Origin of the sequence: Bacillus yunxiaonensis (assembly GCF_037104695.1) — a bacterium.
Taxonomy (GTDB): Bacteria; Bacillota; Bacilli; order Bacillales; family Bacillaceae_G; genus Bacillus_A; species Bacillus_A yunxiaonensis.
The window spans coordinates 173,015-230,685 of record NZ_JBAWSV010000006.1 but is presented as its reverse complement, the minus strand read 5'-3'; the positions used below and the strand labels follow the sequence as shown (position 1 = coordinate 230,685).

The window sequence follows — 57,671 nt, the reverse complement described above, 5'->3', positions numbered from 1 at the left end:
CCACTTCCATGTGCAGCGAATAATTCATCTCAATCTCATCTTGATCTACCGCGAACATTTCATCATACAACTCCTCTTGCAAACCCTTTTTCCGCAAATAGACAGGAAGGTGATGCACTTGAATAATTGTTCCTTCAACAACATTCATCGATCGTTCGAGTACATTCTCCAGCTCCCTAATATTCCCCGGCCAATCATGCTCCATGAATATATCTCTCACTCTCTCATCCAATGAAAGAACGCTGCTTCCAAGCTCCTCATTCAATTTCTGAATTAAAAATTTCGTTATATGTATAATGTCCTCCTTTCTTTCTCTTAACGGAGGAATATCAATCGCAAAAACATACAACCGATAATATAAATCCTCTCTGAATTCCCCTTTTTGAACCATTTCAAAAAGATTTCGATGTGTCGCCGCAATGAAACGAACATCAATCTTGCGAATGTTCGTGCCGCCGATTCTTTCAATCTCTTTCTCTTGAAGAACACGAAGCAACTTAACCTGCATGTCCAGCGGCATATCGCCGATTTCATCCAAAAACAACGTTCCATTATGAGCCAGCTCAATCTTTCCAGGCTTTCCACCTTTTTTCGCTCCTGTAAAGGCGCCCTCTTCGTACCCGAACAGTTCAGCTTCCAAAAGATCCCTCGGAATCGCAGCACAATTCAAACGAATAAATGAACCTGCAGCACGCGGACTAGCATTATGAACCGCATGGGCAAAGAGCTCTTTCCCTGTTCCGCTCTCACCTCTTATCAAAGTAGTAGATCGACTTTTGGAAACCTTCAAAGCCATAGCCTTCACTTCGTTCATTTTCTCGCTCTCTCCTATAATGCTTTGAAATGAAAGCTTCCCCCGCTGCAGCCGTTTTAATTCAGACTGATAGTATGACAGCTTCGATTCCATCGTACTAATCTGATCCGCCAAAGCCTTAAACTGCTGTATATCATGGAACATAATTTTGCCTATGGCACCAATGATTTTCCCTTCCTTAGCAATAGGTATACGAATTGCAATAATATTCCGATTATTTATTCGCTGAATATGCCCGATTTCTGCATTCCCCGTTTTCACGATAATATGCATCCTCGTATTCTCAACAACTTCCGTACAATGCTTTCCAATCGCTTCTTTTGGGTCATCGATTCCTAAAAATTGCGCATAAGAACCGCTTAGGAAATTGATGATTCCTTGCTCATCCACCCCTAGAATACATTCAGAAAGCAAATTCAAAGCATTTTCATACTGACTGATGATAGTTTCCAATGACTGTATACTTTTTTCCTTACTTTGCTTGGTTTCTAGGATTACAATCGATCCGTGTTTTTTCCCATCCTGATATACAAAAGATTCGTTTACGATGAACACTTGATTGCCGATCTTACATTCGTACTTGTACAGATTATCATTTTGATTGACTAATAGCTTTTTACTGTCGGGAATGATTGTTGATATTTGCTTGCCGATTATTTCATTTTCTGTTTTGTTTAACATGCTGCAGAATGATTGATTGCTGAATGTGATAATTCCGTCATAATTTGTGACGGCGATTCCGTTATTCATTAACTGAAGAGCATGGCTGGTTAATTGCAGATTTACCCCTTCATCAATATGCACTTAAAAACCTCCCTATCAAATAGCGCTCTTTCTCGTATGTAATATATATCCATTTTACAACACCTTGTGAAGGAACTCCTAAAATTATTTAACGGTTCAATATTAACGAGGTGCAAAAAATGGTATAAATTCCCTATTAACACTTAATAGACTCTCTTTTGATTAAATTTTCATCAAGTGGTAAATAAATGAAGTTACCTCTTCTGAAAGAATGTAAGTTCGTATATAATAAGAACAAATGTTCCTTTTGTTAGGAGTGATTACTTTGTATGACTATTCTCTTTTACCAAAACGAAACACCTTATGTGTAGGTTTACGAAATTTTTACGCTAGCGTTTCCTGCATCAAAATGGGTCTCGATCCGCTCTGTACAAAACTAGCTGTTGTTGGCGATGTGAATCGGCAAGGGTCGATTGTGTTAGCTGCCACTCCTCCTTTAAAAGAATTAGGAGTTAAAAAGATGAGCCGATTATATAAAATCCCACAGCGTCACGACATACTCATAGTAAATCCCACTACGGAAATATATATTAGATGTTCAAATTACATAACAAAGTTAGCACTACAATACGTTGCTTTTGAAGATTTTCACCAGTATTCCATTGATGAATTCTTTATGGACATTACAGCAAGTTTACACCTGTTCGCACAAACTCCATACGAATTTGCTATGAAGTTCAAAAGAGAGGTATATCATAAGACACGTATTGATAGCACAATTGGAATTGGTTCTAATTTATTAATGAGTAAAGTTGCCCTTGATGTGGAGGCGAAAAAGAAAATTAACAAGGACTGTACAGTTTTTCATTAGCTATAGCAACAACTATCCAGGCTGGTTCAAAAAAACTTGTATATTAGAACGACCTACAAATTTAACTTTAGATATATACCGTGTATGTTTAATGTTTTTAACGCAACTCCATACAGGTGAACCGATTCGTACAGTAAGCATTGCACTAACTAATTTAATAAATGAAGGTGAAGAACAAGGTTCGGTAAAAATAGCATTTTACGAGTTGTGTCTTATACTTCTGCCGCAACAGGAAGATACAGAAATACGCTTATTGGAGGACATAAAGCATGAACAATTCAGGAGTACCTAAAATGAAGGGTCGCGGGATGGTGAAATGGCAGCCGTTTGCGTCAATACCGAAGCAATTCGCTGGTATAAAACAAATCGTTGAAGAACAGAAAAAAATACCACGCCCTATTATTACACAAGATGCGAAAGAAGAAATCGAAAGAGCACTACTTGAATCAATAAAATTACAAAAAACAATTATGATTTCTTATTACCAAAACGGACAGATTCTACATGAGACAGTCGTTGCAAAAGTGATTACACGCCAAATAAGAATGGTGTTTTTTCAAGACTTGTTTGGGTTTACATTGCGGTTAAAATTTGATGATATTGTAGGTGTTGATTAGAATCTATTAACAGCTATTTTAGGTGTATATATGCATCGTTTGAGACATTACCTAGAATTGGTTCTACTATTATATATAAAAATGTCAAAGGCTTCCTCAATGAAATCGAGGAAGCCTTTGCTTCTTTAAACTATATGAACTTTTTCAATGGACCCTATTACAGACTGTATTTTGTTACATTTAATTCTATTTACGAGAACTTTTTTTAATCATTTCTCATACTAATTAAATTCAGCTCAAAACATTCCCATCCCTAATATAAGAATAAAGCTTATTATCAATAGCATGCTCCATAACCATATTCATTGTAACAACAGGTAATTCTTTTCCATTCTTGTCTTGCATTTCAGTTTGTTGCACACTATTTTTATTAGGAATTGCCTTACCTAAATAATAAAAGTCACTTCCCTCATCATCATCTTTTTTCACAAAGATATGAATGTCAATGTTGTTTTCTTCTGCTTCAATAATTGTTTGAACTTCTCCCGATTTCAATGTTCTATTACTTCTGGTATACCATTTAAGAACTTCTTGATTGAGAAACTCATCACCATAATTCACACTAGACTCTACCTCATCATTTTTGTGATACGTGATAAATATTGGACAAGTATGATGTTTGGTTTTATAACCATACATCGTTGAGTTTTCATCATTATCCCAATTTAATAACCTACAAGCATCTTTTCTGGAATATTTTCTGTATAAGGTAAGCGGTTTGTTAGACTCATATAATTTATTCTTAACTTTTGCACTTCGAACAATGTCAATAACCATATCTTTAAAATAATTATTTTGCTTCAAACTTTCACGAATTGAATCGTTAAACATATAATCCTTACGTTCGGAACAAGTAACAATTGGCTTTTCTCCATATTTTTTCTTGCCATTTTGCATAAAGAATGACAAATCAAAAATACGTTGAACAGACGCTATTGTAGCATCATCAGTTTGACAATTAGATTCCATTAAATAATTAAGATACTGATCATGATTAACCTTTTCTTGGCGTAATAACAAATCTAACAATATAATTTCATGTTTACGTTTTCCGTTCAATACTTCTAATGAGAGCATTGTTAAAACCTTATTCTCATAATCTGTTAGCACTGGAACTTCTTCTTTCATTTTTAATAAAAATTGATAGTAATTCGAATGCCTTTCAGCAAGCACAACAGGATCAATAGAATGGTTTAATATAAAATCGTATAGATACGGAATTCTTCCTATTCTATTTTTCAATTCAACAAAAGCTTCTTTTAAGATTTTCATTTCTGTTAAATTACTATTATTAATTGCTTTAAAAATTTGTTTTTTCGCTATTTCTTCAAAGTTCACCGTTGAGATACCTTTAATATAGCTTGTATCATTTGTACGTCTACGTATATTGTCTTTGTTTTGTGATTTGTCTCCTGAAAGAGCGATTGGAATTAAGTAATTATTTTTATAATTACCAATAAAATCAATGATCGTAACGAAATCTTTGGAATTATGCTTACGGAGTCCCCGTCCAAGCTGCTGAATAAATATAATACTAGATTGGGTTTGTCTTAACATGACCACTTGATTAATACTTGGGATATCAATTCCTTCATTAAAAATATCTACAGTTAAAATATAATCAAGCATACCATCTTCTAATTGGTTTACTCGAAGCGCTCTTTCTTCTTGAGAATGATCACCTGTTAATGCCACTGTGCGGAAACCTTTTTCGTTTAGTGCACGGGATAGTTGTTCTGCTTCCTCTTTTCGACTACAAAACATCAATCCTCTTACTTTTTCACCAGAAAAACCATAATATTGAATCTTTTCAACTATATGATTTACACGTTCTTCAGTAACAAGATTTGATAAAATTGTGGCATCATCTATCGTTTCTCCATTATATTCAAAATCTGTTACTCCAAAGTAATGAAAAGGACAAAGCATATCTTCTTCAAGTGCTTCTTGCAAACGAATTTCATATGCAACATTGTAATCAAATAGCTCATAAATATTGAAATTATCTGTCCGCTCAGGTGTAGCAGTCATTCCCATTAAGAATTTAGGTTCAAAATAATCGATTACTTTCTGATAAGATTTCGCTCCTGCTTTATGAACTTCATCTATTAAAATATAATCAAATACCTCAGGATCAAATTGAGATAAATTTTCTTCTTTTGAAATGGTCTGAATGGTAGCAAATAAATACTTTGCATCCGTTTGCTTATTCGAACCTGATAGAACCCCAAAGTCTTCTTCAATTCCACCAAGAATTTTTTTAAAATCTGATTTTGCTTTATGTAATATTTGCTCACGATGAACAATAAATAGCATGCGCTTAGGAGCAAAACGTCTCACATCGAATGCTGAAAGATATGTTTTCCCCGTTCCTGTTGCTGAAATAATTAATCCCTTTTCTTTTCCAGCATCTCTAACAGCTTGTATTTCTTGCAATGCTGCCTGTTGCATTTTATTTGGAACAATTTTCAAAGCGTCTTCAATAGAATTATTATATTGACTAGGTAATTCTATAACTTGATCTGCTACTTTATTATCAACTTGCTTGTAAGTTTTTTCGTAATTGTTAATCCACTCTTCAGTTAATGTTTGAGCATCTTTCCACACTTCTTCAAACTGGCTTTTGAAATGATGGACAATCTCTCCATCTTCATGCGATGTTAACTTCACATTCCATTCATAGTTTATCTTTAGTGCATGTGCTGTTAGATTAGAACTTCCAACAATCAACGAATAGTGAGTTTTGTGGTTAAATATGTATCCTTTCGAATGAAAACCTGCTAAATTTGTTAGTCTTACTTCTACATTTTCAATTTTCATTAGTTCTCTAAATACTTTTGGTTGGTTGAAATTTAAAAATGTTGATGTTAATATACGTCCTTTAACTCCTTTTCGCTTAAGATCAAGAAAATGAGATTTTAGAGTCGCAAGACCACTTTCTGTAATAAAAGCGACTGAAAAAATAAAAGATGTACTATTTTCAAGTTCTTCCAACAATGAACTTAAAACGTTTTCATTTTTTTTCGTATTATTTACTAATAGTTTAGGTTTATAATTTCCAGATTGACTATGCTTTTGATCGATAAATCCCTTATATAAAGAGGCTTCTAATTTTTGAATAAAATTCTCCATATGATCACCATTTTCGACAATTTTTCATACTAATTGTATTACTCACTGTTTTAGAGTGCAAATTTATTATGAAATTTAAAAAGCTATTCACATATAGTGAATAGCTTAATATGCTTAACAACATTAATTTACAAAAGATGTCTTTGATAACTTCTCAATAGTCGGAATATCAGCAGGTGCCCAATCTAAAGATGCAAGTTCGTTTGGGTGTAACCATATAATTGATACATGTTCAGTTAAAACAGGAGTTCCTTCAATAAGCTTGCAGTAAAAAGTCTTCAAATGAACAATACCAAAATCATACTCATAAGCTGTATAATCAATTTGCTCACCAATCTGTACTTTACAATGCATTTCTTCATTAATTTCACGTTGTAATGCTTCTTGAGGTGACTCTCCATCTTCTATTTTTCCACCTGGAAATTCCCACTTAAGAGGTAGCGCTTTAGTTGGTCCTCTTTGTGCACATAAGATTTTCTCATCTTCAACAATTACTGCTCCAACAACATAAATATTCTTTTTCATTACGTCCTCCTTAACTTAACAGAAACTCTGTAATATACGTTTTTCATATTTAGTAAAATACAAAGGATACCTTCTATATATTTTAACGACTAATATGTTTTTTAATCAGTGGGATCAAATCTTGTAGATGTTTTTGTCTCATTACTATCTCAGATCAATTAGCCCACTATTCTCACATCCTTTATACTAATAGATATAGTTACAAAATAAAAGAGTGATTGGCTATGAAGACTAGATATCCGATGAATTATCCATGCCATGTTTCCCCTCTATTTCAACGTAAACTTTTTCTTTGTTGGTGTTTCTTTAAATTTACTTTTTAGTGTAACGAGCTCCTCTTCTAAAGTATTGATGATAATCTGCACATCTTTTTCTGTATAATCACAGCTATTTTTATTTGCACAATTCCCTAATAACTGCATAAGAGTAATAATTTTATTTGTTCTTGTTTCTGCAATTCGAATGAATCGTTCACGTTTTAATTCTTTTAAATGAGAACCTCTAGTTTATATCATTCTATTTATATACAATTATACAAATAGAAATATTGAACAAATAAAGCACTATATTTTATAAATATAGTGCTTATAAGCATATCCATTATTCTGTTTGTTATATACTTTAATCCTCACCGCACTCTACCTCACTCGTCTGCTATATTTATCAACAAGCTTATAACACCTTGGCATGCTTCTTCACCAAACAACGCATTCATACTATTTAATACTTCCTTCGTATCCGACCAATCGCCAATATTACTCGTACTTGTATAAATTCTTGTATAAGAGGCATCTGGATTTTTAGCTCGTTCGCTTATCTTCATGCCTTTGTTTTCAAGTTTTGTGAGTAACGCGATTCTTTTATAAGATTCCAGTGGACCTACTTCTATGATGAATTTCAATCTATTGTCTTTTAGGCGTTCAAACCACATAATTAGGCCATTATTTAACCACCAATTCCATTGCGGTACTCCGAATTTTTCTTCAAGTAATCGGAACTCTGGCATAATGAACGATGGTAGTCTGTGATGTATGTTGTAACATTCTTCTTGTAGATTATGTTGTGTAACAAACAATTGAAATGCAGCAGCTAAAGTCCCCTTATCAACCTGATTACTTTGTATGTGATCAGCATAAAAAATTTCGTTTTCCTCAGTATCTTCTTCATATACGATACTTGTTATTGCCTCGGCTATTGATGAAATTACTTCATTAAAGCTATTGCTATTATACATTTTGTTCATTTTATGAAGAATTTCATCTTTATCTGTCCAATTGTGAATTTCTTCATTTGCAGCATAAATTCTAGTATACATAGATCCAGGTTCTTTCGATCTTCCTTTTATAGATATCCCATTCTCTTCTAATTTGTTCAATAGCTGTAATCTTTTTTCATGCTCTAATGGACCTACTTCAATAATTAATTTCATTCGGTCTTCTGCTTTTCTCTCAAACCATATAACAAGAGCATTATTTAACCACCAGTCTCCTTTTGGTATTCCTAGAACATCATCAAGCTGTCTCCATTCAGGGAAAATAAAAGAAGGGACGCGAATATGTTCACGATAACAATTACTTGAAATCTCATTTTGATGAACAAATTGTAAGAATGCTTCTCTCATTACACTATTCCCTATTTCATATACAAAATTAATTGTTTCTGCATGAGCCGTATATATTTTACGGAAAGACTCACGCTCCTCTGGATTTAACTGATCAATGATATTTAATGTTGCACTATGAGCAGACTTTCCTAATGTCTTTCCTGCATTACCCACAAATAGAAAGTCAACTGCTTCTTTATGCTTTTTGTACACATTCATTGCCAGTTCAACATCTTCTTCATCTCGAACAAGTTCACCTTCTAATACATCCAAGTAGTAATAAAGAAAGTCTTGAATTGAATTAGAAATATAGGTACTGTTAATCTCCAAATATGCTTTTAATATGTTTAATATATCTCCGTAATCTAAAATAAAATAATCTGAATGACTCGGAGCAATGCCATCCAAACTTAAAAATATTGGAACAATCGTATAACCTTCGTATGTATCATGAACAAACTTTAAATAGTTCTGTAATTGCCCATCTGATTCTGACGACTTATATTTATTTTCAATCAAGATTACAATCTTCTGCAACTCTGATACAGCTAAAATATCAATGCGTTTATTATCCGTTGTTTGCACTTCACGAAAAACTTCCAAATCATGCAAAGCTTGTTTATGTAACTTAATGAAGTCATATTTACCAATTAAATTTTCATTCTCTGCTTTTACAAATACTTTAGAGATTAACTTGTTTATAAAAAAAGCCCCCAAATTATGATTGCCATTTGGATCAAGCAGCCAAGAAATTATATTCGAGTGACGAATTTCAAATTTATCTATCCTTAATATTTTAAAAGGATTAAAGCGATTCAACTTACTATGCAGCTTCTCAAACTCAAATGAATGATCTAAAAGTGATAAAACTTCAAAATTATAGTCCATGTTGTGCACCACCAGTATGTATTGTTAACAAAAAAGAGAATGTATCTATCCTTATTTTACAATAAATATAAATACTAAACTCCTACATTGCTAAAACTCCATACAAAATACACAAATTGTATACGCACATACATATCCATTTTATAACCTACCAATAACAATCAATTCACTTTTCTATTACCGGTAGACAACTCCGCCGTATACCGACAAGAAGGAAAATTACTACATCCCCAAAAAGCCCCTTTTGAACCTTTTCGTTGCACTAAATTCCCATTGCACCTAGAACAAATGTGATTCTGAACCTTTTGTTTTGCTTCTTGTTTGTTCGTCCGAATGTTTTCTACGTGCTGTTTTTTTATATTCTTGTCAGTGATATTCGCTTGCTGTAGTGTACGATAGATTTGGTTCATTTGACTTGGTGAAAGAATTTGTTCTGTATGATTACGAATTTGGGGCACTACTTCAGAAAAATAGACCGCATATACATGCGATGAAGTAATGTTAATCTTTTTCAAATCACTTGAATTACTAAATGTGATTAGGGAAATGAAAGGGATATCTTCATTATTCAATACATGTTGTATCCCTTTAATATGACCATAATTTTGCCAAACGGGATTATGGAACTTGTCTTTCCTTTTAAAATTAACTTGCGTCCATTGTGGGTCCCATTCGTTTCCAAATATCCAACCTTTATAATTCTTTGTTTCTATGACGAAAATACCTGATTGTGCTATAACAATATGATCAATTTGCGTCGTTTTTCCCTTTTCTGCCCTTAAAGTTATATCATGCAGGCGCAAATATTTATCTGAATCTAGTTTAGATAAGTATTTTTGAACTTGTTTCTCACCAGCACGTCCTTTTATGTTAGCGTGGTTTGCTGCAAGATACATTATTGCCCTTATGATTAAAAACATAAACAGAAACATTATGAACATAAATATTATCATGGCTCTTTGAATTCTCTCCTTTTTGTTTAATATTCCTTACATGCTGAACATGCTCATATAATACAAATAATCCATATATAACATTATAAACATTTATAATGAATATATAATCCTTTCTTTTACATAACTTCACTCATTTCCCACATATCAATTATAAAACTGTTCTCAATATAACTAGCAAATGAATACGAACCACATAAAAAACCCCGAATCATGAACTTTTTCAAGGTGTCCATACTGCGGGATTCAATTCATAAAATGCAGGATATTTCTTTTCTTATTACACTAACGATGGCAGCATAGTGAAATAAATAATGGGATAATTATTTACTTGTATTAAAGAATCGTATTCCTAAATAAACCTATGAAGGGAACTTAACCTATAAATTTTAAAAAGGTGGTTTAAAAGGTGGATATTTCAAAGCTTGCAAGCAATAAAAAGGTAGTAGAGAATTTCTTCAAGGTTATTAATCTTCGTCAAACTGAGAAATTACTAGAGTTTATGTCTAAGGACGTAATTGATCACAATAAAATTATCCATGGCGAGGACGATAAGCCTGGTGCAGCCTTTGATGGTATAAGGCTGCAGTTAGTGGCCTTTAATCCCTTACATTTTCATCTAAAATCGGCAAGGATACCCCTACAGGGCGTAGCTCAACGATAAGTGGGGGAGGAATTGCCGTCAGATACGGTGTGGTACGTTAAAAATCGTAAGATTTTGTACCATATTAAGTATCTGAAACTTCCACCTTTCCTCCTCCTTTCAATTTGTTATAATCAAGACATAGAGAAAACCGTTGCGTAAAAGGCACTCTATACGTTCTTTGAAAACTTAAGATAGACGGTTGGTTGCAGGAAGTCGTTGCAACTGTAAAATCTTAAACGTAAACAGTACCGTTCTGAAACGGTTACTACTTGGGTATACCCGAGTAGTAAGGACGAAGTCAACCGTCCTTATGTTCCACCACACTAAGGTAGGAGAGCGTTGCTCGTTCGCACTACTGGGTAGGAATAAGCGTAGTTGCTCTCTATGAGGGTAGAAGCACTGTCGAACTCTGACAGACGCAAGCCCCCACTTCAAATGACCCGTAAGGGTGTTAAGTGGCGGGTTGTTGACATTGAGGAACTTATCGCTGAAAACTCCCGCGTAGTTGCACGAATCACCCAAAGTGGTGTCCATACTGGGGGTCATCCTCGCATGCCAATACCGACTAATGGTAAGTTTGAGAACGAGGCAATTTACATATTTACCATAACCAATCAGAAAATTAGTGAGATTCGGGCAGTCAGCGATCGTTTAGGATTATTCCTACAACTTGGTTGGGATTGGCCTGAAACCGACTAAACTCAAAGTATAATTAAGCTAAAGGCTGCTTAAATTGAACATGAAACACCGTCCAGTTAACCTAGACGGTGTTTTTAATAGTTGTTTAATATCCCTGCCTTATTGAATAAAAGCACAAGTTCGTTTAAGTACATTTTTTCACAAACTTTTATCGTTTTGGGAGTGACATGTTTTCTTGGCTGGATGGATGTGGGGCGGAACCCCATGTCCATCCAGCTAAGATTTTGAGATATCCCCAAAACAAAAATTTTATATCGCTACTGTTGTTTATAAGAATTCATGTTATTTTTTTCGTTTTGGGGAAGGATGTATTTCTTAACTTGATAGCGATGGGGTACCGCCAGCATTTTGGAAAAAAACAACGCTAAGCAAAAAATACAATAAGCTGCCCATATGGACAGCTTATTTACATAAAATTCGTTAGCGGTAGTTTAATTTATATTGTTTACCTGTTTTTTAATTTCATTTTTACCAATTTGGTAACCTGAAATTGCCCCTAGTATCAATAAGAAAAAAACATTCCAATCAGATTTATCTGTAACAAAATTAAATACTAAACTACATACAAATACCCCAATAATAAATAAAAATAATTGATTAAATTTCATCATTAACGCTCCCTTTTAATTAACAAATCAAGAACATAAGTATATTCTTGATAAAAGTAAGGAAACCCTTTTATATAACGCGTTTTTACTAAGTTAACATAACCCCACTTATCGGTAGCAAAACAGAAAAGGAACTGATTCATGATCTTATGAGTCAGTTCCTTTTCCACTCTTCTTTATAATATATATAGAGTTTCATAATAGTAAAAAACAATATTTCTACTCTGTCCGTAGTATCGGCCCCACCTACGCCAGATACCCTGATAGCCACTCGTGCCATCCAACCCATTATTATCATACAAGAAATCGCTTTCAATGTAAAGAATTTTCTGACTTTTTTCATTTAAAATTTACAATTACTCCTATATAAAAGATGGGGGTAATTGTGATTACATAAATTCCGAATTCGGAAGTTAATAAGTCTTTAATTTAGTCTCTATATCTACATAAACAAGAAATCCACCTACTGTTACATTGTCGTTTAATTCGAAGTCAACAAGATATACTTCTTTACCGTCATAGGGTATTTTTGCCTATCCCCTGAAAAGGGGGATGGGCAAAAACACCCTACAAGGACTAATTGACTGTAAAAAAGAATAATAAAAAGAAGGTACTTGAAAAGTTTTAAATTTGATGAGAGGTGGAGATTCGTGAAAGTACACGATTGTCCTAATTGTAATACCTATAGTAGAGAATGTATTATTGTCATCAAAAATGCTCCGAATTTTTCGGAAGAGATATTAAAGTGCAGTATTTGTTCCTGGAACGGTAAGTGGTCGGACATGACAGTGCGGGAGGTTATATTGCCAGCGATTCCAGGCGGGATAGAGATCCCTGGCGTCGAACCAATTACTGATTATTATGTACTTCATTCAGATCAAATTAGAATTACTTATACAGGAGGTTGTTGCCCTCATTGTGGTGGAAGTGATCCGTTATGCTGGTGCATGACTTTATAAACGATTATCATGAGCCTCTTACTCGAAGTTGACGATTAGACAGGTGCGAGCGAGAAATCATCCGAAATAATTTAAGCACTATCTAAAAATAAGGTTAATATTGCAATTTTGCGATCCTTATTCTGTTGGAAGTTGGTAAGCATTTTTAACATTTTAACACATAGACAACAAATATCTTATTGAACTAACGCATGCTTTAGTTCAATAAGAATTCAAAAGGACTGTCTAAATTTTACAGTCCTTTTTGTATCGTTAACATAATAGATTCCCGAAAATAGACTTAGACTCCTATTGTATACTCTATTCATGTTCAGTTAACATAACATAACATAACATAACGTAACATAACGTAACATTATCAGCAGTAACCAAATCCCAGAAAGCCATTCATATCGAGAGTTTGCTAGCTTTTCGTTCCCTTCTCTGTACGCAAGATTTCATACATTCCTGTCAGAACAGCATTTGGCAGTTCAAACCGTTCTCACAGCCTGCATGAAATCCTGTATATCATTAGCGTATAAAATCCGCGTTTTGCCGTCAGTACCCCATCGCCATCAAGTTAAGAATTCAGAATTGCCCCGAAACGAAAAAAATGAACTAAATTCTCATGGACACCTATGAAAAGATGAAATTTTCGTTTTGGGGTCATTTCAAAATGTTAGCTTGATGGGCATGTGGCGATACCCCAAATAGAACTAAAGGAGGTCTCAATTAGGATGAGTAGTAGGACTAACAATTTGATTCATTATGTAACATTAGGAATGATTATATTGTTAATTATCCCATCGGGCATCAGTGGGTTTTATTTTAATATTTTCTTCCTAGTAATAGGGGTTAATTTTATTAATGGAGGAATAAGGGTTTACGAGGAATCAAAAAAGAAACACATTGTTCCTATATTATGTGGAATGATTATGATAGGGTTCGGGATATATCGACTAATTTTTTAACATTAATATGGAGGAGGGATCACGTACAGATGATTCATTTAATCCGAAATGTCTCTTTTGTATCTCAATTTTAAAAAATACTATTCGTTTTGAGATAGTTAATATTTTTTAACTAGGGGTCCAGCCGCATCACCATCAAGCTAAGAAAAGCGAATCCCCCAAAACGAAGAAAATGAGTTGAATTCTCATAAATAACTATAAAATAATAAAATTTTCGTTTTGGGACACTTCAAAATATTAGCTTGATAGCGATGGGGTAGCACCAAGATTCCGACAAAACATACGCTCATACAATTCATTTCAATTATTATATGAAGCGACGCAAAACATACCTTTGCGTCGCTTTTTACATAGGAAACTAATCAACAGTTTATCTCAACTCTCTTTTTAATACCTTTCCTAAAGCGTTTTTTGGTAATTCCTCAACGAATATTACTTCTGGTATTTTATAGCTCGCTAATTTTAGCTTACAGTACTGAATAATATTTTCTTCTGTTAATGATGTGTGGATGTCTTTCACGATATAAGCTCTTGGAATCTCTCCCCAAAAATCATCTGGAATTCCAACTACTGCAACTTCTAACACACCACTTATTTCATGAATGACTTCTTCTACTTGATCTGGATATACATTATCGCCACCATGTACAATCACATCTTTGTATCTTCCCATTATATATAAGAAGCCGTCTTCATCCAGCATCCCTGCATCACCCATGTAAAACCAATTATTCTTTACTACTTTTCTTGTTGCCTGTTCGTTATTCCAATAACCTTTAAACATATATGGACTTTTTACAATAATCTCTCCAACTTCATTCGCAGGTAATTCTTCTCCTGTCTCTGGATGAATAATCTTTACCTCTACATGTTTAATCGGTTTTCCTACAGAAGATATTTTTTCTTTCCCCATATCTGGTCTCCATGAACTTACGACCCAGCCTTCTGTACTTCCATAGCCTTGTGCCATAAATATTCCTTTCTCCGCATACTTTTGTATAAGACTTTCAGGTACTTTTGTTCCACCACTTTGTGCTACTTTGAAAGAAGGAATATTCCGTTCTTTTTTATTGAATTCATCAAGCATATAACTGTACACAGCTGGAAACGCAAGCATAGTTGCAATCTTCTCTTTTTCAATCGTATCCCAAATAAGACTAGGATTTGAATCAGATAGAAAAATCATCGTAGTACCGTAATAAATACAATTTAATATAGAAAGTACACCACTCATATGAAAAAGTGGATGTACGGAAAGAAAACGTCCGCCTACTGGAACCTTCCTTTGGCCTGCAATTTCCGTAAAATAATAATGTAAATTTCTATGACCAATAACACATGCTTTCGCATTTCCAGTTGTTCCAGAAGTAAATAAGAAAATCGCATCGTCATCTTCATGAACTTCTACCATCGGTTCCGTTTTCGGCTGGTCTTGTAATCGTAATTCAAATGAATTTGATACTTCCATTCCCTTTCCAGTTTCTATTACATGTTGAATTTCTTTTACTGCTTCAATTTTAGATACAACTTCGTTAAATTCAGCATCATGAAATAATACCTTTAGCTTCGCTTCTTTTACAATCGTTTCTAATTCATAAACAGTAAGTTGATGATTAAAAGGTATGAGTACGGCACCGATTTTTAAGCTTGCCATCATAATCGTTGGAAACGGATGATTATTTTTACATAAAACACCGATACGATCTCCCTTTTGCACACCGCTGTTTAACAAATAATGCGCAAGCTGATTTACTCGTTCATTATATTCTTTAAATGAATATCTTTCCCCTCCACCAACAAGTGCTTCAATACTTGGTGATTGTGCTGCTCGTGTTTGTAATAATTGTTGCATTGTACGCAAGAAAAACACCCCTTTTTATTTTTAGGATTTTATTTTACTATATTAATTATTAATTTGCTAAATATTAAATTTAGTGAATGTAATTCAATCAAAAAAATATCCCTTTACCTAGTATGTGTCGGGTTATTCTCGCGTTATGAAATAACTGAAGTATTTTTTATTTCGAGTACTGATAGAGGTACTGACGATAAAATGCAGATTTTATATGCTAAGGATATGCAGAATTTCATGCAAGCTACAAGAACGGTTTGAACTGCCAAATGCTATTGTGACAGGAATGTATGAAATCCTGCATACAGCGGAGGGAGCGGGAAGCTGGAAAATTCTTGATATTAATGAATTTGTGGGATTGAGTAGCTGCTGATAATGTTACGTTATGTTAACCTGACATGTATACTATATACATTCAAAATTGAATTTAGGTAGGCTACTAGGCATACATCCAATCTAAGCCTTGACCCTGAGCATAAAATTAGTTATAAGTCTAATTTCAATAAGGAGTGAATCTCAAATCATGGTATATATACGACAAATGCCACTCTATGCCCAGAGTCCTTGGGGTCTTCAAAATTGTTTGTTTCGGTTCACGTATCTATGGCTTAGAAACGGAGACAATTTCTGGTTTTTTTTGACGACTGTTGGGCACGAAAGAGTTTATGGCTATAGGTTTTTCGGTGGAAGATGGAATCATTATTCGGTTGCTATAAACGATATTGTTTCCTTCCATTGTTCTCCTCCGACTCCAACTCTATATTGAAACACTACGCCTGACCTTCGTAATCTGAACTAACTCATTAGATTTCCATCCCGAACATAAAATGTAAAACTTCCTACATCGAATTTCACGTCAACTAGCACCTCTTACGGAGGGCTAGTTGTTTTTTTACAGTAGCAAAGATGAGATTTCACTTTTAGAAATATTGGATAATAATCTATTCTTTTTAACTCTTCTTTTAACTTACTTCTGCCAAGTTGGAGTTTCACCTATCCCTCTATTTTTCAAGCTTCATCGTTCAGACGATGAAATCTGCTATCTGCACTTCACAACTCCACCCTCGTCCCTACCTTATTCTTGATAGCTTCCTCATAAAAATACTTCGCCACTACAATATCCACAACGGCTAGTCCGACAGATTTAAATACGGTAATTTCTTGATCACTTTCCCTTCCATTTCGTTCACCGCTAATAATTTGCCCAAGTTCTGCGTGAATATCGCTTTCTTTGAAAAGTCCTTCTTGTATCGGAATTTGCAGGTCACCGGTTTCTTCTAGTGCTGCTTCTTTTGATTCTACTACTACTTTATTAGCTGAGGAAATGACATGAGACGGCAGCTCTTGCATCGTCGGTCTGAATGAACCGACAGCATTTACGTGAACGCCTGGCTTTAATGTTTCTGAAAAAACTGGTGTTAAGGAGTTCGTTGTCGTGACAACAATATCTGCCTCGCGTACTGCTTCATTCGCATCTGTGTATATGTAGACAGGTTTATTAAATTTCTCTTTTATATACTCAGCAAACTCAACAGCTTTTTGTTCTGTTCGGTTATAGAGCATAATATTTTCAATGTCCCGCACAGCGAGCATCGCCTCAGCAAGCCCTTTTGCTTGTTCTCCTGTACCGATGATGCATAAGTTTTTCGCATTTTGGCGAGCTAGGTATTTTGTCGCTACACCCGATAAGGCACCTGTTCGAACCATTGTTAAATACGATCCTTCTAAAAGGGCAAGCGGTTCTCCTGTTTGAAAATCTGATAGCATGACAACTCCGTTGATTGTTTTCTTCCCTATTTTAGGATTATTCGGGGCTACCGTTACTACTTTTAATCCAAGTGTGCCAAGTTCTTCCGCTACTGAAGGCATCATTAATGCGGTATTTTGCGAATTCGCAAATGGCAAAGAGTGGCGAATCGGAGTGATTGTTCTGTCTGCAGAAAACTCTTGTAAAGCAATCGCCGCATATTCAATTACTTCATTCATATCTACTAAACTTCTTTGTTCAGCTGCATTTATGACTAACATATTTATCTCGTCCTTTCCTGAGTCTTTCGCCAATATAACAGTTACTTCACCATTTCATCTTCAATCCCCTTGTTTTCTAAACATTACGCCAATAAAAATCCTTGTTTTAACGGATCTCTTGGGTCCATTACAAATTGGTGGAATCCTGTAATAAATGCCTGACCAGTAACTTTTGGAATGATGGCCTCGTATTCACCTACTTTTGTCGATGACAACACTTCTCCAATAAATTGTCCGTCAGTAATACATTCATGGACAAAGCTTCCGCCTTCTTGTAGAACCCCATTTTCAACAAGCGTTGCAAGTCTAGCGGAAGTCCCCGTGCCGCAAGGAGAGCGATCTACTTGCCCATCAGCAAAAATAGTTACATTTCGTAACGTGGCATCTTTTCCATTTGGTTCGTCTGAAAAGATAACGCCGTATATCCCTTTTAAATCTTCTTCGAGAGGATGTTTTACTTCCATTTGACTTTCAATGTAGTGTTTTATTTTCCCGCCCCATGTTTGAATAGCAGATAAATCTTTAAAATTCACTTTCAAACCAAATTCTTTACTGTCTACAACAGCATAGAAAGCTCCTCCAAAAGCGATATCTACTTGAAATTCATAGTCATCAATTTTTACAGGAACATCTTTCTTGTAAACGAAAGATGGAACATTTTCAAATGTCACGGACTCCAATTGGTTTCCACTGTATTTTGCATACGCGATAACCTCTCCTGCCGGGCTATCAATAATGAACTTTTGTTCTTCTCCTGTCACTTCGAACATGCCCGTTTCAATTCCTACCGTAACTACAGCAACAATTCCATGGCCGCACATTGTACTCCAGCCTTCATTATGCATAAACAATACCCCAAAATCGGCATGGGAACTTGCAGGTGGCGTAATAATACAACCGTACATACCATGATGTCCTCTCGGTTCATACATCAAAACTTCACGAAGATGATCCAAGTGCTCCATACAATAAGCTCGTCTTTCTAATTGTGTATTTCCTTTTATCGTAGGTAATCCGCCTGTAATAATACGAAGCGGTTCTCCCGCTACATGTGCATCAATTGTTGTGTACATTTTGCTAATATTCATTTCTTGTCCCTCCGATATTTGTATTCTCATATGAGATGCTTGTTATTTTAAAAGTTTCCTATATTTTTATTAGCAAATATTGTGCCGGAATTTAGGAACTGAATATTATCAATGACCAGTCAATTGGATTTGTACTTTTTCTAAAAAATCACACCCTTTTCATAACAATTTTTTATACACATGTATATTTTCTTTTACACTATTTCATCCTCTCGTTTTGAATTTATACAGAAAGAATAACGTTTTTTCATTTTTGGAATATGATTTTGTCTTACCTTGATGGGCATGTGGCGATACCTCAGTTAGAACAGATGGTGACACTAGAAAGTAAAAAATAGTATAATTTTAACAGTTTTAGGAATCATATATTGCTTTGTTATTAAAGAGGAGATGATAAGTTTGCAAAAGAAACGAATCGTATTTCTATGTTTATTTTTTTCTATTCTTTTAATATTTTATTTTTCCCAAAAAGGGTACAGTGGCAAATTTGTACAATGGGGTGACTCTGTAGAAACTGTTAATACAGATCAACTTGAAAGAAATAACATTCCATTTAAAGTTAAAGATAATAAAGTATATATTCCTGAAGATGCCTTTGACAAGGCGATAATGTGTTGTTCATAACATCATAAATGCTATTTAATTACATTTACATCCAGTTTTCAAGATATGAAAGGTGGAGATATAATTTGGCTCAAGAATACAAGCTAATGGAAATGCAGGCAGATGTATTATTTAAATATGATAGTTCGGGCAGAATGACAGAAATAAATGAGCCTGGTGATCTTGTTGCTCCTTTATTTTTCCTTGGTCGTACTAGAGAAGGAAACGTCATTCGTTTCAATAAAATGTTCCCAAATTCAAAGGTGGATAAAGTATTGCAAGTTATTAATAACAATGAGCATATCGTTGACCTTAGAAACTTAATTGTTATTTTAAATGAGATAAGACCGATAAGCAGCATATGGATGGGCCCTGCTTATGTTTTTCCAGAAAATTTTAATATGACTTCAGACGCAGTTAGAGTAACAAATGAAAATAAGGAATTACTAAAAGTGGATTTCCCAAATCTATTTGAGAATTTTGAATGGAGACAGCCTTGTTTCGCTATTATTCAAGACGGTATTGCGGTTTCTGTATGTTGTAGTGCGAGAAAGAGTGCAAAAGCAGCAGAGGCTAGTGTGGAAACTTTGGAAACCTATAAAGGAAACGGACATGGAACAAAAAGTGTTATTGCTTGGGCAAACGAAGTCAAAAAAGAAGGATTACATCCTCTTTTTAGTACAGCGTGGGATAATTTCTCTTCACAAGCAATAGCTACAAAATTGGGTCTTCATAAATATGGAGTAGACTTTCATATCAGTTAAGTTTTTTGTAATCAGCATCTAATTATCTTATTGAGCTCTTAACACGCGCCCTCAAGTTAAAGACTTGAAATTACCCTAAAACAAGGATTTTGTGCAGTTAAGTATTATGACCACCATATTGAATAAACCATGCCCCCAACAAAAAACACTAAACCTAAAGCTAAAACAACAAAAGCGAGTATTGCATTTTTATTATTTTCCATAAAATTGCCCCCTTGTAATTTTTTATTTTGTTTCATTTTTTATACTAAAGAACCTTTAGTTGTAATTATGGCTAAAGGTTGCGATCATCATACTTCTCAGTTTATAAAAATTTCATATTTATAACTCTTTTATGCGGATTTCCTCTATTGCTACACTGTGTCCAGATGCTAATAGCATTACTGGATCTTGCAGCGCTCGTTCTACCCCTAATAGACAAACAGACGACCATAGAATTGGTCGTCTGTTTTGCTTATAACTCAAGCTATGCTTTTCATAAATGCGCTATTGCTGTGACAACACATACTGAGCGTCTCGCAGCAAATAAGTTGCAGCTTCACTTGAAATGTGTTTCCCGCTTTGCGCCTTCACTTCATTCACAAAGCTGTTCAAATCTTTGTTTACCAATTTAGCCTGCAGGCTATTGGCAATTCCGGCATTGTCGATCCATTTCGTATCGGCAAAGTGTGTCACCAATGCCTTTAAGGAATCGATGCTAGCCACTGTCTGAAACTGAACGGTTTTACTCCCCTTATTGCCGGCTAGGTCACTGGAGGATATAACAAGGGTATGCTGACCAAGCGGCAAGGTATACAACGGAGTCGTCGTTCCGATTTTGTAAGAATGCGCATCGAGCGTCACCGTCGTCTTGCCATTGTCGACACCCGAAAAATTGTCGGTCAATGCAAACTGAGGCGTCAATTCCTCAGAATCTTTATAAATGCTTCCATCCCCTGGTACGGATACCGCGATTGCCGGTGCCGTCTTATCGATACCAATGGCAAGATGTTTCACCGTTTCCACATTGCCGACGTTATCTATGGCACGATACTCAACGCTGTGCATACCTTCAGCAGTCAGCGTCAATTCGGCCTTGTTTGTCCAATCGCCGCCGTCTACCCTTGTCTCGATGCGATTTACACCAGTTCCGGTTGAATCATCCTCTGCAGTGAACTTCACATTCACATCCTTTGCATTCCAAGCGCCCTCACCTGTAACACCATCCGTCGTTGCTGTTGTAACAGGCGGCTGAACATCGGCGCCGCGTCCATAGACTTCAAATTCATAAATATTTGCAGTTCCCGTTTCATTAGCATTTTGCGGCGTAGTAATATAAAGCCTTACATACCTTACGTTGGTTTTTGGTATATACCTGTCCGTTACATTTGAAACGTTTCCTGTAACAGAATCCAGGTCAGTCCAAGTAGTCCCATCCAGACTTCCTTGAAGCTTATAATTTTTAGTATTTAGAGATAAAGTATCGCCGCCTTCTCCTGCATGCTTTACTACCCATCTGGATATGTCATAATTTTGTCCAAGATCAACCATTAACCATTTGTCCCCAGTAGTATTTGAAGACCACTTACTGCCACTTGAAGCTGATCCATCTACTGCCTTAGACGCTTCGAACCCTACCAAACTTCCGTTGGATGTAACCGTCTTGTTCAGAGCCAGATTTACTGGAGCAGGATCGTAGCCTAAAGTGGTAACTTTTAATGGAATGCTAGACTCTGAAACATTTCCTGCTTCATCCTTAGCCTTTACAGTAAATTGATATGTCGTATTTGGAGTCAATCCTGTTACTTTATAGTTCGTACGCCCTGTTGTTGACCCAATCAGAGTATCTCCATTATAAATATCATAACCTGTAACCCCTACATTACCCTTAAAATTATCAGTAGCTACATCCCATGACAGATTTACCATCTTGTCTGTTATTACTTTCGTTGTGACATTAGCTGGTGCGGTAGGCGCTTGTTTATCTGCTGCAAGTGCATCGGCTGTATAATTATTGATGGTCCAATTCGTTATCGTACTCTTTGCGTTGAAGTCTCTTCCATTTATCACAACCCTGTCGGCATAAACATCTACAATCAAGCCTTGACCTGAATCCTTAACAGCTCCATCTCTTACCATTGAAAAGTACTGTTTGTTATAAAAAGTACTCGGTAACGTGAGAGGATAATGAATATGTCCCGTTATAAAAACGCTTTGAGGATATTTCCCAATAATGTCCTCTAATTTTTGATCCTGTACCTCATCACTTTGATAAGGATCCCAAGGATATTCCTGATATACAGTATTATCTAGTGGCTGATGAAGAAATAAAAAGATTGGTTTATCTTTGCTTGCACCCTCCGCCAACTTATCATTTAACCACTGCAGTTGGGTATCTGAAAGATATGCACTGTCTTTATCATCAGTCTCTGTTGCCAAATAGATGAAGTGGTATCCGTTTATCCACTTATCATAATAAGTATCTGGCATACCTGTATGTGTCAAAAATCTGCTTTTAGCAGTATCATATCCTCCCGGTAACCACCTTACATCATGGTTCCCTAAAACGTAGTTGCAATTAAGTTGAGGATATTTATTCATTGTGTTCATAAATAAATTATATTGTGCATCTGTTCCGTAATCGGTAAGATCTCCAACAACGCTAACATTTTGCACATTATTACTAACTGCGTCCTGCAATGCATTGTTAAGTGAGACATTAGCGAAATCACCTGGTACATTTGCATGTGTATCAGAAATGGACATAAAACTGAATTTATAGCTAGTATCCTTCTCAGGTGTTGTTGAGGCAAGAACCGTAACATTGATGCTTGTTGACAATGCTACATTATTGGGATTTGTAACCTCTACTGGCGGATCTACTGTTCCCGTTACCGTAAAACTCTGCTCGGTCTTTACAGCCGGATCGTAACCTGAAGCAGCTATATTCCATGTCACAGGTGCGTCTACATTTCCGCCATCGGTTACCAGTACTACTGTGCTAGGCAATCCAAGGGCCACCGCTGTAGGCGCTGTTCCGTTTATCACTCCTGTAACCGCTGCAGGTGCTGTGATGCTTGTTAGCTTCTTTGGCTTTATCTCTACTGTATAAGTTGCTGTCTTACCGCGTACTTTGACGGTCAGTGTCTGGCTGGCCGCTGCAGTTGAACTGTTGAAGCCGCTTACATCAGAAGCTCTGACTTCCTCCACCCTTTTCGAACCGTCAATGTAAGTACCTGTGACTACCATACCTGTAATATCAAGGCTCTCTCCGATACGGTAAACAGTCTTTGCTGGTGATTTTGTAATGTCAATGCTGTTCAACGTTTTTGAAAACTGAAACCAGTTGAGGTTGGCTACATATGTTTTTCCCGCCGCTACCTTAAGTACAAGGTATACATCATGAACTCCGGTAACATTGGCGATATCGGTAGATTGAGTCTGGTAGACATTCCAGTTGTCTGGTGCTGTAGCAGCAACAGTAAGCGTTCCTGCTAAAGGACCCGTCGGACTGTCAAGCCTGATTTCAATATTACCGCCTGCATTTGATCCCTTTACTGAAAGTCTTGCACTAAATTTCGTGGCACCATTAGCACCGCTACCAAAATCAATATTTTTATATGCTAAATACTGGTTGTCATTCGTACCTCCCACACTTTGTCCACCATCTGGACAAGCTTCGACTTTAAGGTAGGCACCCGACTTGGAACTAAAGTTTTCTGCTTCTGTCAGACTATATGCATCGCTTGCTGCATGCACCGGCGTATAGCCAACAATACTGCTGAGAAAGAATGCAACTATTAGAGTGAATGAAAATAGTGACTTGTTAAACTTCGTTAAGGTAACCATAAACATCTCCATTATTTCGTTATTCCTATCGATAGTACTTCCATCGTACCAACGGATTGTAAAATTCAAGTCCGCGAACTGTAAACGTACTGTAAAATATGGATTGGTTCCTTTTATCTGCATTCTTTGGGACTTTTTTCATCACCTCTGTTATGTCGGCTCGTTTTCGGTAAAGCGGATGAAATGTATTCAACTATGGAACGATATACATATCATGTAAAAAAGGAGATGGCTCTCTGTTGTATACATACACTTTATACGATGCAAGAGATTCTTTTGGCATCAGTAAGTCTTATCATATTAAATGCGAAATTCCTCCCCACCGATTTAGAGCAATTATGATGGAGTTTCGCCGTAATAAAGAAGTAGGAGAAAACATTGGAGAATTTATCGACTTCATGAAACGGGAATTTGGCGAAGAATTCGAACTGTTTGAGTATGACGATATTGTGCAGTACGATGCCGATCAAGAGAATAGCATGATACTGGCAAACCTGCTGGATCAGACAGATACACATGTATGAAAAAGAAGAAGCAGGATGAACCTGCTTTCTTCTTTAAACTCGGATTGATTGTACTACACCCACCACATTTGCGAAGGTGTTTCTTCTATTAATACACTTTTCAAATTCGTAACTGCACGTTTAAATCCTTCTTCAATCGACATGATTGGATCTTCATGTTCAATGCTTATTACGTAGTCATATCCGTACGTGCGAAGTGCACTCATCATATTTGACCACTCTTTCATATCATGGCCGCATCCAACTGATCGAAATGTCCAGGCGCGTGTTTGCACTTCTCCGTATGGCTGCATATCTGTTAGGCCATACATATTAATGTTATCTTGATCTAAGTACGTATCCTTTGCATGAAAATGATGAATCGCATTTTCTTTTGCTAAAATTTTAATGGCTCCGACAGGATCAATCCCTTGCCACCATAAATGACTTGGATCTAAGTTGGCGCCGATTGCTTTGCTTGTTTTTTCACGAAGTTTTAATAACGTATACGGTGTGTGCACTAAAAATCCGCCGTGCAATTCTAAACCAATTTTCACATTGTGCTTTTCTGCATATTCCCCGAGCTCTTTCCAATAAGGGATCAGCTTATGTTCCCACTGCCAAGTTAATACATCCGCATATTCATTTGGCCACGGGGTAACAGGCCAGTTTGGATATTTCGCTCCTTCATGATCCCCTGCTGTTCCAGAAAAACAGTTTACGACCGGCACGTTTAATAGAGATGCTAATTGAATCGTTTTACGAAGTGTATCATCAGACTCTTTTGCAAAGCCTTCTTCCGGTGAGATTGGATTACCGTGACAGCTAAATGCGCTAATAATCAGCCCTCGGTCTGTTACTTTTTTTAGATATGCTTCTCTTTTCTCCTTATCTTCAAGCAGTTCATCTAGCGGGCAATGATGATTTCCAGGATAGCAGCCTGTTCCAATTTCAACAGCATGAAGACCTGCTGCTTTTACTTTATCTAACATCTCTTCAAATGAATGATCTGCAAATAAAACGGTAAATACGCCTAGTTTCATTTTATTTTCCCCCTGTTTGACTCGTTTCATATATTTCATCGATAATAGCCGATACTTGCAGCGCTTCCTCAGGTTTCACTACTAACTCAGCCTTTCCTTTGCAGGCATCAATAAAATTTTTAGCCTGCATGAAACTATAATCTTCTTCCCCCTCTATCCAAGCTGCCGTACTATTCAGCAGCATGCCGTTTTTCGTTGTGTAAAGTTCAAGTGGAAAAACATTAATCCCTCCATCTACCCCGGAAATGCTAACATGTTCTTCATCATCTTCAATATTGGCAGACCAAGACGTTTCCAGCAGCAATGAAGCACCGTTTTCGAATTTCATATAAGCGGTTACATGATCATCTACATGAAATGTCTCATGATCAAATGTTCCCCATTGATTTAACTGATTGGGTGTTTTACTTAATTCGTTGTACGCACTTCCAAGAACTGCTGTATGTTTTGGGTTTCCCATGAGCCAAAGAGATAAATCAAGTAAATGGCAGCCGTAATCTATTAAACTTCCTCCGCCTTGCAGTTCTTTATTCGTAAATACGCCCCACCCAGGAACTTTGCGGCGCCGCATCGCTTTTACACGCGCTACGAGAGGACGACCTACTTCTGTCATCATTCTTTTTGCTGCTTGTGCTTCTTTCATAAAGCGATAATGATAGGCAATTGCTAGTTTTCTATCTGCTTTTTTGGAAGCTTCCAGCATTTCTTCACACTGTTGTTTACATAGTGCCATTGGTTTCTCGCATAATACATGAACGCCTGCTTGCAAAGCTGTAATTGCAATTTCCGCATGGAATGCATTCGGCGTACAAATACATACGGCATCTACTTCTGTAAGCATATCTTTATAATCAGCAAATACTTGCGGAATATTATGCTCATTCGCTACCTCTTTCGCTCTTTCATGATTCATATCACTCACGCCCGAAATGACCCATTCATCACCTAGCTGTTTAAATGCTGGAATATGCCGACCGGTGGCAATTCCTCCTGCTCCAATTATGCCAATTCTCACGGTACTCACCTCTTATATGCGCGTAATTTGTTTTGTTTGGCTTGATTGTAAAGCTGCTAAAATGACAGAAAGAGATTTTAACCCTTCTTCACCTGGAACAGCTGGTTTTTCATCATTCAAAATTACTTGTATAAACTCTTCAATCACGTGAGAATTACTTTGTCCGCCTTCCTCATTCGACTGAATTTTCCCTAGTTCATAATTAACTACTTCCCCTGTCGCATATTGAACGATTAATGAATAGATTGGATGTTCTTCTAGACGAAGAATTGCTTTCTCACCATAAATGATTGTTGAGTTATCTTCTTTCCCTTTATAAGCCCAGCTTGCTGCAAGCGTTCCAATGACACCACTTTCCGTTTTTAATACACATACCGCGTTATCATCAACATCAGCGAAATCTTTTGCATTGCTTTCAACAAATGCGCCAACTTCTACAAATTCTTCTCCGAGTAAGTAACGAAGTAAATCTGTTTTGTGAACGCCTAAATCTCCCATTGCACCAATACATGCTTCTTCTTTTTTAAAGAACCAGCTTTCTTTGCCGTCCGCGCTCCACCCTTCTGGTCCACTATGGCCAAAAGCTGTGCGGAAGCTATGGATTTTACCGATCTCGCCCTTTTTAATTAGCTCACGAGCCTTTTGATGAGATGCGACAAAGCGCTGATTGTGTCCAATCATTAGTTTTTTGCCGTTTGATTTTGCTGCTTCAATCATTGCTTTTGCTTCTTCTATTGATGTAGCCATCGGTTTTTCACATAATACATGAACGCCGCTGTTTAAAGCTGCAATCGAAATAGGCGCATGCAGATAGTTTGGTGTACATACACTAACCGCGTCCACAATGCCGCTAGCTAACAGCTCTTCGTACTTTGTATACGCTGTCGCGCCATATTGCTTTGCCACACTATTTGCACGTTCTTCATTTACATCACAAACTGCGATTAGTTCTACATTTTCATTAAATTGATATTCTGGTAAATGACGATACTTTGCAATGCTTCCACAACCAATAACCGCTATTTTTATTTTTCCCATGATCTTTATCCCCTTTGTTTCATCATCATTAGTTTTTAACAGCAATTTGTTCAAGCGGCTTGGCATTACCGTAGACAGGACGTTTTCTTTCTACTGGCTTTGCCCATTGAATTGCATTTATGATTACGCGTTGAATCTCTTTATTATGGTACGTTGGGTATGTTTCATGTCCCGGTCTAAAATAGAATATTTTGCCATTCTCTCTTTTATATGTGCAGCCACTTCTAAAAATTTCCCCGCCTTCAAACCAGCTTGTAAATATCAATTCATCTGACGCTGGAATATCAAAATGTTCACCATACATTTCTTCACGTTCAAGTTCAATGAATTCTGAAATTCCTTCTGAATTGGATGGCTTGGCTCTACAACCCATGAAAACTCCCGCCACTTATCTCCTTCGGATCTTGAAGTGGGGGTTTCTCGCGTATCATCTTTAAGAGATGCTTAACACGAGTGGAGTTGACACAGCTACCTGATGGCACAACCCCTCTATTCCATCGGCAAACGCCTTTGGAACTGCTTTTTTTAAGATGTTATAAGAACCATTCACATCTGCGTTCAGTAGATTATTCTCTTTCGTACGATACAAGCCACGTTTAATACGTTTCCCACTGAATACAGGAATGTCTCCCTCACCATAAGTGGGAATTACATCATTGTCTAAAAAGGATGCCTTGCTTGTATACGATTCTTCCACGATTTGTACAGTAATACCCTTTCGTTTTGCCTTATAGGTGATCATTTCAATGAGTAGATTATGCGGGATATGGCAAAAGGATTGATTCTGTCGTTTTCCCATATCGCTGTTTTGTTTCCATGATGTATTTTTCCCAATCACAATCATAGAGAGTTCCTGTTGAACCGCCATCTGAACAATGTGGCAACTCATTTTGTGGAAGATATCTTTTATTTTGAGGAACCGTTTTTCATGAAGCCTCTCTAAACGCTTTGATGTGTGTGGTCCTTCTTTTGGTTCTTTTCCATGACGAAGAATACCCAGTAAATAAGCCTTTTGCTTGTTGTAGTATTGATTGGTGCTTTTGATGACATTGCCTTTTACTAACACAGGAGTAGCCCCTGTATTGGTTATGATAGTTGCAATGTTATTGATCCCTAAATCAATACTCATATAGCGATTATTGTCTACATACTCAGGTACTGGTTCGGACTGTTCTGTCACAATTTCCAACTTAAACTTTCCGTAAGCAGGAGAAACGCGTACCTCTTTTAGATTTTTGATATGTCTGAACAATTTACCGATATTTAACTTTATACTTGTTTTTGGAAACCGAATATACTTATCTTGGAGTTTACATACTTGATTCGTGAATACAACTTCTCTCATAGATGATTTGATATAGTTTGGAATGCGAGGTCTGCCAGTAAAAGTGAAAGGGTGTTTTTTGTATTTTTTCATGGAATCAAAAAATGAATCCCAGTTTTGGTAAAGCTTTCTCATAATTGCTTGATTCACTTGTGATGGTAGGTTTATATAGTCTTGTTGCTTCATGGTTTTAAACAAACAATCTAGAAAGTTATAGGATAAGAATGATTTCTCTTTTGTTGGTAACATAAACAGATTACACTTGATTTCTTTCCGTTCTTCTACCGGCTTTTCTTTCTGTTTTTGCACACGTTTTTGATACGCGCGAAATTGATTTTCATTCATGATTTCAATATATGCTTGTAATGTATGAAGAACTCCTTGTTGGAGCGGCTGTAATGGTTGATCCGTACGTAAGGCCGTATATGCTTGGCGAATATAGAAATTCGTTGTATTGTAGAGATTTTTTGCATTTTGACACATTTCCATGAAGTAGGCGTGCAATTTGTGACCTTTCTTAATCCAAATTTGATAGGTCCCATATTCTTTTTCTTTCGTCATCATTTTCACCTCCCACTCTTCTTACCTTCATGATAATACAAAACGACAAAAAAGAACATACATTCGTATCGAATCAGGGGATTTTTTACAAATCCAAAGGCAATTCGTCCCCGCCTCAAGATGCAAAGAGAAGCAAGGAAGATAGGCTGGGGATAACTGCCCGTAAAAGCCCGATTGGTGAGAGCTTTCCATCAGTGGGGGATGAAGCTCCCCACTGATAGAAGTTTCACTGTATTTGTGATTAGTATAGAAAAGATAAGGAATGAAGGATATGCTTAATTTAGCTGTCTTTTTATTCAAAAGTGGCATCATTTTTTTAGTTATTAAAAATCGAAAGAGAAAATAAGAAGAATTATGATATGTTTTATTTACAAAAGTGGCATGTTCTAAAGGGGAGAAATTGCGTATGACTTTAATAAAAAACGATTTAGAAGCTATTAATGAAAAAGTCATTTATCAAAATCCGTTGCTGTTTCTAAAAATATGGGAAATTCATATGAAAAAACATCATTTCAGTACGATAGAGAAACACCCTTGGCATTATCATAAAGAAGTAGAATTTATTGCCGTCATTGAAGGGAATTTGGGGATACAAAGTAAAAACGAGTATGTTCTAATGGGCCCTGGCGATGTCATCGTTTTAGGTGCATCCCAACCACATCGTTCTCATAAACCTCTAATGGATGATTTACGATATGTGGTGTTTCAAATTGATTTAGGGAAACACTTCGATGAAAGTATCATGCCGTACATATACTGTTTCTCTGAACAAACCAAACCTTTGAATGAAATAAACTATATTTTTGAAGAAAAACAAACTGTAAGAGATGAAATATATACTTTAATCATGGAAATCTTTCAAGAATCACAAACACAAATGAGAGGATATGAAATTGCCATTAGTTCGGCTATTAAGCGAATGATGCTATTACTCTTAAGAAATGATACACGCAACATACTAAACTATACAGAAGGAATTGGTCTGAACCGATTGCGGCCAGTTCTTGAATACGTAGACAAACATTTGGAAGATAAGATTACTGTAGAAGAAGCTTGCTCATTACTAGGACTTAGCTACCATTATTTCATAAAATATTTCAAAAAAATTATTGGTACTTCATTTATTGATTACGTTAATTATAAGCGAATAAAAAAAGCTGAATGTTTATTAATGACAACTGATCTTAGCATTACGAATGTTGGTTATGAAGTTGGTATCTCTAACATGGCTCAGTTCTATAAGCTTTTTAAAAGATATAATCAATGCTCTCCAAAGGAGTTTAAACAACGCATGCAAAATGAATTGGAAGCTAAAAAAGAATGACCTAAGTTAAATGCAACTTGGTATAATATATTAATAAGGGGAATTCTGGAATTATCCTATATGAGGAAGGCTGATATGACTATGAGAAAATACTATCATTTTCTATCGTTCATTTGCCTTTTGTCCCTGGCAGGCTGTGGGGAAACGGATTCACATGATTATAAAAACACGGAGAAACGGCAAGAAAAAAAGGGGGAAGAAGTAATGACTTCAGCTTCATACATCGATCCAAAAATTGATATGAATAGTAAAAAGACGGTTTCAATTATCATTGAATTTAAAACAAAACCGGCAAAAGTCGCTGTCGCCTTAGCAAAGGCGAACGGTGTTTCTTTAACATTGGAAGAGGCCGAACAGAACGTGGAAGATAGTCATGCACGATTTCAAAAGGATGTAAAAAGATTTTTAGATCAGAAGCAAATTCCCTATTCCATTACTCATACCTATAAATCTGCGCTTAACGGCGTTGCCATGGAGTTGCCGGCGAATGAGATTAAAGCATTGTTACAATCCACAGAAATCAATGCCATTTATACAAATCAGGAATTCCATCTAGATCCACCACCTCAACCAACTTATCTTAATTAGAGTTTTTATCCCGCTACTTTAGGGCAGTAAGACTTCCACCTCAAGGTTCTGAGAAAACAAAGAAGATAGGTGGGAGATAACTGCCCGTAAGAGCCCGATTCGTGAGAGCTTTCCATCAGTGGGGGATGAAGAAACCCCCTACTGATGGAAGTTTCACTTTATTCAATGGGGCGCGTAGTTCACCCTTCGTCGACCATTAAACCTCCCCCACCTATCGCTGATATTATCCAGTTCTGTTCCCGTAAAAAGAAACACCTCTGTATATTCGTACCCAATAAAATACGATATAAGAGGTGCTTTTTCATGCCCTATATGGTTCACTTCATTTATTTTGTATGCGTACTTTTAAAATATCTGTAAAAGGTAATGAAAAACTACTTGGAAAACCTTACATTTTATATAAAAATGAATCTTAAGTTAATGAATGTGAGGTTGGATCCCCATACTGCTTCAATTATAAGTAATATCCCAAAACGCAAAGTTTTTGCACCAAAATTCGTTAACCTGTATATAGAATGGCTTTATACTACATCCCAACATGCCTTACTTTGAATAACTAATTTGATTTAATAACTTGTCTAACTCTTGACTACATTGAATAGTTTTGAAATGAAGAAACCCATACCGCTTACAAATATCAAATAATTCATTTCTCTTTCCCTCTATCTCTTGTGTTACTTGTTGTAATAAAGTAGCCATCTCTATAACCCTCCATCCGAATAACTCTCCAGTAAGAATTCTATCTTGATGCCACTGCCGAAATGAGCTGCCCCATTGTTATCTTTTGCACCTATTACAGTATAATCAGCAATAAGGTGAACGTCCTTGATTTTGTCAACGCTCATGACAACTGGCGGGAGCAACGCTCAAATCCAAAGTAACATCTGCAACCCCTCTTCTCTGCTTGTTCCTACAAAATAGAGATATAAAGAGTAAAAAAACCGGCAACGTCATAATGAAGCGTCACCGATTCTTAGTTATCATATAGATCATCTAGGATTTATCTATAGTTTGCGCATGAGATGTTATAACGTACCAGTTGCTGTACCTGTTTATTTATTTGGTTCAAGACCAATCAAACGAAGGAAGCACTCTAAGCATTTTTTGCCGATTGTTTCTTTTGGCTTCACCGTTTCAGGAACGCCCACTTCTCTTTGTAAGAAGTTTTTCTCAATCATCTGTTTTGATCATTACATTACTCGTATAAAGCACCATCGTCTTTTTGTTTAGCTTTAACGGATAGCTTAGCAGAGTATGTTACACCTTGATATTCATTCTTTGCTGACTCATCAAGCTTTACACCAAATGAAATATCAATGTATTCATCTTTTTCTAAATTCCAGAATTTATTGTCTGTCCCTGATTCTGCACCATCACCCAAAAGAATTTCTTTTTGACCAACAGCTGCAGCGGACTTTGCTGCTATAGAAGCAACGGATTTTTCTCCTGCAGGAGCATTCAGGAAGCCAGTTACCATTTCTACGCCTTCTGGAAGAGAAGGACTTACTTCATTCGTAGTTCCTTCGAATAATTCTTCTAGTTTCAATTGTGATTCTTTTAATACGTCTTCCGTTGGTTTCACTTTGTATTTAAGTGCAACATAACCCACTTTGTACGCATCTAATGAAAGAGGTTTATCTAATGATTGCTGCAATTTTGCTTGTAAGAATGTATCGACCGTCCCTGTGTTATCAATAGTTAGCCAATCTCCAAATACTAGTTGTGATGGTGCAAAATTTCCAGCTGCAACAAGATTCCCTTTCATATCTTTACCATTATTAAGCTGCACAACTGCATTTGTGATTTTACCTTTAGCAGTTGTTTCAGAAGTAAACCAAGAATACGTTCCATAGCTTGCTGCAACTGCAATTGCACCAGCAAGTGTTGTCCCTAATAATGCTTTCTTTGCTTTAGCGATTTTCATAAAATAATTCCTCCAACTTAAAATAGTTTTTATTTGAATACAATTTCTTCATTTGAATGCTGTTTTTCTTTTCGGGAAAGACGTTCAAAAACCGTTAGACAGATGTAGCCTGTGAAAGGAATGGTGATTAACAGCAAAAACCCGATCGGACTGCTTGCAAAATCTGATACATATCCGAATTTAGGTATTGCAGCTACTTGTTTTCCAACGAAATGATGCTTCGTGACAATCATAGAATCCTCAACATTGTTGTTGTCACCTTTTGTTACCAAACCAACTTGTCCATCTTGTTTTTTAACATCTATTACTCTATGTGTAATGAATTTTGTATCTGATTCTTTAAAGGTTATAACATCATTCACCTTTATATCTTCGAATTCTACTTTTTTAATAAACACAAGATCTCCCGATTGAAAATGCGGCTTCATACTATTAGAGAGAACCGTTAATGGTGTGTATCCAAAAAAACGAGGTAAGCTGCCGGGATTTTTACTAGATTGATACACCGTAACCCCGATATAGACAGTTAATAGAAAAAAAATAAGTAAAATAATATTTAAAAGCCATTTTATTGTTTTTCTTTTCATAATTTTGCTCCTAACATCATTATTTTTGCGTTGTTTTCTCACTGTTATTGATGTCAGAAAATCAATATAATTGCGGAAAGTTACTGTCACTTGATTGCCCCCTACCACCTTCAATCAAGAAATGTTTCTCGAACACAGTAGTAGGGGAATGAATTAGTTTACAATTCGATGAATGAAATGCATTCTATTTACTGAATCCCGAGCTCTTTCAAAATACTGTCTAATGTCTTGCCATCATACGTTTCTTTTGCAGCTGGTGGATTTTCAGCATATTTGTTTTGCAATAAGTAATTCTCTTTAACAAAGGCCATGTCTTTTTCATCAACAATACCATCAAAATTAATATCCGCTGCACGGTTGTTCGTCTTCCAAGCTTTTTGGATTTCAATCGCGTCTAAAACATCAATGACGTTATCTTGGTTGACATCACCAGCTTTCATATCAACAACATATGGGTAGATATAAAGATTTTGACCAAAAAGCTCTCCCTTAGATTCAAACCCAATCGGTTGTTTAGTGTGCACCTCAAAGTGACCAGGTACTTTCATATCTAAAGTATATGGATCCTTGCTTAAAGGAAGCTTTCCTACACTGTAATTTCCATCTACGCCGATTAAAGGAGTGGCGTCAAAAGTAAATCCGCTTGAATTCTTGAGCTTTAGCGATGCCCCAGCCTTTATCCACTCTGTTGGATTAAGAACAGAACTATACTTAGAAGTGCGGAATCCGTCCGGCGTTACTCGGCCAGAAACGTCATTAAATTGCGGCAGAACCTTAAAATTGTAACCAGCGTTAAGTAGTTTGCTAGTTTGATTTTGACTATTTATTACAGTTGCCGTTGGATTGATGCTAGCCCCTAAAGTGAAGATTTCATCCTTTACCTTTAACGTAACATCAACAACTGCCGTATGATCAAATGTCAAATTGGAATCGTTAAAGACAACCTTTACCTCGTCTCCATTCACTGTTAAAGTTGCTTTGTCTGAAACTCCATTCGCAAGTTTGGCATCGACTAAAGTTGCCTTGCCAGATGGATCTTTCAAGTTCCAAACCACTTCTTTCGCATCGCTTACATTATCCAAGAATAATTGGCCTTTAATCGGTTCACCTGTTTTTACTTTTTTGATATCGCTTTTTGCATACGTAACAGGTGTCCCTTCTTTGACAAAGAAGTATTCTTTTGTTGGTACTAAATTACCAGCTTGATCAAATCCATCTAATGTATATCGCAGTGCTGGAACGGTTTCATCCAGTTTAACTACACTTGCCCATTTTCCGTCCTTATCCATAGAAATCGGATAGAGAGGTTGAATAGGGTCCCAATTAGGAAGCACCTGATTCGAAGATTGGTCGATATCTATTCCTGCTTTCTGCATTTCTGCCACGAGAGGATCGGTAATTTGAATATTGACTGGATACGTTTTTTGACCTGGTTTGTATTCAAGGAACGGAGACGGTCCATCTAATGAACTTGTAAATGTAGGAGCGTCAATATCAATGAAAACATCCTGCTTTTCTTGCTTCACTTTTCCTTCTTGAGTTACAGCCGTAATATTCAACTTATAGTGGCCGCCAGGTTTTGCATAACTCTTTTCTTTTGCAATAGGCTGCTTAGGGTCCCCTGTAAATGCATAGTACGTCCCATTAAAGAGTGATACGACCATTTCGAGACCCTTTGGAAAAATCTCTACATCTGGCATTGTTCCGACAAAACCTAACTCTTTTCCTGTTTCTGCATCTTGCAGGGTGACATCCAATGTTTTCAAGGGTCTGATTACCGTAAAGTTGCCATAAGCAAGATAATTATAGTTAGGTCTCCGTCTCTCTGGATCTTGATCTAAATGTTTCGGTAAAATGGAATGCGAAAAGAGATCTAAAGTATAGGCATCATCCACTTCAATATAGAAATTAAATGGAATGCGATACTTATCGGATGAATCCGCTTTATTCGTCAGTACGATATACCCTTCGTATAGACCCGATTTTGCTGTCTTTGGCGCTGTCAAAAATACATTTTGTTTCACTTCTTTGTTGGCTTGTACTTCAATGCTTTTGCTGGTGCTAACGATAACGCCATTTTTACTCAGGCTGTTCGTCTCATTTTTCAATACATTTTCTTCTACAGAAACAGTGAAATTTTTAGTGATGTCACTGTTGTTTGTGAAGCTTATGTTTTTACTCACACGAGTATTGCTTCCTGTCACCTCACGGTCGTAAAAGCCAAATTTTATATCACCGGATGGATTTTTGACCTTCATGAAATTCGCACCATCTGGAATGAAGGTTTCATCGGTCACTTGTATTTTCATTCCACCATGAATGGCTTGATAAGGGTCTACACGACCTGCTCCCACTTCATACAAACTATACTCGCCATTTAACGGATCTGCCGTATTCATAAGTATTGTTTTAATATCATCTGGATCAAGCTTCGGATTCGCCTGTTTTAATAATGCGGCAATTCCAGTCGTGTGTGGGGTAGCCATTGATGTTCCGTCATGACGTGCATAGGCATATTTATAGTCTTCTGGATGTTCATGGTTAGTGATGTAAGAAGGGACTGTAGAAAGCACGCCCACCCCAGGAGCAACGACCTCTGGTTTTATATCATGAGTACCCGCGACTGGCCCTCTTGAACTGAAGTAAGCTAATTTATCTCCTTCGGTTACGATATCCTCTAAATTTGAGAAAGTGAATGCTGTGTTCCCTTGAGCAATTTTCGCTTTTAATTCCTCACCTGCCGCTTTGGTAATAGAAAAAGTAGGAATGAAGTCAACGGATTCTCCTAGATTGGTGCCAATCTGTCCGTCTGCATTGTTATACATAATAACAGCGGCTGCCCCATGTTCTTTTGCAAATTTGATTTTGTCAGTGAGGGCAAAGTTCCCGCGTTGAACGAAAGCGATTTTCCCTTTAACATCTTTGTCTGCATATTCTGCTTGTGTACCTAAGCCTACATCGACAAGCTCAAGTGATTTTTCATTTAATGTAGAAAAATTATCCGCATAGCTTCTTCCCATGCTGATGAGCTTAGTGGACCAGTTTCCTGAAATACTGCCTGTAAATGAAGTTAGCTTAACAGGAACATCACTTGCTCCTACCGTTAAAGCTAGTGCAGCTGTACCCGGTGAACCCACTGTCGAAAAATCCGGACCTGAATTTCCTGCAGCAACAACAGCCGTCACACCACTCAACACAGCATAATTAATCGCGGTACTTAATGGAAAATACGGATCGTTTATATCTGCCCCTAATGAAAGGTTCATGACATCCATTCCGTCTGCCACTGCTTTTTCAATACCTCCCAGGATCGCTGTACCTGTTCCGCTTCCATAGGGTCCTAAAACGCGGTATACATAAAGATCGGCATCTGGAGCTATACCTTCTACAGAAACTTCACTATTATTTTTATTTTGGCCTGCAATGGTTCCAGAAACATGCGTACCATGCTCTGTGTAATAGGGTGAACCGGTAAAAGGATTTCTTTCAGGTTTACCCGATTTCTGCCAATCAGCATACGTTGTTTCCATTGGATCGTTATCATTATCTACGAAATCATAACCACCTTTGTATGCATCCTTTAAATCAGGGTGATTATAGTCAATCCCAGTATCAAGAACAGCTACTTTTACACCTTTTCCGGTAATGCCTTCCTTATGTAACTTATCAATCTTTAAATAAGGAATACTCTCAACAGAAGTAGTAATTTTTCGCTCAACATCTTTTGGAAGATCTTGCTTAACAGGATCAGGATCAACTGTAAAGGTATGGTTTTTGTAAACAGCTTGGACAACATCAGATTCCAATAGGTGTTTTACTTGATCGGCTGGCAATGTCATCGCTACGCCGTTATAAGCTTTTTTGAAGGTCTGGGTGATGGAGTTAGAACTGCTTTTTGTTGTAGATTTCTCTTGAGGCAAGTATTTTTTGATGTCTTCTTTAAAAGTTTTATGTTCTTTTTCGACTTGTGCCGCAGCGTCTTCCTGTTTTAATGTTTTGCCTTTTGAAGCTGCTTCTAATACAGCTACTTTATCAGGATTCGATTTGAATTCGACAATGACGGAAATATCTTCTTTCGACTGTAACTCCGCCTCACTGAATCCTTGCAGGCCTGTAGGCTTGTTCACTTCCAATTGATTCAATGCTTTACGTTGTTCCTTTGTCAAAGATGACAGAATGTCCGCTGTCTTAAGTTCTGCTGCTACTGCTTTAGTGGAAAGTACCGAATGAATAGGCGAGATTATTAATCCCGCTGAAAACGCCATAACAGCCGCTTTCTTAATGAATGAATTAAATTCCATAAGACCCCTGCTTTCCAATTTTGATAAACTTTGCAGAATACTAGTAATCAATTACATATTTCTAAAAATTCAGAATACGATACCCCCCCTTTTCCAATTTCGATAAACTTTTCAGAATATAATACCCCCTTCGATTTTGACAAAGTTTTCAAAATACTAGTAATCAACTTCTCGTTTCCGAAAATTCAGAATATTACATTTAGCATCTCGAAATCCCGTTCACAAGTATAATATCCTAAATATTCAGACTTTGTAAATCACTTTTTTTGTTTTTGATAAAAAGTTTTTTCAGAATCATAATTTCCAATTTATAACAATCAATAAAACCCCGATAAATCGCTGTTAAATCTAAAATATATTGCTTTTTAAAATCGTTATCTATATAATAAAGCTAACTTTTTATCAGTTTGTTAAAAATAACTTTTCTATCAAAGACTGGTTGATAGAAATTCAAGGATTCCTTTATTTGTGATTTCGCTTTTAGGTCTTATCGAAATAACGATATTTGTAGAAATGTAGAATATTTAATAGCTGTTGATTTTGGAAGCGTTTTTTTGCTGGTTAAGTGAATTGAAGTGGTTTGTACATTTATCGGAAGTGTCAGAGATAAACTGGAGGGGTGGGGGCTATGGTTTAAAAGTACTCACTAGAAGTACAGAAGGGGATTTTAAAAGTTTTAAAATGGTTGCTGGTATTTGAGTTTTTCTTGGTATTTAGTGATAGTGTATTTAACTTAATTACTCCGAAGTTAACAGAAGAATTCGCTGTATCTGCTTCAAAAGTGAGTTTGGTTATTTCATTAGAAGCTTTATCTTTTGGCATTTCTACGATTATCTTTACTACCTTATGTGACAATGTTAGTATGCGTAAGTTAGTATTATATCCCAGTATTGCTATACCTTTAATAGCTATCCTTGCAATATTTGCGGATCAAAGCTTTGGGACATTGCTTTCTTTCCGTGTGCTGATGGTTTCAATTTCGTTGGCAACAATCATTTTTCTTAAAGTCCTTCCAAAGGTATACAACCGTAAGGCATATAATGAGAATGAAACTGTAGAGAAAAAAGCTCAATAGTAGTATGGGGAATAAAGAAATAAACCGCGTGATTTTTTCACGCAGTTTAGTTTCATTCAACGAAATAATTAAAAATCATACTTCCTGCACCAATGGCAACTGTATCATACTTCAAAGATGGTTGGACAAATTGAACCGGATAGTCTGAAAAATTCCGGACTCGTTGTAATGCTGTTTCGGATGCAACTTCGTAAAAGAGTTGATTTGTCCCTAACGTTCCCCCGATAACAACGACATCTGGATATAGTAAGTGAGTCAGAGTAGCAAGAGCAATTCCATAATAGAAGGCTGCTTCTCTAATGACATCTTCACAAAGCGCATCATTTTTTTCCAAAGCATTTAAAATATGATTAAATTGCACATCATCTAGTTTATCTACCATCTGTTGAATAATAGACTTATTCCCTCGTTTTATTCGGTCAATGATTTCTTTGCGAACAGAAGGTATACTGCTGTATGCTACCAGGCAACCAAAAGATCCACACCAGCATTGACGACCATGTATATCTACTGGAATGTGACCGAATGAACCTTCCACATCGATTTTTCCACGAACGATTTCTCCATTTGAAATGATACCACATCGAATACCGATTCCTGGTATGGTGAAGATAAGATTATTTACTTCTTTCATATAATCGTTTTGGTATTCACCGAGTGCAGCTAGATTAGCACCATTGTCAAGCAGCACAAGGGTATTAAAATGTTGTTTTAAAGGTCTGACAATATTTACGTTTTCCCATCCATCCGATATATACGTTTTAGGAGTAAGAATGATGCCTTTTTCTCGGTCTAGGGGACCAATGGCACCAACTCCGATTCCTAGTAGTTGATTATGCTGAACATCATGTTCGGTGAGCATCTGTTCAATATTTTCGATAATGAATTGCAAGGTGTACTCAGCTGTAATTTGCCATGTCATCTCCAACGTGGCAGAGTCTACAATATTTAAGTTTAAATCAAGGAGTAATACTGTGGTATACGTACTTGAAATGTCCACACCAACTACATAAGAAATGGCCGGATTAATCGTATACATCGACGGTTTTCGTCCGCCACTCGATTTTCCAAGACCGCTTTCATAAATTAATTCTGCTTGTAAGAGCTCTTCGATTAGACGTGCACATGTTGCTGACCTATAGCTTGTTAATTTCATTAAAGTGTTTTTATCTACAGGTCCAGTTTTGTGAATCAATCCATAAAGATGTTTAAGATTCTTCATCTTAGGAGATACCAAACCAACAAACTGTTGTAACATAACTTTCCTCCAGTTGCTCGAGTTGTATTAATTATAATTATAGACTTTCCATAATCTTACAACAAGTGGAATAAATGAAAAAACCAACTCTATTTATTTTTGATAAAAACATGCCGATGAATTATAGTAACATCCAGTTATCTTAAACCTTAAGGAAGCTAATACATTATCCACACCCTCGGCCATTTTTCCGCCAAGCTAATATATATTGCGATTTTTTAATATTATAACAAATTATATTTTCAAATCAATTAAATAGTATGTACGATGAAAATAACCTTCAATATTAATTTTCCATTTGCATAAAAAAACAAACCAATCTTTTATACTCTTTTATGTGTATTCCTAGCAAATAGTGATATTTAAATTGCAACATCCTAGTAACCTACTTCATCTACTTTTTCATTTAATAGCCGAAGGCCTAGTCCATTTTCTATATCCCATGTACAATTAAATGTAATTCCAATATCTTGACCTTCAAAAATATCCACATATGGAACAACAATTCCATCTAAACTTATCATTTCTAGTATTTGATCAGTTGTTTCAACTAATGGATAATTTTCATTTAATCCAATATCATAGCCTAGTTCATGTCGCTTTTGTTTGTAATAGTCTAATATTGATTGCAATAAACTTGGTCGTAAGTCCTCCCAATTTTGCATTAATGATTGATATGCCGTATATTGATCTTCATCAAACTTACCATATTTTACGAAATAAGGAACATAAAAGGATGGCTTCGGTATATGAACCAAAACCATCCTTTTATTAAATATTGTTTATTCAAGCTTTTACCTGAAACGCCCCCGAAGAACTTATCATATCTGCCACTACATCTGGAATCTGCTCTGCAATCGCCTCTCCGATTTTCAAACTAGCTGTTGCAGCCGGAGATGGTGCATTGCAAATATGCATGGAGTTGGTGCCTGAAATAATGCAAAAATCATCGACCATATTTCCATTAGATAGAATTGCCTGCGCTCTTACACCAGCATGAGTTGGAACAATGTCCTTATCTGTGAGTTCTGGTATTAGGCGCTGCAAGCTTTTAAGAAATGATTGTTTACTAAAAGAGCGAATCATCTCTTTCATGCCTTCTTTCATATTCGGCATTGCCATTCTCCAAAATCCGGAATAAGTCATTGTTTCCATAAAGTCTTTTAAATCAAAATCTTTTTTTGTATATCCTTCACGTTTAAAGCTTAAGACCGCATTAGGCCCTGCATGTACGTCTCCGTTTATCATTCTTGTAAAATGAACACCTAGGAACGGAAAATCTGGGTTTGGAACTGGGTAGATTAAGTGTTTCACGAGATGACGCTTTTCTGGAACAAGTTCATAATACTCGCCTCGAAACGGTACAATTTTCATATCTGTTAATAATCCTGCTTTTTTTGCGATTCGGTCACTATGTAAGCCGGCACAGTTAATGAGAAACCGCGTTGTAAAAACGCCTTGATTTGTCTCAATAGTAACGAAATCTTTTTTCTCAAAAATATGTTCCGCTTTCGTATCTAAGTGCACCTCTCCTCCGTTCTCTTGGATGATATGTGCAAACGCATAACTTACCCCTTTGTAATCGGCAATACCGCAAGAAGGAACTCGAATCGCTCCTAGCCCTTTTACATGCGGCTCAATTTCCCCTAATTCTCCTTGATCAATTTGAGAAATGTCCAAACCATTTTGCAGACCTCTCTCGTAAAGGTTCTGTAAAAGAGGAAGTTCTTCCTTTTCTGTAGCGACAATCACCTTTCCGCACATATCATAAGCAATTCCGTTTTCTTTACAGAACTGCACCATTGCGGCATTTCCTTCTTTTGCAAATCTAGCTTTGTAGCTGCCTGGTTTATAGTAAATGCCGGAATGAATCACACCGCTATTATGTCCAGTTTGGTGATGTGCAAGTATGGCCTCTTTTTCAATAACTGCGATTTTGGCATGAGGAAATTTTTTCGTTAAAGCCATCCCAGTTGAAAGCCCAACAATCCCGCCGCCAATAATTATAAAATCATACATCAAATTTCCTCCTTACATGTTATATGTACGTATACCTGTATATCATGAAAGGCAGGCCTTGTTTCAAGACCCGCCATACATATTATTTAGAGAAGCAGCCGCGTTGGCGCATTAACTCTCGATATAAATCTTTATTTTTTTCAAAAGGAGCTCGCCCGTGCATCCAAAATAGGTTATTTAAAAGAACTAAATCGCCAACTGGTAATTTTAATGCATGCGTTGCTGGAGAGTTTTCAACAGAGTGTGAGAGTTCCTTCAAATATGTTGCTTGCTCAATATTATCAGGGTAAGCGAATTGATCAATAAAGCAAATACACGGCGCATTATTTACATCAAAAAATGTTTCACGATATACGATTTCTTGTGCATTTTTACTTGGCGGTGCTTTATACGTCATTTTGACAGATGCTAGTGTATGATTTCGAAATTTATCAAGCTCTTCCCAATCATCTAAATGAAGTAAACGTGATTCGCCGCCTACTGCATTCTTTTCCTCGATTTTCATCATCAGAAGCCAATCTGTCGGTTCGTCAACAAATGTTCCATCTGTATGAAGTGTGAATAAACGATACGCCTGGCGAAGATAAGAATCACTGCTGTCTGTATCTTTCACGTTAAATCTAGCATAATACGTTCCTGTCATTGCATCAAAGTTAGACGTACCAATTAAATGCGTTAATGCCGTTGCAAATTTCACATAGTCTTCTGGATTTGTCGTTTCACCCTGTACACCAATTGTAAATCCGCCCGTTTCCCGGTCATGAATAATACCTCGAACATTCTCCATAAAGGATGCACCAAAGATCTTTTTCATTTGATCAGCAAGGATAAAACGAGAATAAGGAATATATTGCAATGATTGCTCAGAATGTTCTTTTACCTCTTCAAAGAATTGTTGAAGCAATTGCTGATTTAACACAATATGATACAAGCGTTTATGTTCTGGATGAGGAACAATTTCATATCCCTCATACTTCTTTGCAAATTTCATTTTCATTTCTTGTTCCGTGATCATCGACATCTTCCCCCTTAGTCTAAAGAAACTAAAAAGCCAGTCATACGCATCCACAATTATAAATTGTAGAAACGTACAACTGGCTTAAAATTACGAGTGTTCTTTAATCTCTTAAAGTACAATAATATTAGACAGTTATTTTATTCAACTATGTGCAAAATAGAAAGTGAAGATCGGATGTAGAGAAGGATTATTTCTCGTATGGATCTTATCACTTTATAATTAAATAATAATTTAAAATTTTCTGAATGTCAATGTGTTTATATCATTTATTTTCGTTCGTGTACTTAGCTGTATTTCGACTACATGCTTTACACATTTTACACGATTTCGCTGCATGAGTTTCCTTACATCCTCTTTTTGGCTTTACCTGCTCTTTTACACCTTGAACTTCACTTGATTTTGACATATTCCTGCCTCCTTATTGTATATAAAAAAGCCAGTTATATTCCGCCATCAAATAAGCTGGAATACAACTGGCTCTCGTTTACGAACGCTCTTTAAACAGTAAAGTGCAATAAACTCGACAGTTTCATCATTTAGTTTGGAATTAAAAAGTTATTTTATAGGATCGATTTCCTCATATTCTTCCTCAGGTCTTTCGCCGTTTACATAACTTGTATATTGGCGGTACAGATCCTTTAAAGCACTAATGATTGCATTTTGTGCTTTTCCTTGATAATGGTAAGAGATTTCTTGAATGATGTCTTCAATGCCATCTCGTAAACTATATCCTCTTAAAATTTGAGAAATAAAATCTCTCCCGTGTCCTGTCGCAAGGGTACATGACGATTCGATAATTACATGATATTTGTGATCTGCCTCTATTGTAATCGTTAGTGTTTCATAGACGCTGCGTACAGCCATCCCTTTCGGAAGCCTTGCATGTCCTGCCATGAAAAAAGTTCCTTTACGCATGTTCATCCCCCATTATTATGCATCTTTTGTCATCATACTTGATCTACATACACTGTCTTAATCCTTGTATAAAATTCTGCAGCTGCTTTCCCTTGTTCACGCGGACCAGCACTAGAGTTTTTCATTCCGCCAAACGGAACTTGCGGCTCTGCTCCTGCTGTTTCGGAGTTTACATGAACCATTCCAACTTCCATGTCATCAATAAATTGCTGAGCAAGGCTTAGGTTATTTGTACAAATAGATGCGCTAAGTCCATATTCCGTATCGTTAGCCAGGTGAATTGCTTCTTGATAATTGTTCACCTTAAACAAACAAATAACCGGACCGAAAATTTCTTCTTTCGCAATTCGTGCATCGTGAGGTACATCTTCAAAAATAGTAGGTAAAATGTAAAACCCGTGTTTTAGCTCATCTTCTGTTGGTACGCTGCCCCCGCAAATTAATGAAGCCTCTTTCTTACCTGCTTCAATCATCGATAAAACCGTTTGCTGCTGATTCTCGGATACACATGGGCCCATAAACGTATCCTTTTCTAATGGATTTCCAACTTTAAGAGCCTCTGTACGTAACACGAGTGCATTACGAAATTCCTCATAAATTTCCTCTTCAACTATAATTCTACTTGTTGCAGTACATTTTTGTCCTGTTGACATAAATGCACCTCTAATCGCAATCTCTACTGCCTTACTAATGTCGGCATCCTTTAATACAACGAGTGGATTTTTCCCGCCCATTTCTAATTGCACTTTTTTGCCGTTCGCAACAGCAGTTTGCTGAATTGTTTTTCCAACGCCATTAGAACCGGTAAAGGATATCGCTTTTATATCAGGATTTTCTGTTAATTCCGTTCCAACTACTGAACCTTTCCCAAATACACAATTGATAACGCCGGCAGGAATTCCCGCCTCATGAAAAGCATTCACGAGGTGAAATACTGACTTTGGTGTAATTTCAGCAGGCTTAATAACAACAGTATTTCCGTAAATCAGTGCCGGAGCCATCTTCCATACTGGAATCGCAATTGGGAAATTCCATGGTGTAATTAATCCTACTGGTCCAACCGCTACTCGTTTGCTGTAGAGCATCGTTTTCGGATTAGCCGAAGGAATAATTTCTCCCACAGGCTGATTCGCTTCTCCTGCATAATATTCAAGAATACTAATCGCCCGCTTCGTTTCTCCTATCCCTTCAGCGAGTGTTTTTCCTTCTTCACTCGTTAAATCATGACCGATTTCAGTCACTCGTTCTTTTAAAATAGCTGCCGCTTTCCATAAATAACTTGCCCGCTCTTGAAACGATAACCCTTGCCAATTTTGAAAGGCTTCTTTCGCAGATGCAATTGCGGCTTGTGTATCGTCTGCTGAACTTAATGGAAATTCTCCTAATACTTCTCCATTATGCGGATTATAGTTTTTAGAATATTGATTAGTAGATGGCTCTTTCCACTGCCCATTTATATAATTTAAAAACTTCATTGTACTACCTCCAACTGGAAAAATAATTGCTTCTTCTTATTTAGATACCTTAGCAATTGCTGCTTCAAGAATAGCCAATCCTTCTTCAAGCTGTTCATCTGTTATAACAAGCGGCGGTAAGAAACGAAGTACACTGCTATAAATACCGGCACTTATTGTGATTAAACCTTTATTATGTGTTTCTTGCATAATTGCTTTAACCTCTTCTGCTGCTGGCTCTTTCGTATTTCGATCCTTTACAAGTTCCATAGCCGTCATGGCACCAAGGCCTCTCACATCGCCAATTAATTCATATTTATCCTTCCAGCTATTGAATACTTCCATCATACGATCGCCGATTTCCCGAGCGCGTTTTACTAAGTTTTCTTCTTCAATGACATCTAAAACCGCTAGACCAGCCGCACAAGCAACCGGGCTTCCTGAAAAAGTCCCGCCAAGTTGTCCTGGGCCAGGTGCATCCATGAGTTCAGCTCTTCCTGTCACTGCACTAAGCGGCATACCTGCAGCGATGGATTTTGAAAATGTCATTAAATCAGGAGCTACCCCAAAATGATCCATTGCGAACAAGTTTCCTGTACGAGCAAATCCTGTTTGAATTTCATCTGCAATCATGACAATTCCATATTTATCACAAAGGTTTCTTACCCCTTGCATAAACGCAGCGGATGGTACAATAAATCCACCTTCACCTTGAAGCGGCTCCAAAATAATTGCAGCAATATTATCACTTGCTACTTCCTCTAGCATAAAACGTTCAAAATACGCTAAAATTTGCCCGTCTACTTCTTCTTTCGTCATACCGTCTTCTGCGCGGTAATAATACGGATAAGGAAGCTTGTACACATCCGGTGCAAACGGACCAAATCCATGCTTATAAGGTTTTACTTTACTCGTAAGGGACATTGTCATAAGCGTACGTCCGTGATACGCACGTTCAAACGAAACGATGGCACTGCGCCCAGTCGCTTTTCTAGCAATTTTCACAGCATTTTCTACCGCTTCCGCTCCGCTGTTTGCAAACATTGTTTTTTTCTTAAAATCTCCTGGCGTTAATTCATTCAGTCTTTCAGCTAACTCAATATAACTTTCATACGGCGCTACATGAAAGCAGCTATGAATAGAAGATTCTACTTGCTCTTGAATGGCTTTTACTACCTTCGGATGACAATGCCCTACATTTTGCATCCCAATTCCGCCTGCAAAATCGATTAATTCATTGCCATCTATATCAGTAATAATCGCTCCTTTTGCAGATTGAACATATAAATTGGTAATATTATATGGACCTGCAGGCACCGCGTTTTTTCTTCTCTCGTTTAAAATATCAGATTTTGTAGTTACAATATTGTTCTTTTCTTTTAACATTGAACTTACCCCTTTTTCATTTTTTATTTTGCATTACACACAACTTAGTCCTTCTCTAAACCAATCCCCGAACCTTTTAAAATTGGAAATCCTGCTTTATCTTCCTTGATAGACTTATTTCTAACTCTTAGAAAATAGGATGCTATCACGATAGCAGCAGCTAAAATCGTTAAATAAAATTGCATACGCATATCCGCTATAAATGCTTGTGAAACAAATATCGTAACAATCATAAGAAGCGTTGCGTATGTGAGATAAGGGAATAACCACATTTTCACTTTTAGTTTTCTTGGGTCTTCCCTTTCCGCTTCTCGTCTTAATCGAATATGAGAAACTGCAACAAACATATACATAAGCATCGTAACGCCGCCTGAGCTATTTGCTAGAAAAGCAAATAGTTTATCAGGAGATATAAACTTCAGCGCAGCGCAAACGAATGCGAATAATACACTTGCAACGATCGCCCAAATTGGTGCACCTCTACTGTTTAATTTTGAAAAAGCAAGAGGAGCATCTCCTTTTTTCGAAAGTGAAAATAACATGCGAGAACTTGTGTATAATCCTGAATTCAAAACAGATAGCAAAGACAGGAACACAACTCCGTTCATAATTTCCGCAGCAGCAGGGACTCCTGCCATCCGAAATAAACTTGCATAAGGAAGCTTCAATAATTCTGCATTATTCCACGGCATAAAAATGACCAAAATCGTTACAGAACCTACAAAGAAAAGCATAAGACGCCAAACAACACTGTTAATCGCTTTGATAACATTTTTCTCTGGATTTTCAGATTCTCCCGCCGCAATCGCAGCTACTTCACTACCTGATAAAGAAAAAGAAATAAATACAACACTGAGCAATACAGGAACAATCCCTTTTGGAAAAAAGCCACCGTTTTCAGAGATTGTCGAAAAACTAGGCCTGTCCACACCAGGGACAATTCCAAAAATCATCGCAATTCCTAAACCTAAAAATACAAGAATTGCTGCAACTTTAATAAAAGCTAACCAATATTCAAACTCTCCATATAGCTTTACAGAGTAAATATTCGTAATCGTCATCAAAATAATCATGGAAAGACTGGCTATCCACGCCGGTATGGAAGGGAACCAATTGTTAACCATCGCCCCTAACAATACCGATTCAATTGCGATAATAATGACCCAGTTAAACCAATATAACCAACCGATTGTGTAACCAGCCCAAGGTCCAATTGCCTTATGAGCATATGTTGCAAAAGAACCACTATCAGGATTTACCGCAGCCATCTCTCCTAACATCCTCATCACGAGTACAACCATTAAAGCACCAATAATATAAGACAAAATTGCTGCTGGACCTGTTGATTGAATAATTGTCCCGCTCCCTACAAATAATCCTGCTCCGATAACCCCACCAATTGAGATCATTGTTATATGCCTGGTTTTCAAGTCTTTTTGCAGTTCATTTTTTCCTTTAACCAAAAAGATCACCAACCTATAAGTATTTATTTTCACAAATCCTTCTAGCATACATAAGATTGAAACATTGCCCGGCATTGATAACGCTTTCTATAAACCGTCCTATAAATCGTTCTTCCGATAAGCATATGTAGCACTCACCCTTTGCCTATTTATAGGAAAACTAAAAAAGAGCCAGAAAAACAATGTAAAGAATTACACTGGATTTTACTGTCCCTATCCCTATGGCTCGTCTTCCTGCTAAGGAAGTTCAAGTGGAAAGAAGCCAATTCATTTCTATTCAATTCATCGTAACAATATCCGGGCTTGCAGGGAGGCTAATCACTGTCATCCGTTAATAAACTAATAATAATACAAATATACTGAATATTCAACATTTATTTTAAATTCAGCGAAATTAACATGAACCGCCTTGTTTGCATATATTATCGTACAATCGTAAAGGCGGGATAATATGGAGCGAGAACAGTATCGTCAAATGGATGAAAAAGACTTGCCGCTTGTAGAACCAAAAGCGTATGAATGCGTAAAGCAAATTGTTATTGTCGGTATTCCGACTTTCATTGGATTATCAGTTTATGGCATCGTAATGACGTTTTTGCAATGAAATGAAACTTCCATCAGTGGGGGTTTTCTTCATCCTCCATTGAAAAAAGGGAGCCAAAACTGGCTCCCTGATCGCGTTAGCATTTTTTAATGTATTTCCAAACTTCCAACACGTGACGGGCTAAAAATGGAAAATTATTTCTCTTTCATACGCTTAAAAACAACATCATACATATCATTTCCATAGTTTAAAGATCTCTTCACACGAGAAATTGTCGCTGTACTAGCTCCTGTTTCTTCTTCAATTTCATGATACGTGTTGTGCTTATATAACATTTTAGCTACTTTAAATCTTTGAAAGATTGTCTTCATTTCATTCACTGTGCATAAATCATCAAAAAAACAATAGTACTCATCTACCGTTTCCAATGTTAACATTGCCTCAAAAAATTCATCTAAATCTTTTCCACGTAATTTATCTATTAGCATATGCCTACCTCCGTAGTCGCTGCGTCACAAGATCCCTACTTCTTATGCCAAAGTATAAGCAAACTATTCCACATGATAAAGCTTGCTTTTTCTTCTACTATATTGAATGTGAACTTTATCACAAATATAGATAGTATGATTTCACCCCTATATTAAATCGACGCCTAAAGATATATTAGAAAAATATCAAAAAAGAAATTCACCTCTATTTAATCTTATTAACAATTAATAGAGTATAAGGTATTATATCACTGTTTTTTAATATTGAATCCTGCCTTTATATTAAATATTCGTGGCAAAACTTTGTCGAAATTGTGTATCCTCTACACAATTTACGATGCCAAATAAAAAAGCTGGCATATACCAGCTTTTTTATTCATGATGTTTCTAAAGTAAAATTCTAATCAATGACATGTAATGCATTAACTAGCTTCCCTATGTTCTTTTAAAGGTTGTTTTCCACTTCCAATAAACCCTAAAGCAACATGAATGACTGGAACGACCAAACAAAACACAGCGAATGGCAAATACTGCAGCGTAGATACGCCTAGCGTACCAGTGATAAACACACCGCTCACTCCCCATGGAATCAATGGGTTAACAGCTGCTCCGGCATTCGCTAAGATTCCGGAAAGGTTTTTCGGATCTAAATGAATGGCCTCATATTGTGATTTAAATGCTTCACCTGGTAAAATAACCGATAAATACTGCTCCCCTAACAGAACATTGATGCCAATAGAGCTTAATGCAGTCATAAGCATTAAGTTTCCTTTCGTGCTTACCATGCCCGAAATTTTAGAGATTAACTTTTCAATAATTTTTACTTCTACTAATAATCCGCCTAGCGCTAAAGCAAGAAGGATAAGAGACACAGACCACATCATGCTTTGCATGCCGCCGCGAGTCAGTAACGCATCTACACTTTTTACACCTGTTTTAGAAACAAATCCATCTTGCATATAAGCAGCAATTTGACTTAGGCTAGTATGTGGATGATACATATAACAGATAACAATTGTAATCGTTATACTAAGTAATAATGTCGGAATAGCCGGCACTTTTTTTCTTGCACATAAAAACAGTACTAATACTGGAATTAATGTGAAAGCTGAAATCGTAAAAGATGAATGAAGTGTCTGAACCAGCTCATCGATGCTATTTCCTGCTGATACTGATGCTCCATGTCCTACAAATAAGAAAAAGATAAGAGTTATAACAAAAGCTGGAATAATTGTCCGCATCATACTGCGAATATGTTCAAATAAATCTACTTCTGCAATAGCAGCTGCTAAGTTCGCCGTATCAGATAACGGAGAAATGTTATTGCCTAGAAAAGCACCCGATATAATGGCACCTGCAATCATTGCTGGGTCCAAACCCATCATTTGTCCCATTCCTAAAAATGCAATCCCTACAGTTGAAATGGTTGTAAAAGAGCTTCCTACCATTATCCCGACAAGAGCACAGATGACAAAGACAGAAGGTAAAAAGAATTTTGCAGATAAAATTTTAAATCCGTAAATCATGATAGTCGGAATTGTTCCTGCCGCAATCCAAACACTAATTAAAATCCCAATTAGCATAAATATAATGATAGGAATTAAACCTGGTATAATTCCATTTTGAATCCCTTTATGAATTGTATCCCAAGAAAAACCTTTTACTTTTGCAAATAAAATAACAATTCCTATAGCGATTAAAATAGGCACTTGAGGAGGTAAACTTAAGCCTATAATACAAGTTCCTATAATTGCTAATAAAACAACTAAAAGAAAGATGCTTTCTTTAAGTGTTACATCTCTTTTCATCTTAATAACTCCTTATCATGTAAATTGGTATAGGATTTTATCAATCCATCCATTTGCGATTCATATTTGTGAACAATTGCACATTCAATATCTAAACACTATATTAAAAAAGAATCAATGGAAATAAAATGACACTTTCATCAGTGGGTCCGCGAATAGTGGGATAAAGTGAAACTTCCGTAAGTGGGGGCTTTCTTCATCCCCCACTTACGGAAAGCTCTCACCAATCGGGCGCATGCCAGCAGTTATTCCCCCATCTATCTTCTACGCTTTCTCTGAATCTTGAGATAGGGGTCTTACTGCCCGTTAATAGCGGGATAAACCACAAAAGGACATAAACAATGCTTTGGATGAGTATATATCACTTACAAATCATGCCAATGGATGTTTATGCCCTCATTTTATTTACCTAAACATATATAACAGTTAACGCAACTCAGCTTTATTGTATGCACCGTGCCAAACTGGGCCAACAAACGTATTAAAATCAAATCCCTTTTTAATTCCCTCTGTCGTGAAGTCCTTTGCCTTCGCAACGGCTTCTTTTACCGAAAGTCCTTTAGCTAATCCAGCTGTAATTGCTGCTGCAAACGTACACCCTGCACCATGGTTACAGTTCGTATGAATTTTCTCCGCTTCATAAAGTACGAACTCTGTTCCATCATAAAATAAATCAATTGCCTTATGATCTTCGAGCGATTTTCCGCCTTTTATTACAACATTTTTCGCACCAAAATCGATCATTCTCTTTGCGGCTTCTGTCATATCGTTTACCGTTTTTACATTTTGCATTCCAGATAACTGACCTGCTTCAAATAAGTTTGGTGTTACAATTGTTGCCTTTGGTAAAAGAAGATTACGCATGGCAAGTCCATTTTCAGGATGCAGTGGTTCGTTTTCTCCTTTACAAACCATAACCGGGTCAATGACAACATTTTGCATATCATACGTTTCAATTACATCACTTACGAGCTCAATCATCTCTATAGATCCAAGCATTCCTGTTTTCATCGCATCTAATTTGCCGCCGGAAAAAATTGTTTTTAATTGCGCTTGTACAAGTTCCTTATCAATCGGATGAACATGATGATGCCAGTTATTATCTGGATCCATTGTGACGATTGTTGTAATGGCAGTTAGGCCAAACGTACCATACTCTTCAAATGTTTTCAGATCCGCCTGTAATCCTGCTCCTCCACTTGAATCAGAACCTGCTATCGTTAATACTTTTTTTACCATCACGTTTTCACTCCTCAATTGATCTTACTCAAATAAATAAGATCAATTATATATAAAGATGAATGCATAACGGATTTTTAACGTTATGCATTCATTCTATTAAAATGGTTTTCTACTACACTTATTTCATTTCATTGTAGATTGCTTCAAGTTTAGCTTGAATTGCGTTTTCCAGCTTAACAGCATATTCTTCAAACACTTCTTTATCATGAGCATATGGAGATAACGCACAAGCACGTAATACTGTTACTTTACCTTCACGATCCCATTCACCTTCACTAAATCCAAGACTCTTCACGAATGGAAGTGGGCTGTTACCGTAGTCAGGAATAGCAAAGTCAGTATGAGATGTAATAAACTCATTATTATATAATCCGCCTTTAACGTAAGAAGCGTGATCGAAGAAATCATGATTTAATTTGTTCATTTTTTCTAAGTCTGTATTGCCTTCTTCATTAAATACGTAGTCAACCATATTAAAGTCAGGTTTTGTTAATGGATACACACGAATTGTTTTATCGCCAACTTTAAATTCTTTATTACTTAAGAAGTCGTAGAAACGATAAGCTCCTTCAATACTTGCACCAATTAATTTACCGTAACCAGTTACATTTAGAGGTAACACTTGATGAGCTGTCCAAACTGCTGCTGCAGTTGCACCTGCTTTAGAACCTTCAAGAATATATGCACCTAATAATGCTGGAATATCTGCACCTTTTTCGAATACATACGTTGCAAAGTAAGAAATTACATCGCGCATTCTAATATCTTTAATAACAATACCGCCTGCAGAGTAAGGAATATATCCCATTTTGTGTGGATCAATTGTAATTGTTTCTGCTTGGTTCATTGCTTTAAATGAATGATAGACTTCTTTTGTTAACCAGTCACATTTTTCAGTGAAGATGTTGTGTTTTGCGTACACTTCTTCGATTTGATCCCATTCAATAAATTCGTTATTTTCATCTAAGAAAATAGAACGAGCATAACCGCCATAAGCAGCGTCTACGTGAATGTAGAAATAGATGCCTTCTTCTGCTAATTTTTCACGAAGTTCTACCATTTTATCAATACGGTCTACTTGACCTTCTTCTGTTGTACCGATAACCCCAACAACACCTAGAACAGGAATTTGCTCTGCTGCTAGTTCACGAATTTTTTCTTCTAATTTATTAATGTCCATACGATAGTTGTCATCAACATCTACTTGCTCTACACAATCAAGACCAACACCGATAATATCAGCAGCTTTTAACCAAGAATAATGTTTTGTTTGTGGAATTAACCATTTCCCTAATTTTTGTAGATTTTGACCACTGCGTGCAGAGTGAGCTTTAATTTCATCAATTTGTTCAGGAATTTGATCTAAAATACCTAGAATTTCTTCTGTAGTCATATTCAGTAATTCCCATTCAGATTTACCTGCAACAAATTCAGGAGCCACTTCTTTAATTGCTAGTGGTAAGGATTTCATATTACGTGCATACCATAAACCCTCTAGGTTAGCGATAGAACCATCTGCGCAAATATGTCCCCAGCTTTCACCTTTTTTATAGCTCATCAGTGCAGCAAACTCGTGTCCCACTTCTTCTTCCATTTGAGAAGTACCTGGCGAAGATTCATATGCTACGTTATTACCGTTCCATAACATTGCTGCTGTATAAGCAATGATAGAAGGCATTAATGTTTCAGAGTTCATATGTCCCCAAAAACGACCAGCAGCATGCCAAGGTAAAGAGTTTGTACGTAATTTAGATGATAATACATTGAACACACTGCGCATATGATCTGCAGTTTCTTGGAAATCTTTAGAGCTTCTATCTTGAGGTGTGATAACAGGTAAGTCTTGCGGCATATAGTTTTGTCTCCAACCAACATGCTCATCTACCATTTTTAATAATAGTTCTTTAAATAAATCTACATTTTCCCCTTTATCTCCTAAGAATAATGCTTTTAAATTAACTTCTGGCATTTCGTATTTCATTTTCATTTCCTCCAATTTTAAATCAAATTATATAGATGTATTAATTTTTTGTTTTTAATTAGCTTGTTTAAAATATTCCACTTCGTTATTTTCTTTTTTCCATTCTGGTTTCTTACATTTGTTAATAATGAGAGCGATCCCAATCATAACTACTGTAGCAGCCACCTGATAAATGACGTAACCAGTATACTGACTTGGTTTTAAAATGGATGGTGGAATTAAACTTACAATAATCGTAAGTACAATACCGATCATTGAGATAATAGATACAAACCACATTAATCCATTTCCTTTACTGCCTAATCTAAAAGGTCTCTTAACATTAGGCATGTTATAACGTAAGCGAATTGCTGAAATAGCAATTAAAGCATATACGATACAATAGAGAATCGTTGTTGTAATGGTAATAATTAAGAATGCACTATTCACATCCGGAACGACTACATATAAGAAAGATACTAACGAAATAACAATTGCTTGAATCATTACAAAAGTGATAGGAACATCTTTCTCTGTTCTCTTTTGGAAGAACTTAGGCAGGTTCCCTTCGTCAGCCACTTTAATCATAGATTTACTTGGTCCAAGTACCCATGCACTTAGCTGCACTAACACACCAATTAAAATCATTAAAGAAATGATGTTAACAAAGATAGATGGAATCCCTAAATCTTGACAGAAAATCAAGTATGGTTGTGTAATGTTAGCTAACTCTAAATGACCGCGTGGTACTGCATTAGAAACTGTTAAACCAGCGATAATATTAAAGATTACTAGTAAAACAACAGAAGCGATAACAGCAATTGGATAGTTACGTTTCGGATTTTCAATATTATTTGCATGTACAGATGAGATCTCTACCCCTGCAAAAATAAAGATAATCCCTGATAGGTAGGCCAAGCTGCCTAAGTCTTTTAAATTCGGTATTAAATCACTTGGCTTAAAATGTCCTAAGTAACTATTTGGCTGAATTCCATTTTTAATCATATAGATAACACCTAGAACTACGAGAATAACAAATGGAATATATACGCCAATCACAGCGCCCCAGTTACCTGCGATTTTTACCATATCAAACTTAAGGTTTAATAAAGTCACACCCCAATATGAAATTAAGATTACGGCAAAAATAAAGTAGTTATTTGAAGATAATTCTGGTTTATTAATAACGTAACCGAGTAGAACACCAACAGTTGACGAAACCATTACCATCCCGAAAAACATTTGAACCCATAATAACCATGAGGTAACAAATCCCCATTTTTCACCTAATGCATTTCTAACCCAAACTTGCGGTCCACCTTCTTCAGGAAATCCTGTCGAAAGCTCGGCTGACATGAGCGCAATAGGGAGAGCAAATACAACTGCAGCAATTAACATATAGAAAATTTGCGTCCACCCTGTAATAGCAAGTGTCGGTACACTACGTACAGTGCCAAAGAATGCCATCGTAATCCCAATTAACCCGAAAAGCGTTAATTTTTTTGTCTTGGCCATAACTATATCCTTCTTTCCTTTATTTAATTTTTAGAGAATACATAAACTGAACTAATACGCTAATTTTCAAAGGAACTGCACTTTCAAAAATACAAACGTTAAAAACTAGGGTATTAAAACAACATATCTGATACAAAATCTGTAGATCCTATAGAATCATTCCTTTCTTCAAACAATGCTATTATTTCGTAGAATACATCCATTCATTTCTTCCTAACACGGAATGAATAATATTCATAAAATAACCATCTGTTTTTCTAAAAACTCATCCATAAAACTTGAGTTTTTATTTGTGAATCATTGAACAACTGAACTTATGACGCCAGTTTACTCCCGTATTTTTGTTTTGTCAACATCCTATAAAACACTGATAAGACAGTGTTTATTAGCAAAAACAAAAAACTTTTTATTTAAAGCATTAAAGGTTTAATGCTTTCATGTATTAAAGCTTTAAATCTTTTATTTATAAAAATGAAGAAAATAAATATAAATAAAAATGAATATTAATTCATAAATAACCACGGTGAAAACAACAAAAAAAGAAGAGTGAATTTGCTTCACTCTTCTGCTGCATAAAAAGGCTAAGTGGATTATTATTTTAAAAAGGGATTCTTTTCATCTTCTCTTAAACCTGGATGCCAGTTTAACATATTTACAAACGCTTGATTTGCAATCGCATCGTTTATACATAATTCATCCATGTCTAAATGAGACTTATTTTCATTTAAAAATTGTTCCATTACATTTTTTAACAATTTACTATATCCGATCAAACGTCTAGATGTAATTATTTTACTTTTCAGAAGAGGAATTTCACTTTCCTGTTCACGAAATGTTAACAATTTTTCTGTGAAAATCTCTCGCTTATCTTCTTTTCCGTTAACTACTTTCACTTTTACATACAAACCATCTTCTATCCCTAATGCTCTGCTCCACAAAGAGATCCAGTTATCATGTTTGATATAGTATCTCCCCTGAAAATAGCTTTTTATCATCGGAAGTAAAATGTGAATTCTCGGGCGATACATATCACCTATTTTCAAAATATCCAACATCCTAAAATAACCTAAATTGGCTTGTTGTACAGACTTATACTTACATAACCGATTAAATCCAATTAACATCTTATCTAACGTCTGATTAATC

General features: G+C 36.4%; 46 protein-coding genes and 3 pseudogenes (2 of these 49 running past the window's edge). 12 read left to right on the top strand and 37 right to left on the bottom strand.

Going from position 1 to position 57,671, the window contains the following annotated elements; all coding sequences use genetic code 11:
* Positions 1-1,618, bottom strand: the 5' portion of a protein-coding gene (locus WAX78_RS18455) for a sigma 54-interacting transcriptional regulator (RefSeq protein WP_336483444.1). Its footprint begins 131 nt before the window's first position; 1,618 of the gene's 1,749 nt are visible here — the first part of the coding sequence; its start codon is at positions 1,616-1,618; the stop codon falls past the left edge of the window.
* Positions 1,619-1,883: 265 nt separating this feature from the next.
* Here WAX78_RS18455 and WAX78_RS18450 point away from each other — a divergent pair.
* Both WAX78_RS18450 and WAX78_RS18445 read left to right on the top strand, forming a co-directional pair.
* Positions 1,884-2,702: pseudogene (locus WAX78_RS18450) on the top strand (Y-family DNA polymerase).
* Positions 2,699-3,046, top strand: a complete 348-nt coding sequence (locus tag WAX78_RS18445; RefSeq protein WP_336483443.1) for a YolD-like family protein — start codon at positions 2,699-2,701, stop codon at positions 3,044-3,046. The pseudogene WAX78_RS18450 and the gene WAX78_RS18445 overlap by 4 nt, the downstream one beginning before the upstream one ends.
* A 231-nt stretch (positions 3,047-3,277) precedes the next feature.
* On the opposite strand, the gene WAX78_RS18440 is transcribed toward WAX78_RS18445, so the two are convergent.
* The 5 genes from WAX78_RS18440 to WAX78_RS18420 all read right to left on the bottom strand — a co-directional run bounded on the left by WAX78_RS18440 (position 3,278) and on the right by WAX78_RS18420 (position 10,090).
* A complete protein-coding gene (locus WAX78_RS18440; RefSeq protein ID WP_336483442.1) occupies positions 3,278-6,178 on the bottom strand; it encodes a DEAD/DEAH box helicase in 2,901 nt (966 codons plus the stop codon).
* Positions 6,179-6,301: 123 nt separating this feature from the next.
* Positions 6,302-6,703: a (deoxy)nucleoside triphosphate pyrophosphohydrolase gene (locus WAX78_RS18435; protein ID WP_336483441.1), complete on the bottom strand. Its 402-nt coding sequence runs from the start codon at positions 6,701-6,703 to the stop codon at positions 6,302-6,304.
* Positions 6,704-6,972: 269 nt separating this feature from the next.
* Entirely contained in the window at positions 6,973-7,125 is a 153-nt protein-coding gene (locus tag WAX78_RS18430; protein WP_336483440.1) for a hypothetical protein, read from the bottom strand.
* A 221-nt stretch (positions 7,126-7,346) separates the two neighbouring features.
* The gene (locus WAX78_RS18425) at positions 7,347-9,194 is read right to left on the bottom strand and encodes a PDDEXK-like family protein (protein ID WP_336483439.1); all 1,848 of its coding nucleotides are present in this window, start codon (positions 9,192-9,194) and stop codon (positions 7,347-7,349) included.
* Positions 9,195-9,355: 161 nt separating this feature from the next.
* A complete protein-coding gene (locus tag WAX78_RS18420) occupies positions 9,356-10,090 on the bottom strand; it encodes a nuclease-related domain-containing protein (RefSeq protein ID WP_336483438.1) in 735 nt (244 codons plus the stop codon).
* Positions 10,091-10,556: 466 nt separating this feature from the next.
* Here WAX78_RS18420 and WAX78_RS18415 point away from each other — a divergent pair, with 466 nt between their 5' ends.
* Both WAX78_RS18415 and WAX78_RS25225 read left to right on the top strand, forming a co-directional pair.
* Complete coding sequence (locus WAX78_RS18415; protein ID WP_336483437.1) at positions 10,557-10,811, top strand: hypothetical protein; 255 nt, start codon at positions 10,557-10,559, stop codon at positions 10,809-10,811.
* Positions 10,812-11,177: 366 nt separating this feature from the next.
* Positions 11,178-11,492, top strand: coding sequence for an ester cyclase (locus tag WAX78_RS25225; protein WP_413789207.1), 315 nt, complete (start codon positions 11,178-11,180; stop codon positions 11,490-11,492).
* Between the two features lie 431 nt (positions 11,493-11,923).
* Here the strand turns inward: WAX78_RS25225 and WAX78_RS18410 are convergent, their stop codons facing one another.
* Positions 11,924-12,100, bottom strand: coding sequence for a D-alanyl-D-alanine carboxypeptidase (locus WAX78_RS18410; RefSeq protein WP_336483436.1), 177 nt, complete (start codon positions 12,098-12,100; stop codon positions 11,924-11,926).
* 782 nt (positions 12,101-12,882) lie between these two features.
* Here WAX78_RS18410 and WAX78_RS18405 point away from each other — a divergent pair.
* Entirely contained in the window at positions 12,883-13,059 is a 177-nt protein-coding gene (locus WAX78_RS18405) for a hypothetical protein (RefSeq protein WP_156107953.1), read from the top strand.
* A gap of 1,320 nt (positions 13,060-14,379) precedes the next feature.
* Here WAX78_RS18405 and WAX78_RS18400 read toward each other — a convergent pair.
* The 3 genes from WAX78_RS18400 to WAX78_RS18390 form a co-directional block, all read right to left on the bottom strand.
* Positions 14,380-15,870 (bottom strand): class I adenylate-forming enzyme family protein, encoded by a 1,491-nt coding sequence (locus WAX78_RS18400; RefSeq protein ID WP_336483435.1) that lies wholly within the window; start codon positions 15,868-15,870, stop codon positions 14,380-14,382.
* Positions 15,871-16,911: 1,041 nt separating this feature from the next.
* The gene (locus WAX78_RS18395) at positions 16,912-17,889 is read right to left on the bottom strand and encodes an ornithine cyclodeaminase family protein (protein WP_336483434.1); all 978 of its coding nucleotides are present in this window, start codon (positions 17,887-17,889) and stop codon (positions 16,912-16,914) included.
* A gap of 83 nt (positions 17,890-17,972) precedes the next feature.
* Positions 17,973-18,977, bottom strand: coding sequence for a proline racemase family protein (locus WAX78_RS18390; protein WP_336483433.1), 1,005 nt, complete (start codon positions 18,975-18,977; stop codon positions 17,973-17,975).
* A 390-nt stretch (positions 18,978-19,367) separates the two neighbouring features.
* On the opposite strand from WAX78_RS18390, the gene WAX78_RS18385 reads away from it, so the two are divergent.
* Both WAX78_RS18385 and WAX78_RS18380 read left to right on the top strand, forming a co-directional pair.
* Complete coding sequence (locus WAX78_RS18385; protein WP_413789206.1) at positions 19,368-19,601, top strand: hypothetical protein; 234 nt, start codon at positions 19,368-19,370, stop codon at positions 19,599-19,601.
* Positions 19,602-19,666: 65 nt separating this feature from the next.
* Positions 19,667-20,344: a GNAT family N-acetyltransferase gene (locus WAX78_RS18380; protein WP_336483431.1), complete on the top strand. Its 678-nt coding sequence runs from the start codon at positions 19,667-19,669 to the stop codon at positions 20,342-20,344.
* Positions 20,345-20,665: 321 nt separating this feature from the next.
* On the opposite strand, the gene WAX78_RS18375 is transcribed toward WAX78_RS18380, so the two are convergent.
* Together WAX78_RS18375 and WAX78_RS18370 are read right to left on the bottom strand one after the other, a co-directional pair.
* Positions 20,666-20,809 (bottom strand): hypothetical protein, encoded by a 144-nt coding sequence (locus tag WAX78_RS18375; RefSeq protein ID WP_336483430.1) that lies wholly within the window; start codon positions 20,807-20,809, stop codon positions 20,666-20,668.
* A gap of 21 nt (positions 20,810-20,830) precedes the next feature.
* Complete coding sequence (locus WAX78_RS18370; RefSeq protein WP_336483429.1) at positions 20,831-24,172, bottom strand: carbohydrate-binding protein; 3,342 nt, start codon at positions 24,170-24,172, stop codon at positions 20,831-20,833.
* Positions 24,173-24,411: 239 nt separating this feature from the next.
* Here WAX78_RS18370 and WAX78_RS18365 point away from each other — a divergent pair, with 239 nt between their 5' ends.
* Positions 24,412-24,696, top strand: coding sequence for a hypothetical protein (locus WAX78_RS18365; RefSeq protein WP_336483428.1), 285 nt, complete (start codon positions 24,412-24,414; stop codon positions 24,694-24,696).
* A 53-nt stretch (positions 24,697-24,749) separates the two neighbouring features.
* On the opposite strand, the gene WAX78_RS18360 is transcribed toward WAX78_RS18365, so the two are convergent.
* The 5 genes and pseudogenes from WAX78_RS18360 to WAX78_RS18340 all read right to left on the bottom strand — a co-directional run bounded on the left by WAX78_RS18360 (position 24,750) and on the right by WAX78_RS18340 (position 29,656).
* Positions 24,750-25,718 carry a sugar phosphate isomerase/epimerase family protein gene (locus WAX78_RS18360; protein WP_336483427.1) on the bottom strand — a complete coding sequence of 323 codons (969 nt, stop codon included), beginning with the start codon at positions 25,716-25,718 and terminating at the stop codon, positions 24,750-24,752.
* Position 25,719: 1 nt separating this feature from the next.
* Positions 25,720-26,733 carry a Gfo/Idh/MocA family protein gene (locus tag WAX78_RS18355; protein WP_336483426.1) on the bottom strand — a complete coding sequence of 338 codons (1,014 nt, stop codon included), beginning with the start codon at positions 26,731-26,733 and terminating at the stop codon, positions 25,720-25,722.
* A gap of 12 nt (positions 26,734-26,745) precedes the next feature.
* Positions 26,746-27,771, bottom strand: a complete 1,026-nt coding sequence (locus WAX78_RS18350) for a Gfo/Idh/MocA family protein (protein WP_336483425.1) — start codon at positions 27,769-27,771, stop codon at positions 26,746-26,748.
* A gap of 28 nt (positions 27,772-27,799) precedes the next feature.
* A pseudogene (locus WAX78_RS18345) lies at positions 27,800-28,143 on the bottom strand (ThuA domain-containing protein); the annotation flags it as partial.
* A gap of 61 nt (positions 28,144-28,204) precedes the next feature.
* Complete coding sequence (locus tag WAX78_RS18340; RefSeq protein ID WP_336483424.1) at positions 28,205-29,656, bottom strand: RNA-guided endonuclease InsQ/TnpB family protein; 1,452 nt, start codon at positions 29,654-29,656, stop codon at positions 28,205-28,207.
* 406 nt (positions 29,657-30,062) lie between these two features.
* Here WAX78_RS18340 and WAX78_RS18335 point away from each other — a divergent pair, with 406 nt between their 5' ends.
* Together WAX78_RS18335 and WAX78_RS18330 are read left to right on the top strand one after the other, a co-directional pair.
* Positions 30,063-30,980: an AraC family transcriptional regulator gene (locus WAX78_RS18335; protein ID WP_336483423.1), complete on the top strand. Its 918-nt coding sequence runs from the start codon at positions 30,063-30,065 to the stop codon at positions 30,978-30,980.
* A 75-nt stretch (positions 30,981-31,055) separates the two neighbouring features.
* Positions 31,056-31,568, top strand: a complete 513-nt coding sequence (locus WAX78_RS18330) for a protease inhibitor I9 family protein (protein ID WP_336483422.1) — start codon at positions 31,056-31,058, stop codon at positions 31,566-31,568.
* A 543-nt stretch (positions 31,569-32,111) separates the two neighbouring features.
* Here WAX78_RS18330 and WAX78_RS18325 read toward each other — a convergent pair.
* The 5 genes from WAX78_RS18325 to WAX78_RS18305 form a co-directional block, all read right to left on the bottom strand.
* Positions 32,112-32,267, bottom strand: a complete 156-nt coding sequence (locus tag WAX78_RS18325; protein WP_336483421.1) for an aspartyl-phosphate phosphatase Spo0E family protein — start codon at positions 32,265-32,267, stop codon at positions 32,112-32,114.
* A 353-nt stretch (positions 32,268-32,620) separates the two neighbouring features.
* A complete protein-coding gene (locus tag WAX78_RS18320; protein ID WP_336483420.1) occupies positions 32,621-32,746 on the bottom strand; it encodes a hypothetical protein in 126 nt (41 codons plus the stop codon).
* A 17-nt stretch (positions 32,747-32,763) separates the two neighbouring features.
* A complete protein-coding gene (locus WAX78_RS18315; protein ID WP_336483419.1) occupies positions 32,764-33,492 on the bottom strand; it encodes a hypothetical protein in 729 nt (242 codons plus the stop codon).
* Positions 33,493-33,521: 29 nt separating this feature from the next.
* Positions 33,522-34,079 carry a signal peptidase I gene (locus tag WAX78_RS18310; protein ID WP_336483418.1) on the bottom strand — a complete coding sequence of 186 codons (558 nt, stop codon included), beginning with the start codon at positions 34,077-34,079 and terminating at the stop codon, positions 33,522-33,524.
* Between the two features lie 188 nt (positions 34,080-34,267).
* Positions 34,268-38,380 (bottom strand): S8 family serine peptidase, encoded by a 4,113-nt coding sequence (locus tag WAX78_RS18305; protein ID WP_336483417.1) that lies wholly within the window; start codon positions 38,378-38,380, stop codon positions 34,268-34,270.
* A 685-nt stretch (positions 38,381-39,065) separates the two neighbouring features.
* On the opposite strand from WAX78_RS18305, the gene WAX78_RS18300 reads away from it, so the two are divergent.
* Positions 39,066-39,455, top strand: coding sequence for a hypothetical protein (locus tag WAX78_RS18300; RefSeq protein ID WP_336483416.1), 390 nt, complete (start codon positions 39,066-39,068; stop codon positions 39,453-39,455).
* Positions 39,456-39,507: 52 nt separating this feature from the next.
* Here the strand turns inward: WAX78_RS18300 and WAX78_RS18295 are convergent, their stop codons facing one another.
* From WAX78_RS18295 to WAX78_RS18255, 9 genes and pseudogenes are all read right to left on the bottom strand, one after another.
* On the bottom strand, positions 39,508-40,713 hold the full coding sequence (locus WAX78_RS18295; protein WP_336483415.1) for an ROK family protein: 1,206 nt from the start codon (positions 40,711-40,713) through the stop codon (positions 39,508-39,510).
* 377 nt (positions 40,714-41,090) lie between these two features.
* Positions 41,091-41,420, bottom strand: a pseudogene (locus tag WAX78_RS18290) (DUF6985 domain-containing protein); the annotation flags it as partial.
* Positions 41,421-41,499: 79 nt separating this feature from the next.
* Positions 41,500-42,732, bottom strand: coding sequence for an L-2-hydroxyglutarate oxidase (lhgO, locus tag WAX78_RS18285; RefSeq protein WP_336483413.1), 1,233 nt, complete (start codon positions 42,730-42,732; stop codon positions 41,500-41,502).
* 82 nt (positions 42,733-42,814) lie between these two features.
* Positions 42,815-43,753 (bottom strand): glutarate dioxygenase GlaH, encoded by a 939-nt coding sequence (gene glaH / locus WAX78_RS18280; protein WP_336483412.1) that lies wholly within the window; start codon positions 43,751-43,753, stop codon positions 42,815-42,817.
* Between the two features lie 259 nt (positions 43,754-44,012).
* On the bottom strand, positions 44,013-44,156 hold the full coding sequence (locus WAX78_RS18275) for a hypothetical protein (RefSeq protein ID WP_336483411.1): 144 nt from the start codon (positions 44,154-44,156) through the stop codon (positions 44,013-44,015).
* A gap of 149 nt (positions 44,157-44,305) precedes the next feature.
* Positions 44,306-44,665, bottom strand: a complete 360-nt coding sequence (locus WAX78_RS18270; RefSeq protein WP_336483410.1) for a DUF3870 domain-containing protein — start codon at positions 44,663-44,665, stop codon at positions 44,306-44,308.
* A 32-nt stretch (positions 44,666-44,697) separates the two neighbouring features.
* Complete coding sequence (locus WAX78_RS18265) at positions 44,698-46,140, bottom strand: aldehyde dehydrogenase family protein (RefSeq protein ID WP_336483409.1); 1,443 nt, start codon at positions 46,138-46,140, stop codon at positions 44,698-44,700.
* Positions 46,141-46,176: 36 nt separating this feature from the next.
* Positions 46,177-47,505 carry a 4-aminobutyrate--2-oxoglutarate transaminase gene (gene gabT / locus WAX78_RS18260; protein WP_336483408.1) on the bottom strand — a complete coding sequence of 443 codons (1,329 nt, stop codon included), beginning with the start codon at positions 47,503-47,505 and terminating at the stop codon, positions 46,177-46,179.
* A 44-nt stretch (positions 47,506-47,549) separates the two neighbouring features.
* The gene (locus WAX78_RS18255; protein ID WP_413789210.1) at positions 47,550-49,016 is read right to left on the bottom strand and encodes an amino acid permease; all 1,467 of its coding nucleotides are present in this window, start codon (positions 49,014-49,016) and stop codon (positions 47,550-47,552) included.
* A gap of 403 nt (positions 49,017-49,419) precedes the next feature.
* Here WAX78_RS18255 and WAX78_RS18250 point away from each other — a divergent pair, with 403 nt between their 5' ends.
* A complete protein-coding gene (locus WAX78_RS18250) occupies positions 49,420-49,572 on the top strand; it encodes a hypothetical protein (protein WP_336483407.1) in 153 nt (50 codons plus the stop codon).
* Positions 49,573-49,706: 134 nt separating this feature from the next.
* Here WAX78_RS18250 and WAX78_RS18245 read toward each other — a convergent pair whose 3' ends face one another.
* The 6 genes from WAX78_RS18245 to WAX78_RS18220 all read right to left on the bottom strand — a co-directional run.
* Positions 49,707-50,000 (bottom strand): YerC/YecD family TrpR-related protein, encoded by a 294-nt coding sequence (locus WAX78_RS18245; protein ID WP_336483406.1) that lies wholly within the window; start codon positions 49,998-50,000, stop codon positions 49,707-49,709.
* A gap of 422 nt (positions 50,001-50,422) precedes the next feature.
* Positions 50,423-51,808 carry a Na+/H+ antiporter NhaC gene (nhaC, locus tag WAX78_RS18240; RefSeq protein WP_336483405.1) on the bottom strand — a complete coding sequence of 462 codons (1,386 nt, stop codon included), beginning with the start codon at positions 51,806-51,808 and terminating at the stop codon, positions 50,423-50,425.
* Positions 51,809-52,234: 426 nt separating this feature from the next.
* Complete coding sequence (gene pdxK / locus WAX78_RS18235) at positions 52,235-53,050, bottom strand: pyridoxine/pyridoxal/pyridoxamine kinase (RefSeq protein ID WP_336483404.1); 816 nt, start codon at positions 53,048-53,050, stop codon at positions 52,235-52,237.
* Positions 53,051-53,168: 118 nt separating this feature from the next.
* On the bottom strand, positions 53,169-55,031 hold the full coding sequence (gene tdc, locus WAX78_RS18230) for a tyrosine decarboxylase (RefSeq protein ID WP_336483403.1): 1,863 nt from the start codon (positions 55,029-55,031) through the stop codon (positions 53,169-53,171).
* Between the two features lie 54 nt (positions 55,032-55,085).
* Positions 55,086-56,525, bottom strand: coding sequence for a tyrosine-tyramine antiporter (gene tyrP / locus WAX78_RS18225; protein WP_336483402.1), 1,440 nt, complete (start codon positions 56,523-56,525; stop codon positions 55,086-55,088).
* Between the two features lie 593 nt (positions 56,526-57,118).
* Positions 57,119-57,671, bottom strand: partial view of a protein rep gene (locus WAX78_RS18220; RefSeq protein ID WP_336483401.1) — the 3' portion only. Its footprint extends 131 nt past the window's final position; only the last 553 of its 684 coding nucleotides appear in the window; the start codon falls outside the window, past its right edge; it ends in the stop codon at positions 57,119-57,121.

Coding starts and splice junctions, on each gene's coding strand:
- WAX78_RS18305 (WP_336483417.1), bottom strand. CDS start 38,380: ATGGAATTTAATTCATTCATTAAGAAAGCGGCTGTTATGGCGTTTTCA.
- WAX78_RS18310 (WP_336483418.1), bottom strand. CDS start 34,079: ATGAAAAGAAAAACAATAAAATGGCTTTTAAATATTATTTTACTTATT.
- WAX78_RS18395 (WP_336483434.1), bottom strand. CDS start 17,889: ATGTTAGTCATAAATGCAGCTGAACAAAGAAGTTTAGTAGATATGAAT.
- WAX78_RS18265 (WP_336483409.1), bottom strand. CDS start 46,140: ATGAAGTTTTTAAATTATATAAATGGGCAGTGGAAAGAGCCATCTACT.
- WAX78_RS18335 (WP_336483423.1), top strand. CDS start 30,063: ATGACTTTAATAAAAAACGATTTAGAAGCTATTAATGAAAAAGTCATT.
- tyrP (WP_336483402.1), bottom strand. CDS start 56,525: ATGGCCAAGACAAAAAAATTAACGCTTTTCGGGTTAATTGGGATTACG.
- WAX78_RS18435 (WP_336483441.1), bottom strand. CDS start 6,703: ATGAAAAAGAATATTTATGTTGTTGGAGCAGTAATTGTTGAAGATGAG.
- WAX78_RS18325 (WP_336483421.1), bottom strand. CDS start 32,267: ATGGCTACTTTATTACAACAAGTAACACAAGAGATAGAGGGAAAGAGA.
- WAX78_RS25225 (WP_413789207.1), top strand. CDS start 11,178: ATGAGGGTAGAAGCACTGTCGAACTCTGACAGACGCAAGCCCCCACTT.
- WAX78_RS18350 (WP_336483425.1), bottom strand. CDS start 27,771: ATGGGAAAAATAAAAATAGCGGTTATTGGTTGTGGAAGCATTGCAAAG.
- WAX78_RS18340 (WP_336483424.1), bottom strand. CDS start 29,656: ATGACGAAAGAAAAAGAATATGGGACCTATCAAATTTGGATTAAGAAA.
- WAX78_RS18275 (WP_336483411.1), bottom strand. CDS start 44,156: ATGTCAAAATCAAGTGAAGTTCAAGGTGTAAAAGAGCAGGTAAAGCCA.
- WAX78_RS18295 (WP_336483415.1), bottom strand. CDS start 40,713: ATGTTACAACAGTTTGTTGGTTTGGTATCTCCTAAGATGAAGAATCTT.
- WAX78_RS18430 (WP_336483440.1), bottom strand. CDS start 7,125: ATGCAGTTATTAGGGAATTGTGCAAATAAAAATAGCTGTGATTATACA.
- WAX78_RS18410 (WP_336483436.1), bottom strand. CDS start 12,100: ATGAAATTTAATCAATTATTTTTATTTATTATTGGGGTATTTGTATGT.
- glaH (WP_336483412.1), bottom strand. CDS start 43,753: ATGTCGATGATCACGGAACAAGAAATGAAAATGAAATTTGCAAAGAAG.
- WAX78_RS18255 (WP_413789210.1), bottom strand. CDS start 49,016: ATGCTAGAAGGATTTGTGAAAATAAATACTTATAGGTTGGTGATCTTT.
- gabT (WP_336483408.1), bottom strand. CDS start 47,505: ATGTTAAAAGAAAAGAACAATATTGTAACTACAAAATCTGATATTTTA.
- WAX78_RS18360 (WP_336483427.1), bottom strand. CDS start 25,718: ATGAAACTAGGCGTATTTACCGTTTTATTTGCAGATCATTCATTTGAA.
- WAX78_RS18385 (WP_413789206.1), top strand. CDS start 19,368: ATGATAAGTTTGCAAAAGAAACGAATCGTATTTCTATGTTTATTTTTT.
- tdc (WP_336483403.1), bottom strand. CDS start 55,031: ATGAAATACGAAATGCCAGAAGTTAATTTAAAAGCATTATTCTTAGGA.
- WAX78_RS18445 (WP_336483443.1), top strand. CDS start 2,699: ATGAACAATTCAGGAGTACCTAAAATGAAGGGTCGCGGGATGGTGAAA.
- WAX78_RS18270 (WP_336483410.1), bottom strand. CDS start 44,665: ATGCGTAAAGGAACTTTTTTCATGGCAGGACATGCAAGGCTTCCGAAA.
- WAX78_RS18405 (WP_156107953.1), top strand. CDS start 12,883: ATGACAGTGCGGGAGGTTATATTGCCAGCGATTCCAGGCGGGATAGAG.
- WAX78_RS18390 (WP_336483433.1), bottom strand. CDS start 18,977: ATGAATATTAGCAAAATGTACACAACAATTGATGCACATGTAGCGGGA.
- WAX78_RS18440 (WP_336483442.1), bottom strand. CDS start 6,178: ATGGAGAATTTTATTCAAAAATTAGAAGCCTCTTTATATAAGGGATTT.
- WAX78_RS18370 (WP_336483429.1), bottom strand. CDS start 24,172: ATGGTTACCTTAACGAAGTTTAACAAGTCACTATTTTCATTCACTCTA.
- nhaC (WP_336483405.1), bottom strand. CDS start 51,808: ATGAAAAGAGATGTAACACTTAAAGAAAGCATCTTTCTTTTAGTTGTT.
- WAX78_RS18425 (WP_336483439.1), bottom strand. CDS start 9,194: ATGGACTATAATTTTGAAGTTTTATCACTTTTAGATCATTCATTTGAG.
- WAX78_RS18320 (WP_336483420.1), bottom strand. CDS start 32,746: ATGATTGAGAAAAACTTCTTACAAAGAGAAGTGGGCGTTCCTGAAACG.
- WAX78_RS18245 (WP_336483406.1), bottom strand. CDS start 50,000: ATGCTAATAGATAAATTACGTGGAAAAGATTTAGATGAATTTTTTGAG.
- WAX78_RS18420 (WP_336483438.1), bottom strand. CDS start 10,090: ATGTATCTTGCAGCAAACCACGCTAACATAAAAGGACGTGCTGGTGAG.
- lhgO (WP_336483413.1), bottom strand. CDS start 42,732: ATGTATGATTTTATAATTATTGGCGGCGGGATTGTTGGGCTTTCAACT.
- WAX78_RS18315 (WP_336483419.1), bottom strand. CDS start 33,492: ATGAAAATCGCTAAAGCAAAGAAAGCATTATTAGGGACAACACTTGCT.
- WAX78_RS18330 (WP_336483422.1), top strand. CDS start 31,056: ATGACTATGAGAAAATACTATCATTTTCTATCGTTCATTTGCCTTTTG.
- WAX78_RS18250 (WP_336483407.1), top strand. CDS start 49,420: ATGGAGCGAGAACAGTATCGTCAAATGGATGAAAAAGACTTGCCGCTT.